Source organism: Pseudomonas sp. Sample_23 (assembly GCF_004307595.1).
GTDB lineage: Bacteria > Pseudomonadota > Gammaproteobacteria > Pseudomonadales > Pseudomonadaceae > Aquipseudomonas > Aquipseudomonas atacamensis.
The window spans coordinates 155,755-213,425 of the sequence record NZ_RCNX01000083.1 but is presented as its reverse complement, the minus strand read 5'-3'; the positions used below and the strand labels follow the sequence as shown (position 1 = coordinate 213,425).

Here is a 57,671-nt window from a genome sequence, read left to right as displayed (position 1 = left end):
GGCACGGTGAAAGTGCTGGGGCTGGTGGAAAACAGCTCGACCACAGCAATCGTGGAAAAGATCCGCGGCCAATAAGCTCAAGAGATCGCAGCCTGCGCCAGCGCCTGCACAATTCTGTTCAGGCGCTGGCGCAGGCTGCGATCTTTTTGCTTTTCAGGAATTCACTTTCTTGCGCGGTACGATTTTCTTCAGCAACTGCCTGGCCTTGCCGCGCAGGCGGGCCAGTCCAGTGGCCTTCTCCGCTGGCGTCAGGCCCTGTTGGCGCAACCAGTCCTTCCAGCGAATCCGCTCATCGCGCACCAGCCAGCCATCCTGGCGGGCAAAGCTTTCAGCCAGATACAGACCGCGCGTACTCGCCGGATACAGCTGATCCTTTTTCAGGGTATACAACTCAGGCAGCGGCTGACCGTCGTGCAATGGCATCAAATACAGGTCAGGCCGTTTGCGATCGAGCCGCGCCACCAGTTGATCACCTTCCAGGCGCTCGTCGACATGAAACAGGCTCAAGGACTTCGCCTCTTTGGGTACGTCCAGGCGCAGGTCATAGATCAATTGCAATGACGCCGTCGGCAAATGCACGTAGGCCCGTGGCCGCTCCAGCAATTGCAGGTTGGCGCAGCGCACCGGCCGTGCTGAACCGGAGAGCGGTGTCAGGCGAAACGGCAGCGCTTCGCGGTAATGCAGCGCAGCGGAGTAGGGCGCCGGCAACCAGGTGTCATTGAAACGCCCACCGAGCCAGCCTTCCGGGGTTTCCAGCAGGCACTCTTCGGCAATTTCCTGAATTGCTGTGTGCAGCGGAATATTCAATTCGTGGGCCGGCACGTAGCCGGAAATCAGCTTCAGTACCACGTCGCCGCGATCCTGGCGACGCTGGCGCACCAGCACCCAGTAATCGCGATTCTGCCAATGCAGGGTCAGGCGCACGGACACGCCGAGGTTGGCCAGCTCCAGGGCAAAGCGTTCGCTGTCTGCAACGCTGACCGGTTTGCGCCGTTGCAGGGTCTGGGCGAAGTTCAGCGGCATGCCGACGCTCTGGTAGCTCAGGCCTTCGGGCGTGGCTTCGACGAACAGCGGCAGCGTCTTGAAGTTGCTCGGGTTCTTGCGGATGAGCGTGCGCGGCATATCGGCTCCTGGCTTAAGGCCGCGGGGCGGCGTCAGTGACTACGCAGGACCTGGGCAACGGTCGCTACGTTATGGGCGAGGTGCAGCGGATTGATTGTGCCGACAATAGCACTGGCAACGCCGGGATGAGTGAACAGCAACTCGAAGCTGGCGCGCACCGGATCGACTCCCGGACTCAGACAGACATGACCGCTGGCCAAGGCTTTTTTCACCAGAATGGCTTTGCCGTGGGCAGCAGCATAGTCAATGACCGCCTTTTCGTTTTGTTCGTTCAGATTGTAGGTGACCATCGCGCAGTCGCCTTGCTCCAGCGCTTTCAGCCCACCTTCGACGGTTTTCCCGGAAAAACCGAAGCCGCGAATCTTGCCCTCGGCCTTCAGCGCCGCGAGGGTGGCGTAGACCTCTTCGTGCTCAAGGATGGCCATGTCGTTGCCGTCCGAGTGCACGAGGACCAGATCGATGAAATCCGTTTCCAGACGTTGCAGGCTGCGCTCGACCGACATTCGCGTGTGCGCAGCGCTGAAGTCGTGGCGCGACACGCCATCGGCAAACTCTTCGCCGACCTTGCTGACAATCACCCAATCCTGTCGCTGGCCGCGTAGCAGCGGGCCGAGGCGTTCTTCGCTGCGACCATAGGCCGGTGCGGTGTCGATCAGGTTGATGCCCAGATCCCGCGCCTGGCGCAGCAGCAGGCGCGCCTCGTCGTCGCCGGGAATCTGAAAGCCGTTGGGGTATTTCACCCCTTGATCGCGGCCGAGTTTGACTGTGCCCAGACCCAGCGGCGACACCGTCAGGCCGGTGCTGCCCAGCGGGCGATGCAGTTCGTGCAGAGTGGCGATGGTCATGGCAGCAGTTGCTCCCACGCGGGTACACCGAGCGGCGGTTTCGGCAGCGGCGGCAGCGGTTCAGTCACCTGCGGCTGGATGCCGTCGCGTTGCAGCGAGGCGATAACGCGGTCGGCGAAGTCCGGCGCCAGTGCCAGTTTGGTCGGCCAGCCGACGAGCAAGCGACCTTCCTCGGCGAGGAAAGCGTTGTCCGGGCGGGTCAGGCCGGTTTGCAGCGGCTCGGCACGATCGACGCGCAGGGTCGCCCATTGCGTTGTGCTGAGGTCGATCCACGGCAGCAGCTGGGCGATTTCCTTTTGCGCGGTGGCGATCTGTTCGGCCGGCTCGCGGGCCACGCCTTCGCTTTCGGCGATGTCGCCGCCCATGTACCAGACCCACTGGCCGTCAGCGGCCGGGTGCGTGGTCACGGTGATGCGCGGCTTGGTGCCGCCGCCCAGGCAGTGCGCGTATAACGGTTTCAAGCCGGGGCCCTTGGCGAGGATCATGTGCAGTGGTCGGCGCTGCATGGCCGGACGACTGAGGCCCAATGCTTCGAGCAGTTCGGCAGTGCCGGCGCCAGCACTGAGGACGATGCGCTGGGCGCGGATCTCACGGCCGTCGACTTTCAGGCCGACCAGCACGCCGGCTTCCAGCAGCGGTTCGATCACCTTACCGGCGAGCAGACCGTCGCCGGCCAGCTCGGCCAGACGCTGGATCAGGCTCGGGACATCCACCACCAGTTCGGCGAGACGATAGACCTTGCCCTTGAATCGCTTGTCTTGCAGGGCTGGCGGCAGTTCATCGCCCTTGACCTGATCGACCCGGCCACGCACGGCTTTACTGGCGAAGAAACTGGTCAGGTTGCCGGCCAGCGTGCCCGGCGACCACAGGTAATGCGCATCGGACAGCAGGCGCACGCCGGACAGATCCAGCTCGCCCGTGCCGGCCAGCGCCTCGCGCCAGCGTCGCGGCATGTCGGCGATGGCTTCCGAGGCGCCCGTCAGCGCACCGTGCAGCGCGTACTTGGCGCCGCCATGGATGATGCCCTGGGATTTGACACTCTGCCCGCCACCGAGGCTGGCGCTTTCCACCAGCACGGTCGAAAAACCCTGACCGCGCAGGCGCGCATTCAGCCAGAGGCCGGCGACACCAGCGCCGACAATCAGAACGTCGGTGGAAATAACGGATGGCATGCAGCGACCTCAGTGTTCAAGACGAGGGCGCAGTATACAGACTCGGGAAAAGGGCGGATTTGTCGATGATCAATGCGCCGAATGCAAATCCAGATGTGGGAGCGAGCCTGCTCGCGAATGGGGAGTGTCAGATGACCATGATGTATCTGACCCAATGCCTTCGCGAGCAGGCTCGCTCCCACAAGTAATGGGTTGATCTCAGTGCCCGGCAGTTTTCGAAAACAGCTGAATCACCACGACCCCCAGCACGATCAACGCCATCCCCAGCATCGCCGGTACGTCGAGCTTCTGCCCGTAAATGAACAGAGCGGCGACGCTGACCATGACAATGCCCATCCCCGCCCAGACCGCGTAGGCAACGCCCACCGGTACGGTGCGCACCACCAGCGTCAGCATCCAGAATGCGATCCCATAGCCGACAATCACCAGAATCAACGGCAGCGGCGTGCTGAAGCCCTTGACCGCTTTCATCGAAACGGTGGCGATCACTTCGGCGCAGATGGCGATGGCCAGATAGACGTAGGCGTTCATAGTTTCGATCCTCAAATAAATCGTTGCTTGCTGAGGTGACATTCTAAGAACTGTTCAGATGGGGTAAAGTCATTACCTATCTGTTCTGGAGATAGGTTGGGAGGGCGCATGCAATGGAATCTTGAGCAGCTACGCATATTTGTCGACGTCGCTGAGCAGCGTTCGTTCTCCGCCGTGGCGCGGCGACAACGCAAGGCGCAGTCGGCGATCAGCAGCGCCGTTGCGATGCTCGAAGAGGATTTGGGCGTGAGCCTGTTCGAACGCAGCAGCGGTCGGCAGCCGATGCTCACCGAGGCGGGTGCGGCGTTGCTGGAAGAGGCGCGGGAAGTGTTGCGCCAGTGCGAGCGCCTCAACGGCAGGGCCATGGCGATGCTGCGCGGTCAGGAGGCGCAGTTGCGAGTGGCTCAGGACGAGGCGATGCCGTATCAGGCGCTGGTGGAAAGTTTCGGTGAACTGGCCGAGCAGTTTCCCAGCCTGGAAGTGCAACTGACCAGCGCCGCCCAAGGTGAAGTTGCGCGCAAACTGGTCGAACGTCGCGCCGACCTCGGCCTGCTGTTCTATCACGATGAAATCCCCGAAGCCCTTGAGCGCCGCGTGCTGGGTCGAGTGGAAATGGTCACGGTCTGCGGTGTCAATCATCCGCTGGCGCAGCAGGCCTACGTGACCTGCCAGCAACTGGCGCAGCACCGGCAATTGCTGATGTCTACGCAGACCAGCGTCTATCCCGGCAATGAGCCGGCCAGCCCGCAGGTGTGGCGCGCGGACAGTTTTTATGTGATGTCCGAATGGCTGGTGCGCGATCTCGGCTGGGCGTGGTTGCCGCGCCACGTTGTGCAGTACTCGGCGTATCAGGGCCAAATGGTTGAACTCGATAGCGAATGGACGCCGCCGGCGTTGGTGGTGGAACTGGTCTGGCGTCGCGACGAACCGCTCGGCCCGGCCGCGCGCTGGCTGGCGGAACGTTTTGCCGTGCACTTGCGGGCGATCGGCGACAAAAGCCGATAAACTCCGCCGCCATGAATAGAACTCTCTACACCGCGCTGTTTTACCTGGGGCTGCCATTGGTGGCGATTCGGCTGTGGCTGCGCGCGCGCAAGGCGCCGGCGTATGCCAAGCGCATTGGCGAGCGCTTTACTCTTGGCATGCCGACCTTGCAGCCCGGTGGCATTTGGGTGCACGCGGTATCGGTGGGCGAAAGCATTGCCGCCGCGCCGATGATCCGTGCGCTGCTGGAACGCTATCCGGCGCTGCCGATCACCGTGACCTGCATGACCCCGACCGGTTCGGAGCGGATTCAGGCACTGTTCGCCAACGAGGCGCGCATTCAACACTGCTATCTGCCGTATGACTTGCCTTGTGCGGCGGCGCGTTTTCTTGATCGCGTGCAGCCGAAACTTGCGGTGATCATGGAAACCGAGCTGTGGCCCAACCACATTCATCAGTGTGCCAAGCGCGGAATTCCGGTGGCGCTGGCCAATGGGCGGTTGTCGCAGCGTTCCGCCAAAGGCTATGGCCGCTTCAGCAAACTCACCGCGCCTATGCTTGCCGAGATGAGCCTGTTGGCGGTGCAGACCGAAGCCGAGGCCCAGCGCTTCCGCGATCTCGGCGCGCGTTCGGAAGCCGTTGACGTCACCGGTTCGATCAAGTTCGACCTGACCATCGACCCGCAACTGTTGCAGCGTGCTACCGAATTGCGTAGCCAATGGCAGGCGCTGGAGCGTCCCGTGTGGATCGCCGCGAGCACTCACGAAGGCGAAGACGAAGTGGTGCTCGACGCTCATCGTCGCCTGTTGGCCAATCATCCGGATGCATTATTGATTCTGGTGCCGCGTCATCCGGAGCGCTTCAATTCGGTGTTCGAGCTGTGCCAGCGCGAAGGTTTCGCCACGGTACGTCGCTCGACCGGGGCCAATGTCGATGTGCAGACGAGCGTGCTGCTTGGCGACACCATGGGCGAGTTGCTGTTTCTCTATGCCCTGGCCGACAGCGCATTTGTCGGCGGCAGTCTGGTGCCGAATGGCGGGCACAACCTGCTCGAACCCGCCGCGCTGGCGAAACCGGTACTCAGCGGCCCACACCTGTTCAACTTCCTCGACATCGCCGCGCAACTGCGCGAAGCCGGGGCATTGGCCGAAGTGGATGATGCTGAAGGCCTCGCAGTCGAGGTGCAGCGCTTGTTCGAACTGCCGCGTGATGCGCAGCGCATGGCCGAGGCCGGGCTGGCGGTGATGCGGCGCAATCAGGGCGCATTGCAGCGGCTGCTGGATGGTTTGGCGCGGCTGATCCAATAGTCGCCTGGAATATGACTGTGGTGAGGGGATTCATCCCCGCTGGGTTGCGAAGCAGCCCCAAAACCATTCAACACGGTGATTCAGTTAGATCTGGCAAGCAGGATTTACGACTGCTGCGCAGCCGGACGGGGATAAATCCCCTCGCCACAGGGGATTCATTCCAGATCTTTCATGGCCGCGCCTTTGGCTGGATGGTCTGGCGCGGCTGATCCAATAGTCGCCTGGAATATTACTGTGGTGAGGGGATTCATCCCCGCTGGGTTGCGAAGCAGCCCGAAAACCATTCAGCGTGGTCATTCAGTCAGATCTGACAAGCCGGATTTACGACTGCTGCGCAGCCGGACGGGGATAAATCCCCTCGCCACAGGGGATTCATTCCAGATTGCTTATGGCCGGGCCTTACTGTGGCGAGGGGATTCATCCCCGCTGGGTTGCGAAGCAGCCCCGAAACCATTCGACGCGGTGATTCAGGCAGATCTGGCCAGCAGGATTTACGACTGCTGGGCAGCCGGACGGGGATAAATCCCCTCACCACAGGGGATTCATTCCAGACTGTTTATGGCCGGGCCTTGAGCTGCGCCTCGGCCGCCGACGCCAGATCCGGTGGCAGGAAATCCTTGTCCGGGTTGTAGTCGGCTTTCAGATAACGCCGCAGATCTTCCAGGTCACCCGGGTTCAGGGTCCCCGCCGCCTGCTTCAGGCGCAGGTTGTCGAGGATGTAGTCGTAGCGGGTGTTGTTGTAGTTGCGCACCGAGGTGTACAGCTGACGCTGCGCGTCGAGCACGTCGACGATGTTGCGTGTGCCGACCTGATAACCGATTTCCGTGGCTTCCACCGCGCTCTGGTTGGAGATGATCGACTGGCGGCGCGCCTGCACCTGCTCGACGTCGGTGTTCACCGCGCGGTGCAGATTGCGGGTGTTTTCCACCACTTGCCGGCGCAGCGATTCGCGCTGCTGTTCGCTCTGATCCAGTTGCGCATAGGACTGACGCACTTGCGAACTGGTCAGCCCGCCGCTGTAGATCGGGATGTTCAGTTGCAGGCCCAGGGTGCTCTGCTCGACGTTGCCGCCATAAGGCGCGCCGAACGAGTTGGGGTTGGCAAAGCCGAGGGCGTCGTTGTCGCCTTTCTCGTATTTCGCCACGGCGTCGAGGGTCGGCAAGTGGCCGGCCTTGCGCTGCTTGAGTGTCTGCTCGGCAGAGCTGACCGCGTAGTTGCTGGCGAGCAGATTGAGGTTCTGCCGCGCCGCCGTGTCGACCCAGGATTTCGCATCGTTGGGCGCCGGCGGCAGGATCGGCAGCGTGTGAACGATGCCCTGAATCGAGTTGTACTGGCGGTTGGTCAGGGTGATCAACGCCTGGAACGCATCATCGACCTGACGCTGGGCGACGATGCGGTTGGCTCGCGCGGTGTCGTAACTGGCTTGCGATTGCAGCACGTCGGTCTTGTCCGAGAGGCCGACATCGAAGCGCTCATTGGACTGATCGAGCTGACGTTTGAACGCCGCTTCTTCAGCCTTGGTCGAGGCCAGATTGTCCTGGCTGCGCAGCACGTTGAAGTAGCTTTCGGCGCTCTGCAGGATCAGGTTCTGTTCGGTCGCCGACAGCTGCAGCGCGGCCTGCTCGTTGACGTCCTTCGCCGCTTGATACTGGAACCAGCGATCGGCGCGGAACAGCGGCTGCGCCAGTGTCGCCTGATAGGAATGCGCGCTGCGGTTGGCGATGGCCGAAGGCTGGTCGATCGAGGTGCGCACGTCGGCGACTTCGGCGCCACCGGACAGGTTCGGCAGCAGACCGGCGCGGGCCTGGGGCACCACTTCTTTCTGCGCGCCATACTGGGCGCGGGCCGCCGCGAGGTCGGCGTTGTTGTCGACCGCTTCCTGATAGACGCTGACCAGATCGGTTTTGGTCGACAAGGGTGCTTCCGCTGCCCAGGCCATTGTGTTGGACGCACAGGACACGGCAACAGCCAATGAAAGTTTGCGCAGCATGAGGCGATCCCTAGCATGAATATTATGGAAGTAATCCGGGCGCCAAAGGTAAGGCGCAGCCCGCACAGCGTCAAGGCTGAGCAGGCCCAGCGAGTGTAGTTGCGCATTGCTCCGGCAACAATCGGCCAACCTGGGTATTTACGCCATTCATCATGGCGTTCGCTGCGGTGTTGGCGTTCCTTGATGGTTGTGTCTAGACTGGCCGGGTTCTTGTCGGGGTGCCTTGCTATGAGGCTGAGATCGAATAATTTCGGATCCCGTTGAACCTGATCAGGTTAGCGCCTGCGTAGGGAACAAGATTTCTCGTCACCCGGCGAGTCCTCTTGTGCTTCGTCCGGGATATTGTTCGACAATCGAACGCCATGACGAATGCACAGCACCGGTCCTGGTGCGTCCGTGCCTTTCAGGTTCTGCTCCGACAATCCACTGCTGGATGCTGTCTGGAGAGCCTGTGATGACAACAAAAGAAAAAAACGCGATCAACCTGAGTGACTCGGCCAAGGTCGACGAGCAATCGGTCAAGCCGTTCACCCGTTCGCAAAAAATCTACGTTCAGGGCTCGCGCCCGGACATCCGCGTGCCGATGCGCGAAATCAGCCTCGATGTAACCCCGACCGATTTCGGCGGCGAGATCAATGCGCCGGTCACGGTCTACGACACCTCCGGCCCGTACACCGATCCGAACGTGGTCATCGACGTGCGCAAAGGTCTGGCCGATGTGCGTTCAGCGTGGATCGATGACCGTGGCGATACCGAGCGCCTGCCGGGCCTGAGTTCGAACTTCGGTCAGCAGCGTCTGGCCGATGCCGAACTGACCAAACTGCGCTTTGCCCACGTCAACAACCCGCGCCGGGCCAAGGCCGGGGCCAACGTCAGCCAGATGCACTACGCGCGCAAAGGCATCATCACTGCCGAGATGGAATACGTCGCCATCCGCGAAAACATGAAGCTGCAAGAAGCGCGCGCGGCCGGCCTGCTCAAGCAGCAGCATGCCGGCCACAGCTTCGGTGCAAGCATTCCGCAAGAAATCACCCCTGAATTCGTCCGCGAAGAAATCGCTCGCGGTCGCGCGATCATTCCCGCCAACATCAACCACGTCGAACTGGAACCGATGATCATCGGCCGTAACTTCCTGGTGAAGATCAACGGCAACATCGGCAACAGCGCCCTGGGTTCTTCGATCGAAGAAGAAGTGGCGAAACTGACCTGGGGCATTCGCTGGGGCTCGGACACGGTGATGGACCTGTCCACCGGCAAACACATTCACGAAACCCGCGAGTGGATCATTCGTAACTCGCCGGTGCCGATCGGTACCGTGCCGATCTATCAGGCGCTGGAGAAGGTCAACGGCGTCGCTGAAGACCTGACCTGGGAGCTGTTCCGCGACACCCTGATCGAACAGGCCGAGCAGGGCGTCGACTACTTCACCATTCACGCCGGCGTGCTCCTGCGTTACGTGCCGCTGACCGCCAAACGCGTCACCGGCATCGTCTCCCGTGGCGGTTCGATCATGGCCAAGTGGTGCCTGGCGCACCACAAAGAGAACTTCCTCTACACCCACTTCGACGAAATCTGCGAAATCATGAAGGCCTACGACGTCAGCTTCTCGCTGGGCGATGGCCTGCGTCCGGGCTCGATTGCCGACGCCAACGATGAAGCGCAATTCGGCGAACTGGAAACCCTCGGCGAGCTGACCAAGATTGCCTGGAAGCACGACGTGCAATGCATGATCGAAGGCCCGGGCCACGTGCCGATGCAGTTGATCAAAGAGAACATGGACAAGCAGCTCGAATGCTGCGACGAGGCGCCGTTCTACACCCTCGGCCCGCTGACTACCGACATCGCTCCGGGCTACGACCACATCACTTCCGGTATCGGCGCGGCGATGATCGGCTGGTTCGGTTGCGCGATGCTCTGCTACGTGACGCCGAAGGAGCACTTGGGCCTGCCGAACAAGGATGACGTGAAGACCGGGATCATCACTTACAAGATCGCCGCGCACGCAGCGGACCTGGCCAAGGGACACCCGGGCGCGCAGATTCGTGATAACGCACTGAGCAAGGCGCGTTTCGAATTCCGCTGGGAAGACCAGTTCAACCTCGGCCTGGATCCGGACACCGCACGTTCCTATCACGACGAAACCCTGCCGAAGGACTCGGCCAAGGTCGCGCATTTCTGCTCGATGTGCGGACCGAAATTCTGCTCGATGAAAATCACCCAGGAAGTCCGCGAGTATGCGGCCAACCAGCGCATCGACGCGGTCGATGTGGACGTCGCCAAGGGGCTAGCTGAGCAGGCCGAGCGGTTCAAACAGGAAGGCAGTCAGCTGTACAAGAAAGTTTGACCCCGTACTGATCGTTCCCACGCTCCGCGTGGGAATGCAGCCCGTGACGCTCCGCGTCACTGGACGCGGAGCGTCCCGAGAGGCATTCCCACGCAGAGCGTGGGAACGATCACAACAAGCTGCAAGCTGCAAGATTAGAAGCAGTCCGCGTACCGCTTTTAACTTGCGGCTTGCGGCTTGCGGCTTTTTCCTGCTCCTCTTTGAGATAACACCCTTGAGCATTCAACCCGGCACTTATTCTCCCGACCTCGCCGTGCCCGCTGACAAGCGTGTCTTCGGCGGTCGCGATCTGTTTTCCCTGTGGTTCTCCCTCGGCATCGGCCTGATGGTTTTGCAGACCGGCGCATTGCTCGCGCCGGGCCTGGGCCTGTCCGGTTCTTTGCTGGCGATTTTCCTTGGCACGCTGGTCGGCGTGCTGCTGCTCGCAGCGGTCGGTGTGATCGGCAGCGACACCGGCCTGTCATCAATGGCCGCGCTGAAGCTCAGCCTTGGCAGCAAAGGCGCGAGCCTGCCGGCGCTGCTCAATCTGCTGCAACTGATCGGCTGGGGCTCGTTCGAAATCATCGTCATGCGCGATGCCGCCAGCCTGCTCGGCACCCGCGCCTTCAGCGAAGGCTCGCTGTGGGCCAGTCCGATGCTGTGGACGCTGTTTTTCGGCGCGCTGGCGACCTTGCTCGCGGTGAGCGGGCCGTTGACGTTCGTGCGGCAGATTCTGCGCAAGTGGGGCATCTGGCTGTTGCTCGCCGCGTGCCTCTGGCTGACCTGGAACCTGTTCGCCAAAGCCGACCTCGCGGCGCTGTGGGCGCGCGCCGGTGACGGTTCGATGCCATTCGCGGTGGGCTTCGACATTGCCATCGCCATGCCGCTATCGTGGCTGCCGCTGATTGCCGACTACTCGCGTTTCGGCAAGCGCGCGAAGAATGTCTTCGGTGGCACGGCTGTGGGTTTTTTCATCGGTAATTTCTGGCTGATGAGCCTTGGCGTGGCCTACACCCTGGCGTTCGCGCCGAGCGGCGAAGTCAATGCGCTGCTGCTGGCTCTGGCCGGTGCCGGTCTGGGCATTCCGCTGTTGCTGATTCTGCTCGACGAGTCGGAAAACGCTTTTGCCGATATTCATTCGGCAGCGGTCTCGAGCGGGATTCTGTTGCGTCTGAAAGTCGAGCACCTGGCCTTGGCCATCGGCGTGATCTGCACGCTGATCGCACTGCTGGCGCCGTTGGCGCAGTACCAGAATTTCCTGCTGTTGATCGGCTCGGTGTTTGCGCCGCTGTTCGGCGTGGTGCTGGTGGATCACTTCATCCTGCGCAAGCGCAGTGCTCAGGTCGCCTCAGCCGCATTGCGCTGGCCGGCGTTGCTGGCGTGGCTGGGTGGCGTGAGCACCTACCACTTGCTGGCGAATCTGTATCCGGATGTCGGCGCAACCCTGCCGGCGCTGGTGCTGGCAGGGCTGTTGCAGTTAGTGCTGGGCCGGGCCTTCAGTTACGGCCGGGAAACAGCTCAGGCTTGAGAATGCCGTTCAGGCGCGGGTAAGGAATCTTCAGTTCGACGTGGCCCAGCGCGTAAGGCGCAATGGTGGTCACGTCGTACTTGAGGATCACGCCGCCGTAGGTCAGCGCCACGTTCGGCGTTTTCACGAACGGCCAGTTCGCCACGAATTCCGGCTCCTGATCGAGCTTGGTGCTGATCAGCCAGCTGTTGTGTGCAACCTGCGCGGCTTTCCAGAAGGCTTCTTCCTGGCCCGGCAGCAGCATGTCGGACAGGTTCAGCACCTTGTGCTGCTGGCGCGAATAGTTGATGAAACCGCGACCCGGCGTGCCGTGGGCGCCGCCTGTATCGAGGTAGCTCGACAACTCGATGATCACCAGTCCGTCATGCTGCTCGCGTACTTTCGCTTGCAGATAGCTGCTGTTGCGCGGGCCGGCGCTGGCCAGAAACTGCTCGCGGTAGGCGGCCAAGGTTGGCGCTACCGGCGCGTTCTTCTCGGTGCGGGTCATTTGCAGCAGACGTTTTTCGATGATGCCGTCCAGTGCCGGCTCATCCGGGAAACGCAGGGTGTCGATGTTCACCAGCGGGCAATCGGGATTGGAACAGCCGGGTTTGAGTTGTTCCGAGGCGTCGCGGGTGGTTTCCAGCGGCGTGCGATAGTTGGGCTGGAACAGGCTGGCACAGGCGCCCAGAGTCAGGGCAATAGCGGCCACAGAGGCAATTTTGAAAAGCGACATGGGCGTCCTTTCGAAAGCAGGGGAAGGCAAAAAGATACCGCTTCGACTCTCAACGGAGCAGTCAGTTCGCCACTAAGCTGATTAGAGTGTGTTTCAGCTTCACCGTCCATCCCGCTGACGGTAAAGGGGCTGCATCAAACGGTGCGGGCGCGTTAGGATGGCGCGAAGTCGAGGTTGCCGGTTGTACACGGAAACCTCGTAAAGGATATGCAGTAAAGAGGATGATCATGACTGACTTTGCCAACGCCATTCCGACCGCCGTGGATATCGTGCGGCGCGAAAAATGCTACGAGGGCTTCTACAAGCTCGACCGTGTGCACTTGCGCCATGAGCTGTTCGCCGGGGGCATGAGCCGCGAGATCAACCGGGAAATCTTCGTGCGCCACGATGCCGTGTGCGTCCTGCCTTACGATCCGCAGCGCGATGAAGTGGTGCTGATCGAGCAGTTTCGCGTCGGCGCCATGGGCAAGGCCGACAACCCGTGGCTGGTCGAACTGGTCGCCGGTCTGATCGACAAGGATGAGCAACCGGAAGAAGTTGCTCACCGCGAGGCGCAGGAGGAAGCTGGGCTGGACATCAAGGCGTTGTGGCCGATGACCAAGTACTTCCCATCGCCGGGTGGCAGCAACGAATTCGTGCATTTGTATCTGGGGCGTTGCAGCACCGACGGTGTCGGCGGTCTGCACGGGCTGGAAGAAGAGGCCGAAGACATTCGCGTAACGGTCTGGGCCTTTGAAGATGCCTTGCAGGCCGTGCGTGACGGACGGATTGCCAACGCGGCGAGCATCATCGCCTTGCAGTGGCTGGCGCTGAACCGCGCCGAAGTGAGGGGGCTATGGTCGTAAACAAGCTGCGCGATCGTTATCGGGTTGACCTCGTAGGGCTGCAAGCCGCCTGCGAGGCCAACTACGCGCGCCTGATGCGACTGCTGCCGGACATGCGCAACGAACCCGAAGCGCGGCGCATCGCTGTGACCCAGGGCGAGCAGATGCTCGGCGTGCTCGCCCTCGAAGTGCTGCAGACCTGCCCGTACACCACGACCTTGCAGGTGCGCCAGGAGCACAGCCTGCCGTGGTTGCCGGTGCCGCAACTGGAAGTGCAGGTCTATCACGACGCGCGCATGGCCGAAGTGGTCAGCGCCGAACATGCACGACGCTTTCGCGGCATCTATCCTTATCCGAACGCCGCCATGCACCAACCCGATGAAAAGGCCCAGCTCAATGTGTTTCTGGGCGAATGGCTGAGTCATTGCCTGGCGTTGGGGCACGAGTACGAAGTCGTTCGCTAGTTGTGAACTGCGTCCGCTTCGGCGGTTTCCCCTTTGTGTCATCCCCCAGCATAATTGCCGCACCCATCCATTGCGTGCCTAGCCCCGGGAGAGCGCCTTGCCCAGCGTATCGACAATTACCAGCGCCGACCCGGCGCTGCTGGTGCAGTTGTCCGACAGCCACCTGTTCGCTGAAGCGGACGGCAAGCTGCTGGGCATGAAGACCCGCGAGAGCCTGCAACAGGTCATCGACCTGGTGTTGGCGCAACAGGCGCAGATCGACCTGCTGCTGACCACCGGCGATATTTCCCAGGACGGCACGCTGGAGTCGTATCAGGCCTTCCGCCAGATGAGCGCGCAGATCAATGCCCCGGCGCGTTGGATTCCCGGCAATCACGACGAGCCGATGGTCATGGCCGAGGCGGCGGTGCAGAGCACCTTGCTCGAATCGGTAGTCGATATCGGCAATTGGCGGGTGACGATGCTGGATTCGGCGGTGCCGGGTTCGGTGCCGGGTTATCTGCAGGATGATCAGTTGCAGCTGCTGGCCCGCGCGCTGAGCGAGGCGCCGGAGCGTCATCATCTGGTGTGCCTGCATCATCATCCGGTGTCGATCGGCTGCGCGTGGATGGAGCCGATCGGCCTGCGCAACCCGGAAGCGTTCTTTGAAGTGCTGGATCGCTTCCCACAGGTTCGCGCGGTGTTATGGGGGCATGTGCATCAGCAAATCGATCGCGAACGCAATGGCGTGCGCTTGATGGCTTCGCCTTCGACGTGCATCCAGTTCGAGCCGGGCAGTGCGGATTTCAAAGTGGGCGAGCAGGCGCCGGGGTATCGCTGGCTGCGGTTGTTCCCGGACGGGAAATTGGAAACGGGCGTCGAAAGAGTCACCGACTTCGAGTTCACAGTCGATTACGGCTCCAACGGTTACTGAACTGACAATCAAAGACCCTCACCCCAGCCCTCTCCCAGAGGGAGAGGGGGCCGACCTCGGTGTCTTTGGCTGTGCATCGGCCTGAAACAGCGATATCGATTATGGATTCGCAGCATAACGTTCAGGTCGGTGTAGCTCTCGAATATCCCCCAGTCGGTTCCCTCTCCCTCCGGGAGAGGGTTAGGGTGAGGGCAGCTTGTGCTGTCACACCAATTTATTGAACCCACCCCCAATCCCGGTCCTTCTCCCTGTAAACTCCGCTATCTTTCGCCGACAGCCAGGGAGCTCAAATGTCCGGTTCGATCCTCTATATCCACGGTTTCAACAGCGCGCCGGCCTCAAAGAAGGCTTGTCAGCTGGTCGCGGTCATGGAGCGGCTGGGTTTGAGCGAGCAATTGCGCGTGCCGGCGCTGCATCACCATCCGCGCGAAGCCATCGGTCAGCTCGAGCAGGCAATCGCCGAGCTGGGCCGGCCGTTGCTGGTGGGAAGTTCGCTCGGCGGCTACTATGCGACTCACCTGGCCGAGCGCCATGGCCTGAAAGCCCTGCTGGTCAACCCGGCGGTCAGCCCGCACCGGATGTTCGATGGTTATCTGGGCACGCAGCAGAACCTCTACACCGATGAAACCTGGGAACTGACCCACGACCACGTCACGGCGCTGGCCGAACTGGAAGTGCCACCACCGCAGGATCCGCAGCGTTATCAGGTCTGGTTGCAAACCGGCGACGAAACGCTGGATTATCGCCTCGCCCAACAGTATTACCGCGCCTGTGCCTTGCGCATCCAGGCTGGCGGCGACCACAGTTTCCAGGGCTTTGCCGGGCAATTGCCGGCGTTGCTGAGTTTTGCCGGCATGGCTGCCGATATGTATCAGGCAATCGATTTCACCACGCTGTGAAGTCTTGCCCCTCTTTCATGAATGACTGACGACGAGACCTTATGGCCACTCCCAGCGCTAGTTCTTATAACGCCGACGCCATCGAAGTCCTCTCGGGCCTCGACCCGGTGCGCAAACGCCCCGGCATGTACACCGACACCAGTCGGCCGAACCATCTCGCCCAGGAAGTCATCGACAACAGCGTCGACGAAGCCCTGGCCGGCCACGCCAAATCGGTGCAGGTCATCCTGCACGCCGACCATTCGCTGGAAGTCAGCGACGACGGCCGTGGCATGCCGGTGGACATTCACCCGGAAGAGGGTGTGTCCGGCGTCGAACTGATCCTTACCAAGCTGCACGCGGGCGGCAAGTTCTCCAACAAGAACTACCAGTTCTCCGGCGGTCTGCACGGGGTGGGTATTTCCGTGGTCAACGCGCTGTCCACCGAAGTGCGCGTACGGGTCAAGCGTGACGGCAACGAATACCAGATGACCTTCAAGGACGGCTTCAAGGCGTCCGAGCTGGAAATCGTCGGCACCGTCGGCAAGCGCAACACCGGCACCAGCGTGTACTTCGCGCCGGACCCGAAATACTTCGACTCACCGAAATTCTCCATCAGCCGCCTCAAGCATGTGCTCAAGGCCAAGGCTGTGTTGTGCCCGGGGCTGCTGGTCAGCTTCGAAGACAAAGGCACCGGCGAGAAAGTCGAGTGGCATTACGAAGACGGCCTGCGCTCTTATCTGGTCGATGCGGTCAGCGAGTTCGAACGGCTGCCGAACGAGCCGTTCTGCGGCGCTTTCGCCGGTAATAAGGAAGCGGTCGATTGGGCGCTGCTGTGGCTGCCGGAAGGTGGCGACGCGGTGCAGGAAAGCTACGTCAACCTGATCCCGACCGCCCAGGGCGGCACGCACGTCAACGGTCTGCGTCAGGGCCTGCTCGATGCGATGCGCGAGTTCTGCGAATTCCGCAGCCTGCTGCCGCGCGGCGTGAAGCTGGCGCCGGAAGACGTCTGGGAGCGCATCGCTTTCGTCCTGTCGATGAAAATGCAGGAACCGCAATTCTCCGGCCAGACCAAAGAGCGTCTGTCTTCCCGTGAAGCGGCGGCGTTCGTCTCCGGAGTGGTGAAAGACGCTTTCAGCCTGTGGCTCAACGCCAACCCGGAGACCGGTCTGGCCCTGGCCGAACTGGCGATCAACAACGCCGGCCGCCGTCTCAAGGCGAGCAAGAAAGTCGAGCGCAAACGCGTCACCCAAGGTCCGGCATTGCCGGGCAAACTGGCTGACTGCGCCGGGCAGGACCCGATGCGTTCCGAGCTGTTCCTGGTCGAGGGTGACTCCGCCGGCGGTTCGGCCAAACAGGCGCGGGACAAGGAGTTCCAGGCGATCCTGCCGTTGCGCGGCAAGATCCTCAACACCTGGGAAGTCGACGGCAGCGAAGTGCTCGCCAGCCAGGAAGTGCACAACATCGCCGTGGCCATCGGCGTCGATCCGGGCGCGGCGGACATGAGCCAGCTGCGCTACGGCAAGATCTGCATCCTCGCCGACGCTGACTCCGACGGTCTGCACATTGCGACCTTGCTGTGCGCGCTGTTCGTCCAGCACTTCCGCCCGTTGGTGGACGCCGGTCACGTCTATGTGGCGATGCCGCCGCTGTACCGTATCGACCTCGGCAAAGAGATTTACTACGCCCTCGACGAGGCCGAGCGCGACGGTATTCTCGATCGCCTGGTCGCCGAGAAGAAACGCGGCAAGCCGCAGGTCACCCGATTCAAGGGGCTGGGCGAAATGAACCCGCCGCAACTGCGTGAAACCACCATGGACCCGAACACCCGGCGTCTGGTGCAGTTGACGCTGGGCGAAGACTTCGCCGAAACCTCGGAAATGATGGACATGCTGCTGGCGAAGAAACGCGCCGGTGACCGCAAATCCTGGCTGGAATCCAAAGGCAACCTCGCCGAGGTGCTGGCCTGATGCAGTTTGGCTGGGCCTTGGCGGGTGCGTTGCTGCTGAGTGCGCTGAGCGTGTCGGCCGAGCCGCTGCAACAATTGCGACTGCTTTCCGAGCACCCGGTCGAAGGCATGCGCGGCGGTAACCTGTCGGGGCTGGCCATGTGCGGCAATGAGCTGTGGACGGTTTCCGATCGCGATGACGAGCAGATCTATCGGCTCGATACCCGCGATCCGGTCTGGCAGGCGCAAACCGTGCACATCGACGTGCCGCCCGTGCCCGAGAGCGGCTTGCCGTGGGGTTTGAGTTCGCGCACCTGGGCGGCGTCGTTCATTCGTGGGGGCGATCTGGATTTCGAAGGCATCAGTTGCGACAGCGTAGGCAATCGCTACATCGTCAGTGAGGCCCATGCGGCGGTGTTGCAGGTGCCGGTCAGTGGCCCGGCTAACTGGCTGAAAATCTCGCCGCTGCTGGTTCGCGAAGCGCGGGCGAGCGGCCTGCTGCTCAAGTTCAATTCGATCTTCGAAGGCCTGGCGATCAACCCGGCCGGTGATCAGATATGGCTGGCCGCCGAACGGCAAAAGCGCGGTTTGCTGCTGATCAAGCGCCAGCAGACGGTGTGGGATTGTGACGGTCGCTGCGTGCTGCTCAGTGAGGGCGGCAAGGAGATGCAGCCGCCACAGTTTCCCAAGGCGAAAGCGGTTCATCGCGACTTTTCCGACATTTCGTTGTTTAACGGCAAGCTGTTTACCCTTGAACGCAACGCGTTCGAGATTTGTCGTCGCGATGCACAGACGGCCAAAGTCGAGCAATGCTGGTCGTATGCCGGCGAACTGTTGCAGGAACAACGTCGCTACTCGCAGAACTACGGACTGGAGGAAGCGCTGATCATTGATGCCGAAGGTGCGTGGATCGGCGTCGACAACAATTTTGGCCCGCGTGCTGATGGCGAAGTCCGCCCGGTGGTCTGGCGCTTTGCCGCGCCGGACGGTGGCTGGAGTGCCAGGCCATGAGCCAGCAGCCACCGGGCAAGCGTGCCGGTCGGGTGTTGATGATCCTCGCCTGGTGCGCGGCGCTGTTTCTCGCGACGCGGTTTTTCGGTCAGTGGGAACAGCGCCAGCAGAATCCGAACATCGTGGTTACGTCGGAGCAGGGCGAAGGTTTCATCGAAGTGAAACTGGCGAGCAATGCCCAAGGGCATTTTGTCGCCAGCGGCCAGATCAACGGCGAGCCGGTCGAGTTCATGCTCGACACCGGCGCCACCGATGTGGCGATCCCGGCGGATCTGGCCAAGCGTTTGAAGCTGCAAGAAGGTTTCGGCGTGACCCTGAGCACGGCCAATGGCCTGAGCCAGGGCTACCGAACGAAGATTGCCCGCCTGCAATTGGGCGACATCATCCTGCGCGATGTCCGCGCACTGGTGGCGCCGGGACTGCATGGCGATCAGGTGCTGCTCGGCATGAGCGCCCTGAACAGACTTGAATTTACCCAGCGCGGTGGCACCATGCTGCTGCGCCAGACAACGAACCGATGAGGCCCGCATGAGCGACTCCCTTGATCTCAGCCTGGACGGTGTAGAACGCCGATCGCTGGCTGACTTCACCGAAAATGCCTACCTCAACTACTCCATGTACGTGATCATGGACCGTGCCTTGCCGCATATCGGCGACGGCCTGAAACCGGTACAGCGGCGTATCGTCTACGCCATGAGCGAGCTGGGGCTGGACGCCGATTCCAAGCACAAGAAATCGGCGCGTACCGTCGGTGACGTGCTCGGTAAATTCCACCCCCACGGCGACTCGGCGTGCTACGAAGCGATGGTGCTGATGGCGCAGCCGTTCAGCTATCGCTACACGCTGGTCGACGGCCAGGGCAACTGGGGTGCGCCGGACGATCCCAAGTCCTTCGCCGCCATGCGTTACACCGAAGCGCGGCTGTCGCGCTATTCCGAAGTGCTGCTCAGCGAGTTGGGCCAAGGCACCGCTGACTGGGGGCCGAACTTCGACGGCACCCTGCAGGAGCCGCTGGTGTTGCCAGCGCGCCTGCCGAACATTCTGCTCAACGGCACCACCGGTATCGCCGTGGGCATGGCCACCGACGTGCCGCCGCACAACCTGCGTGAAGTCGCCACCGCCTGCGTGCGTCTGCTCGATGAGCCGAAAGCCACGGTCGAGCAGCTCTGCGAACACATTCAGGGGCCGGACTATCCGACCGAAGCGGAAATTATCACGCCGCGTGCCGACCTGCTGAAAATGTACGAAACCGGCAAGGGCTCGGTGCGCATGCGCGCCGTGTACCACGTCGAGGATGGCGACATAATCGTTACCGCGCTGCCGCACCAGGTCTCCGGCGCCAAGGTGCTGGAGCAGATCGCCGCGCTGATGCAGGCCAAACCGTCGAAAGCGCCGCAGATCGCCGATCTGCGTGACGAATCCGACCACGAAAACCCGTGCCGCATCGTGATCATTCCGGTCAATAGCCGCGTCGATCACGAAGCGTTGATGCAGCACCTGTTCGCCAGCACCGAGCTGGAGTCGACCTACCGGGTCAACGTCAACATCATCGGTCTGGACGGCAAGCCGCAGCTGAAAAATCTGCGTGCACTGCTGGTCGAATGGCTGGAGTTCCGCGTGCTCACCGTGCGTCGCCGCCTGCAATTCCGCCTCGACAAGGTCGAACGGCGCCTGCACCTGTTGGACGGTTTGCTGATCGCCTACCTCAACCTGGATGAAGTGATCCACATCATCCGTACCGAGGAGCACCCGAAAGCCAAGCTGATCGAGCGTTTCGCCCTCAGCGAAATTCAGGCCGACTACATCCTCGACACCCGTCTGCGTCAGTTGGCGCGACTGGAAGAGATGAAGCTGCGCGACGAGCAGGACGAACTGCTCAAGGAACAAGCCAAGCTGCAAGCCCTGCTGGGCAGCGAAGCGAAGCTGAAGAAACTGGTGCGCACCGAGCTGCTCAAAGACGCCGAAACCTACGGCGACGACCGCCGCTCGCCAATCGTCGAGCGCGCCGAAGCCAAGGCGTTGAGCGAGCACGACCTGCTGCCGAACGAGAAAGTCACCGTCGTGCTGTCGGAAAAAGGCTGGGTACGTTCGGCCAAGGGCCATGACATCGACGCCACCGGTCTGTCGTACAAGGCCGGCGATGGCTTCAAGACCTCGGCGGCGGGGCGCTCCAACCAGTTTGCCGTGTTCATCGATTCCACCGGTCGCAGCTACTCGGTTGCCGCGCATACCTTGCCGTCGGCCCGTGGTCAGGGCGAACCGTTGACCGGCCGCCTGACGCCGCCACCGGGCGCCTCGTTCGAATGCGTGCTGATGCCCGAAGACGATGCGTTGTACGTGATTGCCTCCGATGCCGGTTACGGCTTTGTGGTCAAGGGTGAAGATTTGCAAGCGAAGAACAAGGCCGGCAAGGCGCTGTTGAGCTTGCCGAACAACGCCAAGGTCATCGCACCGCGCCCTGTGGCCGATCGTGAGCAGAACTGGCTGGCCTCGGTCACGACCGAAGGTCGCCTGCTGATCTTCAAAATCAGCGATCTGCCACAATTGGGTAAGGGCAAAGGCAACAAGATCATCGGTATTTCCGGTGAGCGCGTGGCCAGTCGCGAAGAATATGTCACGGACATCGCCGTTCTGCCGGAAGGCGCCACCCTGGTGTTGCAGGCTGGCAAACGGACTCTGTCACTGAAAGCCGACGACCTCGAGCACTACAAAGGTGAGCGTGGACGGCGCGGAAACAAACTTCCGCGGGGCTTCCAACGGGTCGATGCGCTGCTCGTCGAAAACCTCAATTAGGCGAGAACGCCTTCCTAGAGCGTTCGATCTGCGATTAAACGCGTAGATCGACGCTTTGGCGCTGGAGTCGGAACGCATATTCACGGATGATATGGCCTTTCAAGCGCCGGCGTGGCCGAGCGTTCTTCATATTTATTGAGTATTTTCACTGTGGTCAGCCTTGTGGCGGCCACCTGGACGGGATGATGACTGCTCTACGCCCCCTTATTTTGTTGCTCGCCGGCGTTCTTGGCCTGGCGGGTTGCAGCGTTCACCAGCCGGTGTCGCTGTACCAACTGGACAGCGGAAGTCCGGTTCAGCCTGCGCAAAGCGCGGGCATGGCGGTTTTGCTGGGGCCGGTGGTTGTAGCCGATTACCTGCAACGCGAAACCCTGCTGCAACGTCAACCCGACGGCAGCCTGCGAGCGGCGACCGACGGTCGTTGGGCTGGCAGCCTTTCGTCGGATATCGATCAGTTGCTGATGCGTCAGGTCGCCGGTCACCTGGACAGCCAGCGTGTGGTGCTGGCGCCTGCTACCGCCGGGTTCACGCCCGATGTGCAGGTGTTGCTGACCATCACCCGTCTGGATTCCGGGGCAAAACAGCCGGCGATTCTCGATGCGCAGTGGCGGTTGATCGATCGTCGCGGCAAGGTGCGTGATAACCGCATCATTCACCTGCAGGAAACGCATGCCGGCAGCACCGCGTCCCAGGTGCAGGCACAAGGGGTTCTGTTGCAGCGTCTGGCCGAGCAGCTGTCGGTGGCGCTCAAGCCACTGGCCAACCAGCCGCCCGTGGCCGAGGCACCGCGTAAAGCCGCGCCGAAACCCGCAGCGCCGGCGGCGGATGCCGAGAAGCAGCCGAAGATTCCAATGGCCTCGCCGATTCGTACGGATATGGAAGTGTTTCGCTTCTGAGGCTGGAACGAGCCAGAACAGAGCCCGCCTTGTGCGGGCTTTGTTGTGTCTGGAGGTGGGGTGGAAGATCAAAAGCCCCTCACCCTAACCCTCTCCCGGAGGGAGAGGGGACCGATTGGGGATATTCGATAGCTACACCGACGTGAACGCGCGGAGGTGAATCCATAATCGCCAAGATCTGTCAGGTCGATATATGGCGCCAGACACCTCGGTCGGTTCCCTCTCCCTCTGGGAGAGGGCTAGGCTGAGGGGCTTTTCAGGGATGCACACATTCCAGTAACGCCGCGCACAAAAAAGCCCGCAGACAATCACTCGTCTGCGGGCTTTTGCGGATCGGGCCTAAGCCTTACGCCCGGCGCTCATGCATCCGCGCCAGTTGCCGCTCCAGCATCGACGGATAAGGCTCCATCAACCGCTCCACACAGCACGCGCCCTCAGGGCTGGCGATCGGCCGGATCCGCGCACGCTGGCGGATCAACGCGTCATCGCTGATCTTGCGTTCAACCAGTAGCAGATTGCGGCTGTGTTGCGACAAGGCCAGTGCATCCTGGGCCGAATCGGTCAGCAGCAGATCAATCTGGCTCAGGCCGAACAACTCATCGCCCAAGGTCAGGCCCAGCTGCAATTGCAGGGTGATGCCGCTGTCTGCGACCTCGATCTGCAACTGATGACCCAGAGCACGCAGCAGTTCGCCGCAGCAGATGGCATTGGTCAGGTAATCGTCGCCGCAATCTTCGGTGTGGAACAGCAACAGCGTGCTGCCATCGTTGAGGGTTTCGATTTCGCCCTGATAAAGAGAAGCAGCCTGCTCGAGGCAGTCGCGATAGCGTTCCTGCAATTCTTCCAGACGTGCGCGAGGCAAGCGGCGCAATTGTTCCTGCGAACCCAGTTGCACGGCCAGTACGGCGGTATGCTGCGGAACGTCAGGGCTCGGTTTGCGCGTGAGCGGTTGGACGGCGCCGTTCAGCGATTCGTCGCGCAGGTCGGCGAAGGCGTCATCGTCATCATCGTCTTCGACGGTGCTGACCAGGTGACGCGGCGCCGGTTTCTTCGCGGCCAGCGGGCGGCTTTCGTCGAAACTTGGATCGCGCAGGTTACGCACCTCGAATTCAGGCTCGTCTTCTTCCTCGGCGAATTCCGGCTCGGGTTCAGGTTCAGGCTCCGGTTCCGGGGCGTAGCTGGCGTGCAGCTGGCGCGCCAGATCGCCGATTTCATCCTGGCGATCGATGCCCGGTGTATGCGCGTCGATGCGGCGCAGCCACACACGCAATTGCAGCAGTGGCGTCGACAGATAACGGCCCATGCGCAGGCTCAGAGCCAGCGACAGTGCCAGCAGAATCGCGCTCAGAATGCCCATGCTTTGCAGGCTGATGGTCATTGGCTGCTGGAACTGATCCATGTCCAGGCTGATGCGCAGTTGCCCGGCCGTCACGTCCTGGAAAGTGATCTTGCTCTCGTACATGCCCTCGGCTTCGCCCAGCAGGCTGTGCTTGGGACGCTGACCGGACTCGGCGAGGATGCGGTTGTCCACGCTGTAGATCGCCGCGTGGGCGACCAGTTTGTTCTTGGTCAGGTTGTTGAGCAGCACGTTGAGGCTGAGGATGTCGTTGGACACCAGCAGCTCGGTGGCGGAGGTGGCGGTCTGCGTCGTCAGGCTTTCGCCCAGCGCATCGGCCTGCTCGTGCATGGCCTGCTTGAATTGCAGACCCATCACCCCGGCATAGATCACCAGGGCCAGAGCGACCAGGATCACGTTGTGGCTGGCAATGCGCAATGCAATCGGTACACGGCGATGGCGCAGTGCACGGAAGATCAGCAGGAAGAAGTTATCGGTTTTGACTGGCGTGGGCCGGTTCACTTGAGCTCGGCTCTTTGTCCGTGAAGTTGACGCGCAGTATAGCGACAGGCCCCAGACCGGCAAAGCGCTCGCGGTGCCCGATGGTCACTGAAAGTGGGTAGAATGCGGTTTTTTTCCAGTTGCGGGGGTGCGCGTTGCGCGAAATCGTCCTGATTAACATCACGGGAGTCGACCGTCCGGGTCTGACGGCGGCCATCACCGGTGTTCTGGCACAAGGTGGTGTGAACATTCTCGACATCGGTCAGGCGGTGATCCACGACACCCTGTCGTTCGGCATCCTGGTTGAAATTCCCGATTCCGAGCAAGGCAAATCGGTGCTCAAGGACATCCTGTTCAAGGGCTACGAACTGGATCAGCAAGTGCGCTTCACCCCGGTATCCGAAGAGGATTACCAGCAGTGGGTGGGCAATCAGGGCAAGAAGCGCCATATCGTTACCCTGCTGACGCGCAAGGTCACTGCCGGCCAGTTGCAGGCGGTCAGCGCGATCACCGCCAAATATGGCCTGAACATCGACCATATCGACCGTCTGTCGGGGCGCATGCCGCTGGACACACCGGCCGACAAGGGCAAGGGTTGCATCGAGTTTTCCGTGCGCGGTGAAGCGGCCGATCCGCAGGCCTTGCGCGCCGAATTCCTCAGCGTTGCCCAGGAATTGAACGTCGATATCGCCTTTCAGGAAGACTCGCTGTTCCGTCGCAACCGACGTCTGGCCGTGTTCGACATGGACTCGACGCTGATCGAAGCGGAAGTCATCGATGAGCTGGCCAAGGCGGCCGGCGTGGGTGATCGGGTTTCGGAAATCACCGAGCGCGCCATGGCCGGCGAACTGGATTTCCGCGCCAGCTTCAAGGAGCGTCTGGCGCTGCTCAAGGGCCTCGACGTCAGCGTGCTCGACTCGATCGGCGCCTCGCTGCGCCTGACCGAAGGCGCCGAAACCCTGTTCGCCGAACTCAAGCGCCTCGGCTACAAAACCGCCATCCTGTCCGGCGGCTTCACTTATTTCGCCAAGCAGTTGCAAGCCAAGCTTGGCATCGATTACGTGTTTGCCAACGAGCTGGAAGTGGTCGACGGCAAGTGCACCGGCGTGGCGATCGAGCCGATTGTCGATGCGCAGCGCAAGGCTGACTTGCTCAAGGAATTGGCGCAAAAGGAAGGTCTGCGTCTGGAGCAGACCATTGCGGTCGGCGACGGCGCCAACGACTTGCCGATGCTGGCGATTGCCGGGCTGGGCGTGGCGTTCCGCGCCAAACCACTGGTCAAGCAGTCGGCGAAGCAGGCGATCTCAACGCTTGGGCTGGATGGTGTGTTGTATCTGCTGGGTTTCCGCGATCGCGACGGGCAGCTCTGAGATCTCCATAAGCTGATCTGGCCTCTTCGCGAGCAAGCTCGCTCCCACATTTGAAATGCATTTGAATGTGGGAGCGAGCCTGCTCGCGAAGGCCGCGCCTCGATCTAGAGCGAATTCCATAACGAATCAAAATCCTCCTCACCTCCGCCATTCTGCGCAGGATCCAGCGAGCGATAGGCGAACTGGTTGAAGCTGTGCGTACTCGCCACCCGCCGATCCAGCCCGGCGCGGTGTTCTTCGCCCTGGGTGTTGATCAACACCTTGTTGCCTTCCTGAAACGGCAGGCGCGGCGCAAGCACGGTGGCCGGCACATCGATCGCACTGATTTCCGGCAACAGCAAACCGCGCAAATACTGGCTGTGATCATCTTTCGTTCGCACCAGTTGCAAGCCGCACGGCTGCGCGTGTGGCGCTACCAGTTCAATGCCCATCTGCGTGCCGCTGCCGCGCACCTGGCGGATCCAGCGAATCACCGCAATGCTCCAGCCTTTGCCCTCGCTGTCCTGAATGCCGAGCATTTCCCCGGCCTGCAACTCCGCCGGTACTTCGCTGGGCCAGGCCAGGCAATAACCGCCAGGACTATGGTTGATCACCGGCAAGGCGTAAGTCGGATAATTCGGCGCGTTGCCCGGGCCTTCTTCTTCGCTCAACTGGTCGTACTGGATTTCCTCGTACGGCAACAGCTCATCGTTACTTTGCGGGGCAGCGTCGAACGCCTGACTCCAGCTGTCCTTTTCGCCGCTGGCCACCACGCTGCTGAAGTTTGCCGCGCGGGCACCGGGATGTTTGAGCAACTCGCTGAAGGTGCGCTCGCCGCCGAGGTAGAAGTGCAGGGCGCTCATGCCAACGCACACGGTCAGCGTGCCCTGGCCGGCGATGCGTTGAAAGCTGCGTTCGGCCGCTTGGCCCCAGGTAGCGTGCAGATGTTGCAGGGTGTCGACGCTGAGGCCGGCGGAAACGGGTAACGGGGTCGAGGTGGACTGGTGCAGCAGGTGCGTTTCGAGCTGTTTGACCAGCGGTTGCGGATCGAAGCCCAGCAGCCCGTTCTGTTGTTCGCTGCGAAACATCTTGCGGTAGCGCGGGCCGACATCTAGTTCCGGGCTGATGGCGAACAAACCGTCGTCGGCGCTGCCGGGATGCAGTTTGAGCAGGGCGCTCCACGGCTCGATCACCTCGGCCAGCCGGGCAATCTGGCTTTGACGCAATTGATTGCAACGGGCACTGCCCAATAGCAGCGCGGCGATGTAGGTCTGTTCGACGCTCAGTTCGCTGGTCAAAAAGGCCAGATCATCGCGCAGCCGCCGTTGTTGCAGCTGCAATTGCGCCGCGCTGCGATACAGCTGGTGCAATTCGAACCACACATGTTCCGGCGGTGAACTGTACAACTGCGTGGCGCGCACCAGTTGCGCCTTCAGGGCATGCGCGGCGCGTTGCAAGGCGGTGCTGACCAACGTCGCGCGGTCCTTGCTGTATTTGGGCAGGATGCGCAGAACGATCTGTTTATAGCCGATGGCCAACTGACCTTGCAGCGCCTGACACAGGTTGCTGACTTTGCGCGAGCGCTCGTCGAGCATGATCGCCTGATGGAGAAAGTGCCGTTCCAGATGCTGGCAGACGAAATACACCTCGGGCCGCAGCAGTTCCAAGAGTTGCAGGCGATTGTCGCTGGGAGTGAGCAACAGGTTCAGTTCGCCGAGGCCTTGATAGAGCAGGCGGGCGGTTTCGCCGATGTTGGCCTTGGGCAGGCCGGCGATCCAGCGCTTGAGATCACGCGGGCTGGCGTCGCAGAACGACAGGCGCGTTTGCGTGGGAGTCGGAGCGCGCAGCTTGGGAGATAAGTTGGTCTGGCTCATGAGCAAAACCATAGCAGCAAATGCCGCGGTTTGCGGAAGCAGCCTCGGCTGCTTCCGCAAACAGGGTCACGCTTTTGGCAGCGCCAGACCTTGGCCCATCTGCACTGGCGAGCCGGCCACCAGCTCTTCGGCCCACTTCACCTGATCCGGGCCAAACAGCACGATCGCCGTTGAACCGAGCTTGAAGCGCCCCAGTTCCGCGCCTTTTTCCAGATGAATCGGTGCACGTGCGGCTTCGTCGTAGCGGAAGGTTTTCAGCTCGCGCTTCGGTGGGGTGACCAGACCGGCCCACACGGTTTCAATCGAAGCGACAATCATCGCGCCGACCAGCACCACGGCCATCGGCCCGCGTTCGGTGTCGAAAATGCACGCCACGCGCTCGTTACGGGCGAACAGCTCCGGGACGTTTTCGGCAGTAGTCTGGTTCACCGAGAAAATGCGGCCTGGGATGTAGACCATTTCGCGCAGGGTGCCGGCCAGCGGCATGTGCACGCGGTGGTAGTCCTTCGGCGACAGGTAGATCGTGGCGAAATCGCCGCCCATGAATGGCGCTGCGTTGGCCGCATCACCGCCGAGCAATTCGAGCACGCTGAAACTGTGGCCCTTGGCCTGGAACACGCGACCGTGCTCGATCGGGCCGAGTTGACTCACCGCACCGTCGGCCGGGCTGAGGATCGCGCCCGGAGTTTCGTCCAGTGGACGCGCGCCGTCTTTCAACGCACGCGTGAAGAATGCGTTGAAGTGCTCGTAAGCGGTCAGGTCTTCGACCAGTGCTTGCGACATGTCCACTTGATAACGCTTGGCGAACCATTGGGTGAAGGCATTCTTGAACCAGCGCACACGGCATTCGGCGATGCAGCCGGCCAGGCGCGACAGCAGGTGATGCGGCAGCAGGTACTGGCTGAGGATAAACAGACGCTCTTTCATTAGTTGTCCTTAAAAACCTTAAATCTCGACTGGCGTGTCAGGGTGGTTGCCCCATTCGCCCCAGGAACCGGCGTAGCCCTTGACCCGCGGATAACCGAGGGCTTTGGCCACCAGATAAGTGAAGCCCGACCGGTGATGGGTCTGGCAGTGGGTAATGATTTCCTTGTCCTTGGTAATCCCGAGGTTTTCGAGGATCTGCGGCATGTCGCTGCGGATACGCAGCTGACGCGTCTGGTCCATGCCGGCGGTCCATTCGAAATTGACCGCGCCGGGGATGTGTCCACCCTTGGCAGCGAGGACTTTCTCGCCGGAATACTCCAGCGGCCCACGCGCATCCCAGATCGCCAGATCGGCGGCGCCGAGACGGCTTTGCAGGTATTCGCGGGTGGCGGTCGGTTCATCGTGCAGGGTCAGCGAGACCGGGCCACCGACGGCGGCCGGCACCTGAATTGACATCGGCATACCGTCCGCCAGCCAGGCCGGCAGACCACCGTCTATATAGTGGTACTTGTCGTGGCCAATGACATCGAGCAGCCAGATGAAACGCCCGGCCCAGCCGCCGCCCTCATCGTCATACACCACGTATACCGCGTCTTTACGATGGCCGAGCTCACCAAACAACGCTTCCAGATCGGCCTTCGCCGGCATCAGCCCGGGCGCCGGTGGCTGGCCGAGCTGGGTGCGTTTCGGGTCGACAAAACGTGCGCCGGGCAAGTGACCTTCGGCATACCGCGCAGGGCTGGTCAGGTCCACCAGAATCAGTTCCGGGGACTCCAGACGCGGCAGCAGGTCGCTCGGCTCGATGACAAGCGGCAAGCCAGAGAAGTCAGACATGTGAGGTCTCCAGAGCACAAAGGGGAGGATTGTAGCGCAGGCTCATTGGCCGCGGCTGCTAAAGCTGTGCAGGGCTTTTTCGATGCACTGCGCGGTTTTGCCGAAGGCTTGTACGGTGATGTCGGCGAACGGCCCGCCACCCTGATCGGCAACGACGATCATGATCACCCGGCCGTTATTCACCAGTGAGCGCAAGAATAAGTGCTCGCCGCGAAACAGCGTGCGCAGGCTCGCTGGCAATAAGGCAGAGAATTGCCCGTTGTTCTCCGGCGTGATCCGCACCTGCGCCTGCTGAGCGAGCAGGCGTTGCAGGACTTTGCTCTGGCTGACGACAAAACTCAGCGCCGCCGCATCCTTCGGCAAACCGGCGGTCTGGTGCACGCGCAGGGTCGAGTGCGTGCGGTCGGCCATCAGAATCATCACCCGGCGCATGCCGCTGGCCACCAGTGCATCGCGGGCGGCGACGGTCAGGCTCATGGCATTGGTGAAGCGGCTGGGCTCGGCGAGCAGTTCGGCGCATTGCCGACGCCACTGGCCCAGATCATCCGCGTTCGGCGCTGCTGCCGGGAGCATGCCGGCCGGCAAGCGACGAGTGCCCCACGGCCAGATCAGCGAAACCGCCGGGTGCCACAAATCAGGCATCGCATGCTGACGCGCGCTGTTCGCCGCTTGCTGGTGCAGCTGTTGCTGCACTTCGTCCATGGAAATCTGCAGATACAGGCTGGTCAGGTACTGCCAGCGCTTGCTGTGCGGACTGTCCCAGGCCTGTTGCGCCGACAGCGCCAGGCCGTTGGCCAGCAGCACGGTATTGGCGGGTTGATTGAGCCAGCGGCGTAGCGTCGGGTCTTCGTCGAGGCGATTCTGCTGGCGCAGCGGGTGCTCGCTGTCGCGGGCGATGCGCAGCACTTTGACCAGTTCGCGTTGTTCGCTGAGCAGCAATTTGTAGCCTTGCTCGACCCAGATCGGCAGATGCCAGGCCTGGACCAGTGCCTCGGCAATCTTCAACAGGCGCACGCCGAACAATTGCTTTTCGACCACACGCGCCGACTCGCCCTTGTGGATCACCCGCAGTTCCCACTCTTCGAGCAACTGCGGATAGGTCAGTGCCAATGGCCACAGCGGCGACAAAAACAGCAGACTGCCCCAGTGGATGTCCTGCCACAGCCGCGCCAGGCGACTGGCAAAAAAGCCGTTGGCCTGCTGTGTTGCGTGTTGGCTGATCAACTGCAATTGGCGCAAAGCCTTGGGGATCTGCCGGTGCGGTTCGGCGGGCAGGTGCGCGAGCAATTCTTCGGTGCGCGCAAGGCCCAGGCGATTGATTGCCACCTCGAGATTTTCCGCCGGCGCGGCCATGGTGCCGTGGGTGTGACGATTCGCCTCACGGATGATGCTCAAGGCCAGCGCCGGGCTGTCCTGCATCAACTCGGCGATGTCGCGCAGCGAGCTGCGATTGTCGCGGATCGCCCGGCAGACTTTGTCGTGAGCCTCTTGTGGTACGGGCAGGCGGACGCTGTCGAGCAGCTTGACCCAAGCCTGGAGCGTGGTGGGTTTTACCGATGGAATGTTCGTTTCATTAGCCATGTCTGGACGAGATCTTCACTGACTGTAGACGCGCCCGGCATGGGCTAAATTGGCTTTTCGCCTGAACTGGCTATAGTCTGGCGCAGTTTTGCCGATAAGTAGAAGAAGAGATTTTTTAACTTCCGAATATGACCTTGAACCCGACTTAAACAAGTACCTTCTACCTATGGCTAAAATTATCGGCATCATCGTCGTATTCGCGAGCGTGCTCGGCGGATACGTGCTCTCCCACGGCAAGATTGCCGCCCTGATCCAGCCCTTCGAGGTGTTGATCATCGGTGGTGCGGCCCTTGGCGCGTTCCTCCAGGCCAACCCCGGTTACATGACGATGCACGTGCTCAAGAAATCCCTGAGCATGTTCGGTTCGCGTTTCACCCACACCTTCTATCTGGAAGTGCTCGGGCTGATCTACGAGATCCTCAACAAGAGCCGCCGCGAAGGCATGATGGCCATCGAAGGCGACATCGAAGATGCCGCCGCGAGCCCGATCTTCGCCAAGTACCCGGCGGTGCTCAAGGATGAACGCATGACTGCGTTCGTCTGCGATTACCTGCGCATCATGTCTTCCGGCAACATGGCTCCGCACGAACTCGAAGGCCTGTTCGACATGGAGCTGTACAGCCTCAAGGAAGACCTCGAGCACCCATCTCACGCAGTCAACGGCATCGCCGACGGCATGCCCGGTTTCGGTATCGTTGCGGCGGTACTCGGTATCGTGGTGACCATGGCTTCGTTGGGCGAGGGCGACCAGGCGTCGATCGGTCTGCACGTGGGTGCGGCACTGGTCGGTACCTTCTTCGGTATTCTCGCGGCGTACGGTTTCTTCGGTCCGCTGGCGCATTCCCTGGCCCACGATGCCAAGGAAGAGCTCAACGTCTACGAAGCCATCAAGGCCTCGCTGGTGGCTTCGGCGTCCGGCATGCCGCCGTCGCTGGCGGTCGAGTTCGGGCGCAAGGTTCTGTACCCGGCGCACCGTCCAAGCTTCGCCGAGCTGGAACAAGCGGTTCGCGGTCGCTAAGTCATGGAAAATAATCAGCCGATCATCGTCAAGCGCGTCAAGCGCATTGCCGCCGGGCACCACGGCGGGGCGTGGAAAATCGCCTTCGCCGACTTTGCCACGGCGATGATGGCGTTCTTCCTCGTGCTGTGGCTGCTGTCCACTGCTACGCCGGAACAGAAGATCGCCATCGCCGGTTATTTCAAGGACCCGGTCGGCTTCTCCGAAAGCGGCACGCCGTACATCATCGACCTCGGCGGTACACCGACCCTGGCGCCGGAAAACACCCTCAACCCGGAAGTGAAGTCGCAGCCGCAACCGGACAAGGTCACGGTCGACACCGATCAGGTTGAAGGCATGGCCGAGCAGGTCGAGAAGGAGCGTCTCGAACTGCTCCTGCAAGAACTGCAGAACAAGGTCGACGAGAACCCGCAACTGCAGAAATTCAAGGATCAGATCCTCTTCGAAATCACCCCGAACGGCTTGCGCATCCAGATCATGGACGCCGAGAACCGGCCGATGTTCGATTCCGGTTCCGCACGCCTGAAACCGTACTTTGAAGACATCCTGCTGGCCATGGCCGACACCATCAAAGCGGTGCCGAACAAGATCAGCATCAGCGGCCACACCGACGCCAAGCCGTACATCGGCACTGGCGACTACGGCAACTGGGAGCTCTCGGCCAACCGCGCCAACGCGGCTCGCCGTGCCCTGGTCGCGGGCAGCTATCCGGATGCGCAGGTGGCGCGGGTGGTCGGTTATGCCTCATCGGCGTTGTTCGATCGGGAAAATCCGTTCAACCCGGTCAACCGCCGCATCGATATTGTCGTGCTAACCAAGAAAGCCCAGGCCGCCATCGAAGGTGCGCAAGGGCCTGAGGCGGCGAAACCGGCGGATCAAAGTCAGAACGGTGCTGCTCCGGCAGCCCCGGTTGATCCGAATGCGTTGCCGGCGGACAAACAGCCAGTGCCGGCTCACGAGTTGCGCGAGCGGTTGAATCTGTTTGACGATGCGGCGCCGAAACCGGCCGAGCCGGGTGGGGCGGCGCCAGCGCCGAAGCAGTGATCGATAAAAACCGACAGTAATGTCGGTTTTTTGTTCGCGGCGCGACGTTTATTGCGTTGTCAACAATCCCCTCACCCCAGCCCTCTCCCCAGGGAGAGGGAGCCGATTTGGTGATGGCTGATAAATGTATCGAGGTGAAATTGTCTTACCGAATCCATAATCGCTGCGATCTTTCAGGTCGACGAACAGCGCAGGACACCTCCGTCAGTCCCCTCTCCCTCTGGGAGAGGGTTAGGGTGAGGGGCTTTTCGAAAGTGACAAAATTCTAAAACCCGCGACGAATCCGGTTCTTCAACTGTTCATGAAACATCTCCGCATCGCGCTTGTAAGCCCCCTTGACCGATTCGCTGATCGAATCCAGCGTGATCGAGCGCTGGTTCGACACCTCATCACGATACGCATCGATAAAGAAATCCAGATCGCTGGCCGTGCTCAGCTTCGGCCACTTGTCCAGATAGATCGGCAGTTGCGCAGGTCCGGTCTTGAACGTACAGATCCGCCGGTTGCTGATCGTCGCCTCGCCAATCTCGAACGGCACCCACCACGACAGTGCAGTCTTCTCCGATACCACCGCCAGCAGATGCGTGCACTCGGTGATGTTGCGGGTAATGACCCCGGTAATGTCATCGGTGGTCTGCGATTCCGGATCCAGCACGTCGAGGTAAGTCCTGATCTTCGCCTGGGTCAGGCGGGTGTTGATGGCGATCGCATGGGCGCGATCCATGTGGCGATAGCTGATAAAGACTGGCATCAGAAATGTCCTTTGAGGGCGAGTTCGCGGTAATAGGCGCCGAGTGCCGTCAGGCGGCAGCCGGTCGAGTGAATGGCGGCGTAGTACATGTGCTCGGCGTCGACCGGTTCGATCAGGCTGTGGCGGTTGCACTTCTGCAACTGGGCGAAGACCTCGCCGTGCTCAGGCACGAACGCCTTTTCGGTGGGTTCGTAGCTGGGGTCGAGCGGCAAGACCGATTCGGCTTCGGCAAACCAGTCGGGCAATTTGCGCAGGATCTCCTTGGGAATCAGCGGCGAGACTTCGCGCAGGGAAATGAACTGCGACACATTGGTCTTGAACACCGGACGCTGTTCCCAGGCACCGAGGGCGTTGTCGACGAAGGAATACAGACTGCCGGGGGTGATTTTGCCGAGGATATTCGCCGCGCCGCCATGCAGCGCTTGCAGGAGCAGGCCGGTGAACACGCCGTGCTGCGCGCCCTCCATTGCCGGCTCGGCTTTTTTGCAGGCGGTGAGGATGGTCATGCCTTCGCTGACCATGCTGCTCTCGCTGCGCAGGGCGCGCACTTCGCCGGCCGAACCGCTTTCGCAGCAGTCGAGGATGATCACTTTGTTTTTGATCCGCGTGGCCTTGTCCGCCCAGTTGAGGATGTCGCTGATGCGGATGCCGTCCTTGGCGTTGCGGTAGTCCTGCGGGATCAACATGCCTTCGTCAGTGTCGGCATCGAAACCGCCATGACCGGCGAAATACAGCAGGGCGACGTTGCAGTCACCGGAAAACAACTCGCGGATCTGGTCTTCGAGCTTTTCCCGGCTCAGATAATCCTCGGCGGACGTCAGTACGACATTTTTGAAGTTGGGGTCGCCGTTGGCGTTGCTTTTCAATACCGAAGCCATGGCCATGGCGTCGTTGCAACAGCCGCTGAGCCCGCCGATATGCGTGTAATCGTTGATACCGATGAACAATCCTTTGCGCATGGTCACACCGCCTTGTGCAGGCGGATCGCGCCGGGGATTCTGTGGGTATTGCACGGGCGGGCGTCGCGAGACGAATGGATGATGAACAAAACACAGGTTGGCATGGCTTTCCTCGATGGTCGCTGTGAGCGAAGGAGGAAAGAAATGTAGGCCGCTGGCTCAGGCCTACAAGGTCTGCGCGGCAAAACAGAAAGGTCCTGCAAGCAGTCGTGCAAGTGCCTACAGAAGAAGCTGACGTTTAAGAGGAGGAGAGGTGAGTCAGACGCAGTCCGACAACCGGCAGCCCATCGCGTAGGACTGCCGGCGTGGCTGTTTAATAGCCGTTTTCAGGCAGGCTGGCGATGATCGAGCGATAGCTGTTCATCCGTTGCTGCTGGATGCGCCCGTCGTCCAGCGCCTTGAGCAGCGCGCAACCCGGTTCGCGGTCGTGCTTGCAGTCGCGGAAGCGGCAAGTGCCAAGCAGGTCGTCGAACTCGATGAAACCGGCTTCGACGTCGGCGCGGCTGACGTGGCCCAGACCGAATTCGCGAATGCCTGGGGAGTCGATCAGTTCACCGCCACCGGGGAAGTGGAACAGCCGCGCAGTGGTGGTGGTGTGCGTGCCCTGACCGGATAGCTCGGACAACGGTCCGACGCGGGTTTCGACCTCAGGCAGCAGGCTGTTGACCAGCGACGACTTGCCGACGCCGGACTGGCCGACGAACACGCTGATGCGTCCGTCGAGCTGCTTTTGCAGCTGCTCCATGCCATCGCCGTGGTGCGCCGAGACTTCCAGCACCGGATAACCCAGTGTGCGATACACCGCCAGCAACGCGTTCAGCGCCGGGGCGTTCTGCTCGTCGATCAGGTCGAATTTGTTCAGCAGCAAAAGCGGGCGGATGCCGGCATGTTCGGCGGCGACCAGATAGCGGTCGATCAGGTTGGCGTGGGGCTCGGGCAGCGGCGCGAACACGATGACGATCATGTCGACGTTGGCAGCAACCGGTTTGAGCTGGCCACGGCTGTCGGGGCGGCACAGTTCGGTGCTGCGCGGCAGTTGCGCGACGATCACGCCAATGCCTTGGTTGCCGGCGCGCCAGACCACTTTGTCGCCGGTGACCAGCGCTGGCAGGTTGGCGCGCAAGTGGCAGCGGAACACTTGGCCGGCGAGTTCGCCGTCAACGGCTTCGACTTCGACCTGCACGCCGAAGTGGGCGATCACCAGGCCGTGCTGCTCAGGGCCAAGGTCGCCGCCCTCGAGGGCCTCGACCGCCGAGGACTCGCGTTTGGCGGCGCGTGCGGCGCGCTCGCCCTGAATCTTTTCGATGCGCCAGTTTTGACGACGATTGAGTTGGCGTTTGGCCATGGGTGTTCCGTCTGAAGAATGCAGCGATTAGGTAAAACGGCCGCGAGTTTAGCACGCCCGGCCACCGGCCTAGGCTAAACTGCGCAGCATTGCCTAGGAGCCCGAATATGCAAAACCCGCAGAACCTGATCTGGATCGACCTGGAAATGACCGGTCTGGACCCGGATAACGACGTCATCATCGAAATGGCCACCATCGTCACTGACAGTGAGCTGAATACATTGGCCGAGGGCCCGGTGATCGCTATCCATCACAGCGACGAAGTACTCGCGCGCATGGACGAGTGGAATACCCGCACCCACGGCAATTCCGGCCTGACCCAGCGTGTACGCGACAGCCGCATCAGCATGGCTGAGGCAGAAGCTGAGACCATTGCCTTCCTGGAAAAGTGGGTGCCGAAGGGCAAATCGCCGATCTGCGGCAACAGCATCTGCCAGGACCGTCGCTTCCTTTATACCCACATGAAGGCGCTGGAAAGCTACTTCCACTACCGCAACCTCGACGTCTCCACGCTCAAGGAGCTGGCCGCGCGCTGGGCTCCGGATGTGCGCGACAGCTTCAAGAAGGGCAGCACGCACCTGGCGCTGGACGACATTCGCGAATCGATCGCCGAGTTGCAGCATTACCGCAAGCACTTCATCAAATTCTGATGCGGCGGTGTCCGCTCTGACGCTTCGCGAGCTGGCTCGCTCCCGCACGGAATGCACCTCATGTGGGGAGCGAGCCGGCTCGCGAAAGGCGCGCCCTCTTCTGGTGCGGCGCTGAAATGGCTAGACTGCGCGCCTTCCTGCCTGGACTGCCATCATGTTGCTGATGCTCTATCTGATCGCCATTACCGCCGAAGCCATGACTGGCGCGCTGTCCGCCGGACGACGAGGCATGGACTGGTTCGGCGTGGTGCTGATCGCCTGCATCACCGCGCTCGGTGGCGGTTCGGTGCGCGACGTGTTGCTCGGGCATTACCCGCTGACCTGGGTCAAACATCCGGAATATCTGGTGCTGACCTCGGTGGCGGCGATGTTCACCGTATTCGCTGCGCGCTGGATGCGCCACCTGCGCTCGCTGTTTCTGGTGCTCGATGCAGTTGGACTGGTGGCATTTACCTTGATCGGTTGCATGACGGCGCTGGAAATGGGTCACGGCATGTTGGTGGCTTCCGTCAGCGGAGTCATCACCGGCGTTTTTGGCGGTATTCTTCGCGATATCTTCTGCAACGATATTCCCTTGATCTTTCGCCGCGAACTTTACGCAAGCGTCTCATTTGCTGCGGCGTGGTGCTACATGTTGTGTCTTTATCTCAATGTGCCGGGTGAACAAGCCATTCTGATCACTTTGTTTGGCGGATTCCTGTTGCGTCTGCTAGCCATTCGTTTTCATTGGGAAATGCCGAAGTTCGTTTATAACGACGAACAATAATTGATCGTGCGTCCTTGTCATGAAGTTGATTAATGGCAAATATGTTGTTTGTGACTGGCGCGCGCATATTTCTTACACTTTTCACTTTGATCTTTGCTTGATGGGTATGTAGTTTTTTCGCTGACATATTTTCGATGTCAGTATCAAATTATATTCTTACAAAGGAGCTGCATTGTGAGTGAAAGCATGGATGTTACAGATAATCAAAATGACAATCCGCCCACTCTGGCGGGGCTGTCCAGTTTAAAAGTCAAGTTTGATGCTGGTAATAATACTCAAAGCAGGGCACTTGTCGCTAATGGCCGAATGCAGGTCAAAGTTCAAGTACTCGTTGCCGGAGTGGACGCCGACGGCAACGCAATGCATGTACCCGCAGATGTAATGGAAAGCATCCAGCTTATTCATTACGCGACCGGCAAGACCTTGCGCGATGGCTGGGTCGCGAGCGCAGTCCAAGGGCGGTTTACGCGTGAGGCACGTCCTGCACCTGACGCCGAAGACAGGCACGACGATGATCTTGAGAATGACAGCGTTCATCCACAGGTTCGTACGTTCTGGGTTTCCTCATCGAGCGCCGGAACGACTGAGATCGGTGCGCGCCTGTCCGTGAATGGCGAGACGATCCTCAGTAACGGAGCCACGCCTGCCAGTGTTCATTACAGCAGCGTGACTGTAGAAGCGGAAACGCCTTCGACATATGGTGTAGACGGAGTATTTCGGTTGTACCAGACCAGGATTGGTAATGAGTCGCCCGGTAACCGTATCTGGAAGTACCATTTGGGACTGTACCCGGGTGGGAAGCAGATCCGGCTGGTCGATTGGATTGCAGAGGGGGCAGAAGAGGGCAAGGATTACGATTTTGCGGGTGGTAACCGGCTTAACGAAATAAAAACAAATTACATGGAATGCATTTTCGTGCGTCCCGAAACATCCAGTGTCGTCGTCTCTTTGCCTGACAGGGGTGATCCGTTTGCATACACTTTTACCAGTGATGCGCAAACATGGAACTCGAAGCATTATCACGTAAATACTCAAAGCGACGGGGAGTTGACCATCGTCCAGGCTCTATCTGAATACTCGAAAAGCACCGGGCCACAAAAATATGGCGGCGTCCTCCACTTCATCGCGATCGATGAATATGGTACTGAGCATAAATTGGCGATCCGCGTGAATTTTCACGAGCGTAATTTATATCTTCAACGAGGCTGAGTTCGTTCACTGATGCAATGTCGGTGAATGTAGTAGATGTATATGCGTTTGGCATTTCGACTGCAGATAAGCTGCCATGTCGATGATCAGCATATGCACGAAAGTGCTTTTCTGATGACTCGCGTTGGCCCTGCACTCTGTGTGGCCAGCGCACCCCCTCTCAAGGATGAGCGATCATGACTGGCAAACCGCCGAAGATCAAACCTGTATCTGTCCCAACCAAACCCTCCGATTCCAGCATCGATGTCTCCCACCGACCGTTGTCCTCGTCTTCGACAGTGGCACATTTGACTGTTGCACATCATCAGGAACCGATGCGTTCGCCATCTTCATCAGATCCGCTTTCGATAACGCCTGGCGTCAATGTGAGCACGACCACGACGTATTCCACATTTGACGAATTCCCAAGGTTTTCCGCACAAGATTCCCTGGAGAGCTACTGGATACCCTCACAAGAGGGTCTCGATGAGTCCGTTGCACTGGGTATCAAAACCTTGAAGCATCGCCAGTATGTTGCCGTGGCTGATAACCACATCGTGCAAGTGGTCCGAGACGCTGAGAGCGGTCTGCTTCGCGCCACGCATGCCAGAGAACTGCATCCTTCCGGTCCGCTGTTGAGGCCGGACAGCGAGGGCCGGTTGTGGCACCCGCTGGACGAACCTGAGTCGACCAACCCGCTTGCAACTGTCTATTCCGAACAAAAACGCACGGCAGAGCTGCTTACCGGCGAGGAATATTCAATAGAAGATTTTTCTCCATTGATGATCAAACGCATGCTTGCTGTGAGCGGCATAGACACGATGATGGTGCACAGGTCCGAGATTCATCCCACCTCGCTGGCATTGCTGCAGGACACAGCGAGGCGTTTTGCCCTCGATCAAAAGATCCAGCTGTTCATCACCCAGGTGCAACATTCCGATCCCACCGTGCGGGCGCAGGCCGATTCACAACTGCAGGCTTTGTTGCCGCCACGGGCAGAAGATCTGAGCGAGCGCGTTACCGAACAATCCAGCGCCTTGCTCTTTGAGCAGAGTGAGCGGGCGTTCGAACTTGATTGCGATGCCAACACATTGCTGATGCGACGGATTTTTCCCGACCTGCCCAAGACCATCGCTCAGGCGTTGTGGCGAGAGGCCAGTGCCGCCGACCATATGCATTTGCGCCTGCGGCCGGGAATGCCGAGGCACATGGCAGAAAAGACGCTGGTGGCGCTGCGCGAGGTGCGTCTCGCCAGGGCGTGCGCAGGAATCTATCTGGATTCGGTAGCCAGTCTGGACAGTGATCTGCTGGCATTGCAGATGATCGGGCAGCTTGATCTTTGGCCGCGACAGATTCGTATCGAGATTCGTCGGCAAGCGTCAGAGGGTGAGTTATTGAGTGCTATTGGCGATGCTCGGTCGCCAGTGCGTCACACGTTTATTCGTCAGCATGAAGGCTACGTTATCCAGCTCAGCGGCGTCCCGTCACCCCAAGGTCGGACGGATCTGTATGCCGCCGTCTGGCTCCTTTTACTGCCCGGGCAGCGCCAGTTGCTCGGCGTAGCGCAGGGCGGTGGTGCGGCTCTGCGGCAGCTGGTACGTGCACAGCCATTGCCGTCGCGCCAACGCGTGAGCGAATTGTTGGGACTGGCACCGGTGCAGGTAACGGCTGTTCCGGCCAGCGCCCAATACGTGCAAGCGGGGCTGCGAGGGGGCGGCGATGTCAACCCGACGTCGACAAAATCCGTTGAAGAGCGTGTCCGTGATCTTTATCCGCAGCTTGCCGAACAAGAACTGGCCGTGTTCATTTCCGAGCGTCTGAAGTCGGACCCAGCCAGGGTCTTGGCTCGCCTGGAGAGAGAGTTGGCAACACTGCGCAATGAGTTGGCGATCTGGAGTGCGCAAGGATTGTCGACCCGCACGGATTCATCGCAGGGCGCACCGCAAACCGCAGAGCAACGGCTGGCTCGCGAGCGGTTCAGCGCAAAGCTGCAGGATATCTGGCAGCGCAAGTCGGTTTCGAGGTGGGGGTTCGGTGACTATCATTTTTCCCATCATGTCGATTTTTCCGCAGAGTTACCAAAGCTATCCGCCAGGTTCGACTACGTAACAGAGTTGATACTGACTGTGGAAAAGCCAGGCGCACGCATCGGCGCTTTTCTTGACAGTTTTCCCAATGTGCAATATTTGGTGGTCACTGGCATAAAAATGGAGGACTTTCCGTCAGGGATATTCCAGATGCGCCAGCTGCGTCAGCTTGTGCTGAACGATTGCTCGCTTGAATTATCTGAAGCCACGGCTGAAGGTTTGTCCAGGATCGAGACGCTCACTTTGTTGAATCTTGCCAACAACCCTCTCACAGTTGCTCCGCATGTAGGTTTCATGACAGGTTTAACCGAGTTGATGCTATATAATGCAAATCTTTACAGCCTGCCCTCCGGTATAGACAGGCTTGGAGACCTTCGTGTCATGGCGTTACAGGGTAATAATATTTCGCACATAGGAGACGATCTGTTCGATATTCCGGATACGCAAGACCTATACGTTGGTTTATTGAATAATCCGCTGAGTAACGAGTCAATGCGGCGGATTAATCAGTATCTTGCGAATTCCAGTATGGACCGGAAGGTAGAAATCCAAACGGCCGAGGCAGTTTCAGACGTTGATTCCGAAAGTGATTCATCGGAAAGCGGATTTTCAACAGGTTCAGATAGCAACTAGGTGTTTTCGAAAGTAACGGGTCGATCACGCTGCTAACATGATTTGGCAAACATAAACTACTCGCTAACTCCCCTTCTGATTCGGTTTGAGTGAATTCGGAAGGGGTAACAGGCCATCTTGGGCAGAATCAAAGGGGTCGAAGGTTAGTGTTGAAGTACGTAACATTCAGATCGCATTTTTTGAAGTTGTTAGCATCTGTGTGAATTATTCATGATGATGTTGAAAGATTACTACTTCACAAAATGTCAAATGTCGCGACTTCTTATATTCAGGTTCGATGTTAATACTCTGCTGAGCCCTTAAGGGGTGAAATATATTAATCAGCTGAGGTGTTATCAAATGTTTAGCGAGGAAGTAGGTATATCCCGTATAGAGGTAAAACTCGACACCACGAATCATGGTCAGCACAAAGTGCTTTATGCCAACGGTCGCATGCAGGTGCGTGTGTTGGTGCTTCTACACGGGATCGATAACAATGGCGACGGCGTATCGCTGCACGGACATCCCGCGTTGCAGTCTCTGCGGCTGATTGCCTATAACGGTGCTCGCCCATTGGAGGGAGAATGGAATGTATCGATTCAGGAAAATCGTTACGCTCACGAAATGTCGGGCGGCGCAACGCGACTGACAGAAGTCCCGCGGGTCATTGACAACCGGATCAGCAACGCCGCAGATCCGGTACAGATTTTACAATTCTGGGTTTCGGCTTCCCGACCTGGAATCATGGAAGTGGCCGCCGAGATTTCCTTGAACGGCGCGGTATTGCGAAGTAATGGGGTTGGTTTCGACAGCAGTGTCACGCTGGAGGCGATTCCGCCGAAAGAGTACTCGTCGAGCAGCTTTTCGTTGAGCAAGTATGACAAGAAACAGAATCGGGGCCTGTATGAGTGGGTTCAGCACTATCATATTGGCCTGCGGGCGGATGGCAGGCAGGTTCACCTCCTTGATTGGTATAGCAGTGAAGTGAAACTTGATCCTTATGATTCCGAAGATGCGGTGCAGGTTTATGTGTCCGGGAATATTCCCGGTGAGCAAGGTAGTCGCAAAACCTTTTATGGATATATGGCGCCTGTATATGGCCCGCAGGCAACATTTCGCAGTCCCCATGGCTACGTCACCGTACCTATCAACAAAGTGCCTGGACAGTTGACGCTCGTTCAGTATGTTTCCGCTGACCCGCAAGCGGCGCGGGAAAGTGATAGCGCCTTCGAATTTGCCGTGACCGACGAATTCGGCTCGGAACACCGGCTTAGTATCGATGGTGATAAAAATCAGCTCACTTTTATTCTGGATCAATCCAAGCGGTCAATGAAGCGACTTGTCTGACTTCTTGTCTGGTCAGCGTACTTCGCTGGCCGGTGTTGACTGCCAAATTCTGAGTCTGGAAATAAAAGGACGATTCATTAATGGAAAGTAATTTCTCTCCCTCTGTGCATTCGAACGCTTTCAATTTCGGTGAATTTGTTTCCGGAGGCGTTGATCCCCGTACGGGCATGTATACGTGTGCGTTTTCGCTTGGCAAGTTGCACTCGGCAGATCTCAATGGTCCGGAGCTTGCACTTTCAGTGGGTTTCAATCCGCTCAATCAGGCGGATAGTGGTTTCGGCGTTGGCTGGTCTTTGACCCTGACCAATTATGACTTGCGCAGCAAAGTCATGACCTTGGCCAACGGTGAACGCTACAAGGCTGTCGAGACGTCTAGCGGCCTGAAGTTCAAGGAAATGAAACTGCAAACAGCAAAGGTGTCAGTCACTGGAGCAGGGCGCTATGAAGTTCGATACAAGGATGGTCGGCGGGAACTGCTCAAAGTGTTGGCCGGTACTCAGGTCGCCGTCGCGGAAAAAATAATCGCGGCGAACGGCGTGAGCATTACGCTGAAACATGAGTTGTTCAACCAGTTTCCCCGTTTGGCCGAAGTCCGTGATGCCACGCGCTGCCTTTTGAAAATTTCTCGTACGGCAGGTCAGGTGACGTTGTCGCGATATCCCGACACTACTTCGAGCTCCAACTTCAGGCTGATCTTGAGAAACAGTCGGGTAACGGCCATCGAGCTTCCGGTGGGTAAAGGTTGGGAACTTGAGTATGAAGTAATCGCTGGGGCCAGCTATGTGCATCGCATCGTCAACCCGCTGCGCGGGGTCGAAATCGTTCGCTACAAGCGGCACGGCCACCGCTTCATCAGCGGTGTGGAACAGACACTGCCGTTTGTTATCGCTCACGATGTCTACCCAGGGCGCGGCCAGCCCAGAGTGTGCAAGACATACACGTACTCCGACCATAACTTCCTTGGACAGGGCCTCCTTCCAGCCAAGGATAGTGAACTGGATCCGCTCTATCTGGCGCCCAGCAACTACGTCTACACCTCGGACGAGCACTTGCTGGTCAGCGGCAAAGTACATACCCGCATTAAACGCACCTACAACAAATTCCATCTGTTGATGGCTGAGGTTACAACCTGTGGCGACGCGCAGATCGCCACCGCCACGGAGTATCACTGTTCCGTTACCAAGCCGTTCAGTGAGCAGGTGGCCCAGTTCCGCATGCCTAAAGTCCATACGGTGACGTACCTCGATCGGCGCACCCAACAGCAGCGTGTGGAAACCACGATCACCGAGTTCGATGGCGAAGGTAACTTGCTCAAGCAGGTTGAGCCCACTGGGGTGACGACTACGACGGAATACTATCCGGCCATTGGCGGGGATAACTGCCCGGAGGATCCGCTGGGCTTTTCCAGGTTCCCGAAAAAGAGGACGGTGACTGCTGCCGCATCGGATGGTGCTTCGACAGTCACGTATTATGACTACGCTTTGCATCCGGCGCTTGAGGGTGCTGAACTGGCCTCTGTGTTACCGGTCGAGGAGCGTTTTTTCGAAGTGGTGGAGGGTGTAGAGGTGTTGCGTTCGAAAACCGCACGCAGCTATCTGAATACGCCCGAGGATCCACTCAAGCATGGAGCCACAAAAGAGCAAAGTGTCACCCTGAATGAAAAAAAAACCGCTATCGAATTTTCCTATGAGCTTGAGGGTGACAGGCTGCGAGTCAGGTCCAGCACGCGCGGATTCGACGGCGTGCTGCAGACCAGTGAGAAGGTGCTTTCGACGCTGACCGGATTACAGGTCTCTGAAGTCGGTGTCGATGGCGAGCACATCGAATATGAATACGATGCAATCGGCCGGGCCGTGGGCAAAACGGTTGCTGCCGGCACCCCCTATGCGGCCGCTACCCGGTGGGCCTATCTGGCCGCCAGCAAACAGCAGCCGGCGACGATGGTGACCACGGATCCTGCTGGCGGCGAGCAAAAAGTCGCCTATGACGGACTGGAACGGGTGATCACCGTTCAGGAAAAGGACTGCGACCATCCAGACAAGGACGGTCTCATTCAGACACGCACGCTTTATTCTGCCCTGCATGATTCGGTCGGTCACAAGGTGAAAGTGACGCTGACTGATTGGCGTGATGGCAAGCCTTATCCGTTCAGTACCCGCTACGAATTCGATTCCTGGGGCCAGGTCAGCAAGACGCTGCACGATGATGGGCGTATCGAACACAGCGAGGCGGATCCGGTGCTTCGCCAGCAAACCAATTGGCTCCAGGGCATGGGCAAGACGATCACCGTCGTCAATGATTTCGGAAAACCGCTGAGTGTCGAGAGCTTCAATCTGAAGAACAGGAGTCTGGGCAAAACCGTTTACACCTATGACGGTTATGGGCGCACAGCCAGCCAGACAGACCCTGTCGGCAACACCAGCCGATATGAGTACGACGTTTTTGACCGAATGACCCGCAATGTCCTGCCCGACGGCAGTAAGGTCGTGACCGAGTACGCCGAGCATAGTGATGAAGGGCTGGCGATCGACATCAAGGTCGGTGACAAAGTGCTGGGCCAGCAAACGTATGACGGTCTGGGGCGGTTGATCCAGAGTACTGTGGGCGGGCGAAAGTCCGAGGCTGGTTATGAAGCGGGCTTCACTCAGCCACAGTGGTACAAGAGCGCTGATGGCAAAAAAACCGAATTCACTTATTTGCGGGAACTGGGCGGTTTGCTGACTGAGCGCAAGGCAGAGGACCTGGTCACAACCATGACCTATGACCCCGTCAGTGGCAAACCCTTGACCTGTACCGAAAGCGGCAGGAGCCGCAGCTTTGCCTATCACCCTTCCGGGCGCCTGAAATCCGAAACGACGAGCTTCGGCGCTGTCACGAAAGCAACGTCCAGTACCTGGTCCCTGCAGGGGCGACCGATCACCCACGTTGATGTGCTCGGTACCGACAACAGATCTGAATACGATGAGTTCGGCCGCCTTCTATCCGCCTCGCAAGGCTTGCTGACAACCGCGTTCCACTACAACGCCCAGACGGGGATGCTGGAGTGGACGAAAACCGAAGACACCTCGATCAAGCGTCAGATGATCACCCGGTTCGCCTATGACGATATCGGTCGTGAAGCCCGGCGTACATTCGAGATTCAGGGTCAGCCTGACCAGACCCTCGAATCGACTTACACGCTGGCTGGCAAACTGGCGCAGAAAGTGTCCAGACGTGGCACTCAACTCTTACGTGATGAACAGTTCACCTACGACGTGCGCGGGCGCTTGATCCAGTACGACTGTGCTGGCACCCAAAAGCCCCGTGACCCGTATGGCAAGGAAATTATCCAGCAGACGTTCACCTTCGATGCGCTGGACAACATTCTGACCGTGCAGACGAAGTTCCCGCTGGGCGTGAATCTGACCACCTTCAGTTATGACAATCCCGATCCGGTACAGCTCAGCGCAGTCAAACATTCCCATGTCGACTACCCACCGGCAGTGACGCTGGAATACGACGCCAACGGCAGGATGATCAAGGACGACCAGGCGCGAACGCTGGCCTATGACGCGTTCGGACGTCTCGAACAACTGTCCGGCGCAGGCGGTTCAGTCATTCGTGGCTACCATTACGACGGTTTCGACGATCTGGTTGAGCTGTCGCAACCCGACGAGGTTACTACGCAGCGTTACTACTACGCAGGCCGGGTCGCCAATGAGGTGAGTGGTGAAAACTCATCCAGTATCGTGCGTCACGGTGGCGCGCTTGTGGGGCAACAGCAACTCGGTTTGAACGCCGGCGCGCAACTGTTTGGCACCGATCAACAGCAAAGCGTGCTGGCAACACTGGGTAAGGAGCACCTCACCGATTGCGCCTACAGTCCTTATGGGCACCGTCCTGCCGACGGCGGATTGTTCAGCCTGGCGGGGTTCAACGGCGAGCAACTGGATCCGGTTACCGGGTTGTATCTGCTGGGCAATGGTTATAGGGCCTATAGCCCGACACTGATGCGCTTTCTTTGCCCCGATAGCATGAGTCCGTTCGGTGCGGGCGGACTAAATGCCTACAGTTATTGCCTGGGCGACCCGGTCAATCGGGTTGACCCTACCGGGCATGTCTCCTGGCAATCGATCCTGGGCATCGGCCTCAGTATTCTCGGCATTGTTGCCAGCGTGGTAACGATGGGTGCGGCGACGCCATGGGCAGTGACGGCACTGGGGCTGGCGGTTGCTTCAGGCCTGGCGGGTATTGCCAGCGAGGTGGTCAATGAACTCGCACCGGGTTCTCAGGCGGGCGAGATATTGGGCTGGATCAGTTTTGGTCTCGGGCTGGCTTCGGTGGGGGCAGGGCTGGCAGCTGGTGCCAAAGCGGGCATCAATGCTGGCAGGAAACTGGCTGGCGCCTTCAAGCAAGGCCTGAGTAGTAAAGGTTCCAAAGCAGCCGGTCGAGAGATGGCCCGAGGTATGATCAAGGGCAAGGGAAACAAGGCGGCGGCCAAGGCTAAGGCGAAGGCCAGCGCGGCCGTTCAGGAAGAGGCCGAAAAACCATGGTCACTCGTCAGGGTCAATCCCAAAAATAACATGCTTGAGAAAAGGGGGCTTACGGGCTTGCTTGAAAAGGCCGAAACCTTCATGCAGCACATTGAGGCGGGTAACTCCCCAACGTCTTCTGCAGCGCTGATTCATGCCGAATACACGCCCATGTATGGCCCATCCGGATCAGCATCAAAGTCGATGCATCTCTATCTGTCGAAAGGAGACCGAATATATATGACCGAAAACGCTAAGGAGCGGATCGCGGTCATCGACCAGCTGGGTGGTCATAGGTAAAGGACAAACAATAAGCTTGGAGCGCGCAATGAAACGATACATAGCGAAAGCAGGAGCACTCAAGGTCCGGCTACGATTAGAACATTGCGCTTGCCGGTTTTGCGAACGCGCGACGGGCGTGCCGTTCCAGTGCCCACTCGACATGTTCCCTGACCAACTCTGACGGATAATCCCGTCGCGCCTTCAACGCTTCCAGCACCGGAATCGTTGAAGGCGCATTTCCCAGTCCAACCGCCAGATTGCGCAACCAGCGCTCATACCCGGCGCGCCGCAATGGCGAACCTTCGGTGCTGCTTAGAAACTTCTCTTCATCCCACAAAAACAACTCGGCCAACTGTGCGTTATCCAGATTGTGCCGTGGCTTGAAATCGTTTTCCCCGGTCGGCCGGGCGAAACGGTTCCACGGGCAGACGATCTGGCAATCGTCGCAGCCAAACACGCGATTGCCAATCAACGGCCGCAACTCTTCTGGAATTGCGGTTTTCAGCTCGATGGTCAGATAGGAAATGCAGCGCCGCGCGTCCAGCACATAGGGGCCGACGAAGGCGTTGGTCGGGCAGATATCCAGACACGCAGTGCAACGGCCGCAATGTTCGCTGCTATGCGGTTCATCCACCGGCAACGGCAGGTCGACGAACAACTCACTGAGGAAGAAATAACTGCCGGCCTTGCGATTCAGTACAAGGGTGTTTTTGCCGATCCAGCCCAGCCCGGCCTGTTCGGCGATGGCTTTTTCCAGCACTGGCGCACTGTCGACAAAGGCACGAAAACCGAACGGGCCGATCTCTGCCTGGATCCTGTCGGCCAATTGTTGAACACGTTTACGGATCAATTTGTGGTAATCGCGGCCCAAGGCATAACGCGACACGTAAGCCTTTTCCGGTTCAGCCAGGCGTTTGGCCATTTCGGTATCGCCTGGCAGGTAGTCCATGCGCAGGGAAACCACGCGCAACGTGCCCGGCACCAGCTCGTCGGGGTGCGAGCGTTTGCTGCCATGGGCGCCCATGTAGTCCATATCGCCGTGATAGCCGGCGTCGAGCCAGCGTTGCAGATGCTGCTCGTGCTCGGCCAGGTCCAGACCGCTGATGCCGACTTGCTGGAAGCCCAGCTCGCGGCCCCAATCCTTGATCGATTGGGCGAGGGCGGGCAGGTCTGTGGTGATGGCGGACATGAGGCGAGAGAAACCGGAGCTGAGGTGCGTATAATTCTGCCAGACATCGGAGCCCGAAGACGCATGCCGCAGACGAAAGATGAATTACCCGACGCGCTGTACCGTGCCGCGCAGGTGCGCGAACTCGACGCGCGGCTGATCGCCGCCGGCACGCCGGGCTTCGAATTGATGCAGCGCGCCGCCCGCGCGACGTGGCGCGCACTGGTGCGCAAGTGGCCGGCAGCGAACGAACTGACGGTGCTCGCCGGGCACGGCAACAACGCTGGCGACGGTTATCTGGTGGCCGGGCTGGCGCTGCGGGCCGGTTGGACGGTGCGCGTTCTCGACGTCGGCGATCCGCAGCGTTTGCAGGGCGATGCCGCACTGGCCCATGCCGAATCGGTGGCTGCTGGTGTTGTGGTGCAAGGCTGGCAGGGGCAAAGCGAGCTGCGCGGTGTCGTCCTCGATGCCTTGCTCGGCACAGGTCTGAGCGGCGAAGTGCGCGAGCCGTATGCATCGGCGATCAAGGCGATCAACGCCTGCGGTTTGCCGGTAGCGGCGGTCGATATTCCGTCAGGGCTATGTGCCGATACCGGACGTGAACTGGGCGTCGCGGTCCACGCCGATCTAACGGTGACATTCATTGCTATGAAGATCGGGCTGTTGACTGGCGACGCGGCGGATCAAATCGGCGAACTGGTCTTCAACGACTTGCAAGCCACCGACGAAATTTTCAGTGACATTCCCGTCTGCGCTCAACGCCTGAGCGCCGCTAATCTCCCAGCACTTGCGCCGCGTGCGCCGACCTCGCACAAGGGGCGCTTTGGTCATGTGTTGCTGATCGGCGGCGATCACGGGTTCGGCGGAGCGATTCTGCTCAGCACGGAAATGGCCTTGCGCGGCGGCGCGGGCATGGTTTCGCTGGCGACTCGCCCAGAGCATGTGCCGGCGGCGCTGACTCGGGTGCCGGAGGCGATGGCGCTCGGCACCTCGTCAGCCAATCAACTGATGGGTCTGCTGGAAAAGGTTTCGGTATTGGTGATCGGGCCGGGACTCGGTCAGGCCAGTTGGGGCCGTGCCCTGCTGTCGGCTGCCGCCAATGCACCATCGCCGCAGGTGTGGGACGCTGACGCGTTGAACCTGCTGGCCAGCGATTTTGTCCAGTTGCCCAAGGATTGCGTGATCACCCCGCATCCGGGTGAAGCGGCGCGCTTGCTTGGCATCAGTACCGCCGAGGTGCAGGCCGATCGCCCGGCCGCTGCTCTGGCGTTGAGCAAAAAGTATTCAGCGGTAGTGGTTCTGAAAGGTACCGGCAGTCTGATCGCCCATCCAGACGGACGTCTGGCCCTCTGTCATCAGGGCCATCCGGCGATGGCCACGGGCGGGTTGGGTGATGTGCTGGCCGGTCTCACCGGCGCATTGCTGGCCCAAGGCATGGACGCGTTCGATGCGGCATGCCTGGCCGTCTGGCTGCACGCCAACGCGGGTATGCAACAAGGCAAATTTGGCCGTGGGCTGGCGGCCAGTGATCTGATTCCAGCCATTCGTCAGTTGTTGGAGGAGCAAGCACCGTGTCTGAAGTAACCCTGTACCTGGCCGATGAACAGGCGATGAGCGACTTTGGCGCACGGATCGCCCGCGTCACCCAGGGCCATGGCCTGATTTTTCTCGAGGGCAATCTGGGTATGGGCAAAACCACCCTGTCGCGGGGCATCATTCGCGGTTTGGGGCATGTTGGCGCGGTAAAAAGTCCGACCTTCACTTTGGTCGAGCCCTACGAGATCGGTGACATTCGTGCCTTCCACTTCGACCTCTATCGCCTGGTCGATCCCGAGGAGCTGGAGTTTCTCGGCATCCGTGACTACTTCGAAGACGATGCCCTGTGCCTGATCGAGTGGCCCGATAAAGGTGCAGGCTTTTTGCCAAAGCCCGACCTGACCATTACCATTAGCCCGCAAGACAGCGGGCGTTCGCTGAAAATTTTAGCCCAGGGCTCGCGTGGCGAGGCCTGGTGTGCCGCTTTGGCATTGGAATCCAATTAAATGATGGGGTTTGGTATGCGCTTTCGCGCGTTGGTGGCTGCCGCTGGACTGATATTGATGGCAGTAACCGTCAACGCTGTGGCCGATTCAAAGGTCAACAGCGTGCGCCTGTGGCGGGCGCCGGACAACACGCGACTGGTCTTTGACCTCAGCGGCCCGGTGCAGCACAGCGTTTTTACCCTGACAGCCCCGGACCGGCTGGTGATCGACATCAATGGCGCCACCCTCGGCGCGCCGTTGAACGTGCAGACGGCGAACACGCCGATCACTGCGATGCGCTCGGCCCAGCGCACCCCGACCGACCTGCGCGTGGTCATCGACCTGAAAAAAGCCGTCACTCCGAAAAGCTTCTCGCTGGCGCCGAACGCGCAGTATGGCAACCGTCTGGTGGTCGATCTGTTCGACAACCCGGCCGATGCCGCGCCGCCGCCGGCCCCGACGCCATCGGTGGCGACCGTGCCGGCAGTGCCGGTGACCCCGACCGAACCGGCGATCAAGCTGCCGCCAGCCCCGGCCGGCAAACGCGACATTATCGTGGTGATCGACGCCGGCCACGGTGGCGAAGACCCGGGCGCGTCCGGTTCGCGCGGCCAGCGTGAGAAAGACGTGGTACTGCAGATCGCTCGCGAGCTGCAGCGTCAGGTCAACGGCATGAAAGGCTTCCGCGCCGAGCTGACCCGTACCGGCGACTACTTCATTCCATTGCGCGGGCGAACCGAAATCGCCCGCAAGAAGGGCGCCGACCTGTTCGTCTCGATCCACGCCGACGCCGCGCCGTCCGCGGCCGCTTTCGGTGCTTCGGTGTTCGCCCTGTCCGATCGTGGCGCTACCTCCGAGACCGCCCGTTGGCTGGCCGACAGTGAAAACCGTTCCGACCTGATCGGTGGTGCCGGCAACGTCAGCCTCGACGACAAGGACCGCATGCTCGCCGGCGTGTTGCTCGACCTGTCGATGACTGCTTCGCTGACCTCCAGTCTCAACGTCGGCCAGAAGGTTCTGACCAACATCGGTCGCGTTACGCCGCTGCACAAACAGCGCGTGGAACAGGCCGGCTTCATGGTGTTGAAGTCGCCGGACATCCCGTCGATCCTGGTCGAAACCGGCTTTATCTCCAACGCCAACGAAGCGAACAAACTGTCCGCATCGAGCCACCAGCAAGCGCTGGCCCGTTCGATCAGCAGCGGCGTGCGCCAGTTCTTCCAGCAGAATCCGCCACCGGGCACTTACATTGCCTGGCTGCGTGATTCCGGCAAGATCGCCCAAGGCCCGCGCGACCACCGTGTCGGCCCGGGGGAAACCCTGGCGATGATCGGCGTGCGCTATCAGGTCTCGCCGGCCACCTTGCGTGCTGCAAACAACCTGAAAAGTGACGAGTTGAAAGTCGGTCAGCACCTGACCATTCCAGGCACCGAACTGGCGTCCAAAGAATGAACCAGGTAATGAACACGGCGCGCATCGAGCTGCTCAGCCCGCGGCTGGCGAACCAGATTGCCGCCGGTGAGGTGGTTGAGCGCCCGGCTTCGGTGATCAAGGAGTTGCTGGAAAACAGCCTCGACTCCGGCGCCAAGCGTATCGATGTCGATGTCGAGCAGGGCGGCGTCAAGCTGCTGCGCGTGCGCGATGACGGCAGCGGTATTTCTGCCGATGACCTGCCGCTGGCCTTGGCCCGTCACGCCACCAGCAAGATTCGCAACCTCGAAGACCTCGAGCAGGTGATGAGCCTGGGTTTCCGTGGCGAGGCGCTGGCGTCGATCAGCTCCGTGGCGCGTCTGACCCTGACCTCGCGCACCCGCGATGCCGATCAGGCCTGGCAGGTCGAGACCGAAGGCCGGGACATGGCGCCGCGCGTGCAGCCGGCGGCGCATCCGGTCGGCACTTCGGTGGAAGTCCGCGACCTGTTCTTCAACACCCCGGCCCGGCGCAAATTTCTCAAGACCGAAAAAACCGAATTCGATCACTTGCAAGAAGTGATCAAGCGTCTGGCGCTGGCGCGCTTCGACGTGGCTTTTCATCTGCGCCACAACGGCAAGACCATCCTCAGCCTGCACGAGGCCCACGATGATGCAGCCCGCGCCCGGCGTGTGGCGGCGATCTGCGGTTCGGGTTTCCTTGAGCAGGCGCTGCCGATCGAGATCGAACGCAATGGCTTGCACCTGTGGGGCTGGGTCGGTTTGCCGACGTTCAACCGTAGCCAGGCTGACTTGCAGTATTTCTTCGTAAACGGCCGAGCAGTGCGCGACAAACTGGTGGCCCATGCGGTACGTCAGGCTTATCGCGACGTGCTGTTCAATGGCCGGCACCCGACCTTCGCGCTGTTTTTCGAAGTCGATCCGGCGGCGGTAGATGTCAACGTGCACCCGACCAAACACGAAGTGCGCTTCCGTGACGGGCGCATGGTGCATGACTTCCTTTATGGCACCTTGCATCGTGCATTGGGCGATGTACGGCCGGAAGATCAGCTTGCCGGTTCGGTGACCACGGCGATCGTTCGGCCGAGCGGGATCGAGGCGGGCGAATTCGGCCCACAGGGCGAGATGCGTCTGGCCGCCAATGCGCTGCTGGAGCAGCCGCAGGCGCAACCGGCGTTCAACACGTCATCCGGGGCCAGCGCTGGCGGCGCTTATCAGTATCAATACACGCCGCGTCCGCAATCGGCGTTGCCTGCTGCCGAGGCGCAAGCCGCTTACAAAGAGTTTTTCGCGCCGCTGCCTGAAGCCAATGCCAGCGCGCTGCCAACCGGTCAGGAAGATATCCCGCCGCTCGGCTATGCACTGGCGCAGCTCAAGGGCATCTATATTTTGTCCGAGAACGCCCATGGCCTGGTGCTGGTGGACATGCATGCCGCCCACGAGCGGATCATGTACGAGCGCCTGAAAATCGCCATGGCCAGCGAAGGTCTCAGTGGCCAGCCGTTGCTGGTGCCGGAGTCGCTGGCCGTGAGTCAGCGCGAGGCCGATTGTGCTGAAGAACACGCCGCTTGGTTTCAGCGCCTTGGTTTTGAATTGCAGCGCCTGGGGCCGGAAACCCTGGCGATCCGGCAGATTCCCGCATTGCTCAAGCAGGCCGAAGCCAATCGACTGGTCGGCGACGTGCTTTCGGATTTGATGGAGTACGGCACCAGCGACCGTATCCAGGCGCACCTCAACGAACTGCTCGGCACCATGGCCTGCCACGGCGCGATCCGCGCCAACCGGCGTCTGGCCCTGCCGGAAATGAACGGCCTGCTGCGTGATATGGAAAACACTGAACGCAGCGGTCAATGCAACCATGGCCGACCGACCTGGACCCAATTGGGTCTGGACGATCTGGACAAACTGTTCCTGCGCGGTCGTTGATGAGCCAGCTTCCTCCAGCGATTTTCCTGATGGGCCCGACCGCTGCGGGCAAGACCGATCTGGCCATCGAGCTGACCAAAGTGCTGCCGTGCGAATTGATCAGTGTCGATTCGGCGCTGGTCTACCGCGGCATGGACATCGGCACGGCCAAGCCTTCGAAAGAGTTGCTGGCGCAATACCCGCACCGGCTGATCGACATCCTCGACCCCGCTGAAGCGTATTCAGCCGCCGATTTCCGCCGCGACGCGTTGCAGGCCATGGCCGAAATCACTGGACGAGGAAAGATCCCGCTGCTGGTCGGCGGCACCATGCTCTATTACAAGGCTTTGGTTGAAGGTCTGGCGGACATGCCGGCGGCCGATCCCGAGGTGCGTGCGCAGATCGAGGAAGAAGCTGCGCGTCTTGGCTGGCAAGCCCTGCACGAACAGTTGGCGCAGATCGATCCGGTGTCGGCGGCGCGCATTCATCCCAATGATCCGCAGCGCTTGAGTCGGGCACTGGAAGTGTATCGAGTCAGCGGGCAGAGCATGACCGCCCTGCGCGAGCAACAATCTGCGCAAAGTACTGAAGCAGCCGCTTCGGGACGCCAACAATTGCCCTATACTGTCGCGAACCTGGCCATTGCTCCGGCGAATCGTCAGGTTCTGCACCAGCGAATTGAACAAAGATTCACAAATATGTTGGAACAGGGATTCATCGACGAGGTCGTAGCCCTGCGTAAAAGAAGTGACCTGCATTCGGGGTTGCCGTCTATACGTGCGGTAGGCTACCGCCAAGTCTGGGATTACCTGGACGGCAAGCTGACATTGGCCCAGATGCAGGAGCGGGGCATCATCGCCACGCGCCAATTGGCCAAACGCCAGTTTACCTGGCTGCGCAGCTGGGACGATTTGCACTGGCTGGACAGTCTTGATTGCGACAATCTGCCACGCGCCTTGAAATACCTTGGGACCATCTCCATATTGAGCTGAGTCCTTGCAATTGCCGTCTATCCTTGGGGGTGTGACGGCCGAAGCCATCTGAATTTACCTGTTTTTATTATTGAATCCTTAAAGGAGTGCGGCACATGTCAAAAGGGCATTCGCTACAAGACCCTTACCTGAACACTTTACGTAAAGAGAAAGTCGGGGTTTCCATCTACCTGGTCAACGGTATCAAGCTGCAAGGGACGATCGAGTCGTTCGACCAGTTCGTGATCCTGCTGAAAAACACCGTAAGCCAGATGGTCTACAAACACGCTATCTCGACCGTCGTGCCGGTTCGTCCAATTCGTCTGCCTAGCGCAACCGAAAACGAACAGGGCGATGCCGATGCAGCGCCGGGTAACGCCTGATAGGAGTCTCCTTTGTTCTTTGAGCGCCACGGTGGTGGTGAACGAGTCATCCTCGTTCACTTGGATGGACAGGACCCTGAGGCGCGCGAAGATCCGCAGGAGTTTCAGGAGTTGGCAAATTCGGCTGGCGCCGAGACCGTCGCGTTTTTTAACGTGCCGCGTCATCGGCCAACCGCCAAATATCTGATCGGCAGCGGCAAGGTCGAGGAACTGCGCGACTTGGTCAAGGCTGAAGAAGCCGATCTGGTGATTTTCAATCACATCCTCACGCCCAGTCAGGAACGCAACCTCGAACGTGTTTTCGAGTGTCGCGTGATCGACCGCACCGGGCTGATTCTCGATATTTTCGCCCAACGCGCACGCACCCATGAGGGCAAGCTGCAGGTCGAACTGGCCCAGCTTGACCACATGAGCACGCGGCTGGTTCGCGGCTGGACTCACCTTGAACGTCAGGGTGGCGGTATCGGTATGCGCGGTCCGGGCGAAACCCAGCTGGAAACCGACCGCCGTCTGCTGCGGGTTCGCCTGCGTCAGATCAAGGGGCGGCTGGAGAAGGTGCGCAGTCAGCGCGAGCAGTCGCGCCGTGGCCGATCCCGTGCGGACATTCCTACCGTTTCGCTGGTGGGCTACACCAACGCGGGCAAATCGACACTCTTCAACAACGTGACGAAGTCCGAGGTGTACGCGGCCGATCAACTGTTCGCCACGCTCGACCCGACCCTGCGCCGGCTGGAGCTTGACGACCTCGGTCCGATCGTCCTCGCCGATACCGTGGGCTTCATTCGTCACCTGCCACACAAGCTGGTCGAGGCATTTCGGTCTACGCTCGAAGAGTCGAGCAATTCCGACCTGCTGCTGCACGTGATCGATGCGGCCGAACCGGATCGCATGTTGCAGATCGAGCAGGTGATGGTGGTGCTGGGCGAGATTGGTGCCCAGGACTTGCCGATCCTCGAGGTCTATAACAAACTCGATTTGCTCGAAGGCGTCGAGCCGCAGATCCAGCGCGATGCCGATGGCAAGCCGCAACGGGTCTGGCTCTCGGCGCGTGATGGCAGCGGTCTGGAATTGCTTGAACAGGCCATCGCCGAGTTGCTCGGCAGTGATCTGTTCGTCGGTACCTTGCGCTTGCCGCAACGCTTCGCTCGGCTGCGTGCGCAGTTCTTCGAACTCGGGGCGGTGCAGAAAGAAGAATACGATGAAGAAGGTGTCAGCCTGCTGGCCGTTCGTTTGCCCCGGATCGAGTTGAATCGATTGGTAAGCCGCGAAGGATTGCAGCCGATGGAATTCATCGAGCAACACACTTTGCAATAAAAGCCTGACAAAGCGGTTGTGCCGCAACGGCAGGCATTCTGTAGCATTGGTCGGCGCGCCGTGGGTGCGTCTTTGCTTTATCAGATGGAGAGCGCTATGGCTTGGAATGAGCCGGGTGGCAACTCGAATAATCAGGATCCCTGGGGTGGCAAGCGCCGCAATAACGGCGACCGCAAGGGGCCACCGGATCTCGACGAGGCCTTCCGAAAGCTGCAGGAAAGCCTGAACGGGTTGTTCGGTGGTGGTAAGAAACGCGGTGATGACGGCGGCGGGTCGGGGCGCAGCAGTGGCGGCTTCGGCGGTCTGCTCGGCATCGGCCTGGTCGTGCTCGCGGCTGTCTGGCTGTACAGCGCGGTCTACGTGGTGGACGAGCAGGAGCAAGCCGTGGTGCTGCGCTTCGGCAAGTACTACGAGACTGTCGGCCCGGGTCTGAACATCTACTTCCCGCCGATCGACAAGAAGTACATGGAGAACGTGACGCGTGAGCGTGCGTACACCAAGCAGGGCCAGATGCTGACTGAAGACGAGAACATCGTCGAAGTGCCGCTGACCGTGCAGTACAAGATCAGCAACCTGCAGGATTTCGTGCTGAACGTCGATCAGCCGGAAATCAGCCTGCAGCACGCGACTGAAAGTGCGCTGCGTCACGTGGTCGGTTCCACCGCCATGGACCAGGTGCTGACCGAAGGTCGTGAATTGATGGCCAGCGAAATCAAGGAGCGTCTGCAACGTTTCCTCGATACCTATCGCACCGGTATCACCGTCACCCAGGTGAACGTACAGAGCGCAGCGGCACCGCGTGAAGTGCAGGAAGCCTTCGATGACGTGATCCGCGCCCGTGAAGACGAGCAGCGTTCGCGCAACCAGGCCGAAACCTACGCCAACGGCGTGGTGCCGGAAGCCCGTGGTCAGGCCCAGCGCATCATCGAAGATGCCAACGGTTATCGCGACGAGACCATCTCGCGCGCCAAGGGTGAGGCCGATCGCTTCACCAAACTGGTCGCCGAGTATCGCAAGGCACCTGAAGTCACCCGCGAGCGTCTGTACCTGGACACCATGCAGGAAGTCTTCAGCAACACCAGCAAGGTCCTTGTGACCGGCAACAAGAACGGCCAGAGCAATCTGCTCTACCTGCCGTTGGACAAGATGATCCAGAACAGTTCGGGTAATGCACCGGTGACCGGTTCGGCCGCCAGCAACAACACGGACGTCACGCCGCATGTCACCGACGTGCCGCAGACGCGTACAAGGGAGACCCGCTGATGAGCAATAA

Annotated in this window: 47 protein-coding genes and 1 riboswitch (2 of these 48 only partly in view); of the genes, 32 read left to right on the top strand and 15 right to left on the bottom strand. The window is 60.2% G+C overall.

Going from position 1 to position 57,671, the window contains the following annotated elements; translation table 11 throughout:
- Positions 1-75, top strand: the 3' end of a protein-coding gene (hldE, locus tag D8U82_RS20960) for a bifunctional D-glycero-beta-D-manno-heptose-7-phosphate kinase/D-glycero-beta-D-manno-heptose 1-phosphate adenylyltransferase HldE (RefSeq protein WP_016771983.1). The gene continues 1,347 nt to the left of window position 1, outside the view; 75 of the gene's 1,422 nt are visible here — the last part of the coding sequence; its start codon lies off the left edge, out of view; the stop codon is at positions 73-75.
- A 78-nt stretch (positions 76-153) separates the two neighbouring features.
- Here hldE and D8U82_RS20955 read toward each other — a convergent pair whose 3' ends face one another.
- The 4 genes from D8U82_RS20955 to D8U82_RS20940 all read right to left on the bottom strand — a co-directional run bounded on the left by D8U82_RS20955 (position 154) and on the right by D8U82_RS20940 (position 3,670).
- A complete protein-coding gene (locus D8U82_RS20955) occupies positions 154-1,122 on the bottom strand; it encodes a hypothetical protein (protein ID WP_024011335.1) in 969 nt (322 codons plus the stop codon).
- A gap of 32 nt (positions 1,123-1,154) precedes the next feature.
- Positions 1,155-1,967, bottom strand: a complete 813-nt coding sequence (locus D8U82_RS20950) for an aldo/keto reductase (protein ID WP_130902889.1) — start codon at positions 1,965-1,967, stop codon at positions 1,155-1,157.
- Positions 1,964-3,139 carry an FAD-dependent oxidoreductase gene (locus D8U82_RS20945; protein WP_130902888.1) on the bottom strand — a complete coding sequence of 392 codons (1,176 nt, stop codon included), beginning with the start codon at positions 3,137-3,139 and terminating at the stop codon, positions 1,964-1,966. Before D8U82_RS20945 ends, D8U82_RS20950 begins: the two co-directional genes overlap by 4 nt.
- 198 nt (positions 3,140-3,337) lie before the next feature.
- Entirely contained in the window at positions 3,338-3,670 is a 333-nt protein-coding gene (locus D8U82_RS20940; protein ID WP_016771980.1) for a multidrug efflux SMR transporter, read from the bottom strand.
- A gap of 108 nt (positions 3,671-3,778) precedes the next feature.
- Between D8U82_RS20940 and D8U82_RS20935 the strand changes: the two genes are divergently transcribed.
- Complete coding sequence (locus D8U82_RS20935) at positions 3,779-4,675, top strand: LysR family transcriptional regulator (protein WP_130902887.1); 897 nt, start codon at positions 3,779-3,781, stop codon at positions 4,673-4,675.
- Positions 4,676-4,686: 11 nt separating this feature from the next.
- Positions 4,687-5,961, top strand: a complete 1,275-nt coding sequence (waaA, locus tag D8U82_RS20930) for a lipid IV(A) 3-deoxy-D-manno-octulosonic acid transferase (RefSeq protein WP_130902886.1) — start codon at positions 4,687-4,689, stop codon at positions 5,959-5,961.
- 556 nt (positions 5,962-6,517) lie between these two features.
- On the opposite strand, the gene D8U82_RS20925 is transcribed toward waaA, so the two are convergent.
- The gene (locus D8U82_RS20925; RefSeq protein ID WP_016771977.1) at positions 6,518-7,951 is read right to left on the bottom strand and encodes a TolC family outer membrane protein; all 1,434 of its coding nucleotides are present in this window, start codon (positions 7,949-7,951) and stop codon (positions 6,518-6,520) included.
- 204 nt (positions 7,952-8,155) lie between these two features.
- Positions 8,156-8,261: riboswitch (TPP riboswitch) on the top strand.
- A 144-nt stretch (positions 8,262-8,405) separates the two neighbouring features.
- Here D8U82_RS20925 and thiC point away from each other — a divergent pair.
- Complete coding sequence (gene thiC / locus D8U82_RS20920; protein WP_130902885.1) at positions 8,406-10,295, top strand: phosphomethylpyrimidine synthase ThiC; 1,890 nt, start codon at positions 8,406-8,408, stop codon at positions 10,293-10,295.
- 214 nt (positions 10,296-10,509) lie between these two features.
- Complete coding sequence (gene cytX, locus D8U82_RS20915; protein WP_130902884.1) at positions 10,510-11,802, top strand: putative hydroxymethylpyrimidine transporter CytX; 1,293 nt, start codon at positions 10,510-10,512, stop codon at positions 11,800-11,802.
- Here cytX and D8U82_RS20910 read toward each other — a convergent pair.
- Positions 11,771-12,517, bottom strand: coding sequence for an RsiV family protein (locus D8U82_RS20910; protein ID WP_130902883.1), 747 nt, complete (start codon positions 12,515-12,517; stop codon positions 11,771-11,773). The genes cytX and D8U82_RS20910 overlap by 32 nt on opposite strands.
- A gap of 227 nt (positions 12,518-12,744) precedes the next feature.
- Here D8U82_RS20910 and D8U82_RS20905 point away from each other — a divergent pair, with 227 nt between their 5' ends.
- From D8U82_RS20905 to D8U82_RS20865, 9 genes are all read left to right on the top strand, one after another.
- Positions 12,745-13,362 (top strand): NUDIX domain-containing protein, encoded by a 618-nt coding sequence (locus D8U82_RS20905; RefSeq protein ID WP_024011344.1) that lies wholly within the window; start codon positions 12,745-12,747, stop codon positions 13,360-13,362.
- Positions 13,353-13,805 carry a DUF1249 domain-containing protein gene (locus D8U82_RS20900; protein WP_016771972.1) on the top strand — a complete coding sequence of 151 codons (453 nt, stop codon included), beginning with the start codon at positions 13,353-13,355 and terminating at the stop codon, positions 13,803-13,805. The genes D8U82_RS20905 and D8U82_RS20900 overlap by 10 nt, the downstream gene beginning before the upstream one ends.
- 97 nt (positions 13,806-13,902) lie before the next feature.
- The gene (gene cpdA / locus D8U82_RS20895; protein ID WP_130902882.1) at positions 13,903-14,718 is read left to right on the top strand and encodes a 3',5'-cyclic-AMP phosphodiesterase; all 816 of its coding nucleotides are present in this window, start codon (positions 13,903-13,905) and stop codon (positions 14,716-14,718) included.
- A gap of 290 nt (positions 14,719-15,008) precedes the next feature.
- Positions 15,009-15,617 (top strand): YqiA/YcfP family alpha/beta fold hydrolase, encoded by a 609-nt coding sequence (locus D8U82_RS20890; protein WP_016771970.1) that lies wholly within the window; start codon positions 15,009-15,011, stop codon positions 15,615-15,617.
- 41 nt (positions 15,618-15,658) lie between these two features.
- Positions 15,659-17,566, top strand: a complete 1,908-nt coding sequence (parE, locus tag D8U82_RS20885; protein WP_024011346.1) for a DNA topoisomerase IV subunit B — start codon at positions 15,659-15,661, stop codon at positions 17,564-17,566.
- Positions 17,566-18,555 carry an esterase-like activity of phytase family protein gene (locus tag D8U82_RS20880; RefSeq protein ID WP_122881201.1) on the top strand — a complete coding sequence of 330 codons (990 nt, stop codon included), beginning with the start codon at positions 17,566-17,568 and terminating at the stop codon, positions 18,553-18,555. The genes parE and D8U82_RS20880 overlap by 1 nt, the downstream gene beginning before the upstream one ends.
- Positions 18,552-19,076 (top strand): TIGR02281 family clan AA aspartic protease, encoded by a 525-nt coding sequence (locus tag D8U82_RS20875; protein ID WP_130888435.1) that lies wholly within the window; start codon positions 18,552-18,554, stop codon positions 19,074-19,076. The genes D8U82_RS20880 and D8U82_RS20875 overlap by 4 nt, the downstream gene beginning before the upstream one ends.
- A 7-nt stretch (positions 19,077-19,083) precedes the next feature.
- Entirely contained in the window at positions 19,084-21,348 is a 2,265-nt protein-coding gene (gene parC, locus D8U82_RS20870; RefSeq protein WP_024011349.1) for a DNA topoisomerase IV subunit A, read from the top strand.
- Positions 21,349-21,533: 185 nt separating this feature from the next.
- Entirely contained in the window at positions 21,534-22,244 is a 711-nt protein-coding gene (locus D8U82_RS20865; RefSeq protein WP_130902881.1) for a PqiC family protein, read from the top strand.
- Between the two features lie 346 nt (positions 22,245-22,590).
- Here the strand turns inward: D8U82_RS20865 and D8U82_RS20860 are convergent, their stop codons facing one another.
- Positions 22,591-24,102: an AhpA/YtjB family protein gene (locus D8U82_RS20860; RefSeq protein WP_130902880.1), complete on the bottom strand. Its 1,512-nt coding sequence runs from the start codon at positions 24,100-24,102 to the stop codon at positions 22,591-22,593.
- 134 nt (positions 24,103-24,236) lie between these two features.
- Between D8U82_RS20860 and serB the strand changes: the two genes are divergently transcribed.
- Entirely contained in the window at positions 24,237-25,451 is a 1,215-nt protein-coding gene (serB, locus tag D8U82_RS20855; protein ID WP_125926283.1) for a phosphoserine phosphatase SerB, read from the top strand.
- Positions 25,452-25,555: 104 nt separating this feature from the next.
- Here the strand turns inward: serB and D8U82_RS20845 are convergent, their stop codons facing one another.
- The 4 genes from D8U82_RS20845 to D8U82_RS20830 all read right to left on the bottom strand — a co-directional run bounded on the left by D8U82_RS20845 (position 25,556) and on the right by D8U82_RS20830 (position 30,646).
- A complete protein-coding gene (locus tag D8U82_RS20845) occupies positions 25,556-27,304 on the bottom strand; it encodes a molecular chaperone (RefSeq protein ID WP_130902879.1) in 1,749 nt (582 codons plus the stop codon).
- Between the two features lie 66 nt (positions 27,305-27,370).
- Positions 27,371-28,231, bottom strand: coding sequence for an archaetidylserine decarboxylase (asd, locus tag D8U82_RS20840; protein WP_024011354.1), 861 nt, complete (start codon positions 28,229-28,231; stop codon positions 27,371-27,373).
- A gap of 18 nt (positions 28,232-28,249) precedes the next feature.
- Positions 28,250-29,065, bottom strand: a complete 816-nt coding sequence (gene rhdA / locus D8U82_RS20835) for a thiosulfate sulfurtransferase (RefSeq protein ID WP_076565369.1) — start codon at positions 29,063-29,065, stop codon at positions 28,250-28,252.
- A 42-nt stretch (positions 29,066-29,107) separates the two neighbouring features.
- On the bottom strand, positions 29,108-30,646 hold the full coding sequence (locus tag D8U82_RS20830) for an HDOD domain-containing protein (RefSeq protein WP_130888309.1): 1,539 nt from the start codon (positions 30,644-30,646) through the stop codon (positions 29,108-29,110).
- A 166-nt stretch (positions 30,647-30,812) separates the two neighbouring features.
- On the opposite strand from D8U82_RS20830, the gene motA reads away from it, so the two are divergent.
- Positions 30,813-31,664, top strand: coding sequence for a flagellar motor stator protein MotA (gene motA, locus D8U82_RS20825; protein WP_016771962.1), 852 nt, complete (start codon positions 30,813-30,815; stop codon positions 31,662-31,664).
- 3 nt (positions 31,665-31,667) lie between these two features.
- On the top strand, positions 31,668-32,708 hold the full coding sequence (gene motB / locus D8U82_RS20820) for a flagellar motor protein MotB (protein WP_130902878.1): 1,041 nt from the start codon (positions 31,668-31,670) through the stop codon (positions 32,706-32,708).
- A gap of 265 nt (positions 32,709-32,973) precedes the next feature.
- On the opposite strand, the gene D8U82_RS20815 is transcribed toward motB, so the two are convergent.
- From D8U82_RS20815 to rsgA, 3 genes are all read right to left on the bottom strand, one after another.
- On the bottom strand, positions 32,974-33,459 hold the full coding sequence (locus D8U82_RS20815; protein ID WP_125926278.1) for a toll/interleukin-1 receptor domain-containing protein: 486 nt from the start codon (positions 33,457-33,459) through the stop codon (positions 32,974-32,976).
- Positions 33,459-34,418 (bottom strand): caspase family protein, encoded by a 960-nt coding sequence (locus D8U82_RS20810; RefSeq protein ID WP_130902877.1) that lies wholly within the window; start codon positions 34,416-34,418, stop codon positions 33,459-33,461. Before D8U82_RS20810 ends, D8U82_RS20815 begins: the two co-directional genes overlap by 1 nt.
- A gap of 313 nt (positions 34,419-34,731) precedes the next feature.
- The gene (gene rsgA / locus D8U82_RS20805; RefSeq protein ID WP_039756830.1) at positions 34,732-35,763 is read right to left on the bottom strand and encodes a small ribosomal subunit biogenesis GTPase RsgA; all 1,032 of its coding nucleotides are present in this window, start codon (positions 35,761-35,763) and stop codon (positions 34,732-34,734) included.
- A 107-nt stretch (positions 35,764-35,870) separates the two neighbouring features.
- On the opposite strand from rsgA, the gene orn reads away from it, so the two are divergent.
- The 6 genes from orn to D8U82_RS20775 all read left to right on the top strand — a co-directional run bounded on the left by orn (position 35,871) and on the right by D8U82_RS20775 (position 47,224).
- Complete coding sequence (gene orn, locus D8U82_RS20800) at positions 35,871-36,413, top strand: oligoribonuclease (RefSeq protein WP_016771957.1); 543 nt, start codon at positions 35,871-35,873, stop codon at positions 36,411-36,413.
- 151 nt (positions 36,414-36,564) lie between these two features.
- Positions 36,565-37,179, top strand: a complete 615-nt coding sequence (locus D8U82_RS20795) for a trimeric intracellular cation channel family protein (protein WP_177421648.1) — start codon at positions 36,565-36,567, stop codon at positions 37,177-37,179.
- Between the two features lie 174 nt (positions 37,180-37,353).
- Entirely contained in the window at positions 37,354-38,388 is a 1,035-nt protein-coding gene (locus tag D8U82_RS20790; RefSeq protein WP_125917498.1) for a hypothetical protein, read from the top strand.
- Between the two features lie 176 nt (positions 38,389-38,564).
- Positions 38,565-41,087 (top strand): hypothetical protein, encoded by a 2,523-nt coding sequence (locus D8U82_RS20785; RefSeq protein ID WP_130902876.1) that lies wholly within the window; start codon positions 38,565-38,567, stop codon positions 41,085-41,087.
- A gap of 339 nt (positions 41,088-41,426) precedes the next feature.
- On the top strand, positions 41,427-42,413 hold the full coding sequence (locus tag D8U82_RS20780; RefSeq protein WP_125926273.1) for a hypothetical protein: 987 nt from the start codon (positions 41,427-41,429) through the stop codon (positions 42,411-42,413).
- A gap of 80 nt (positions 42,414-42,493) precedes the next feature.
- Positions 42,494-47,224 carry an RHS repeat-associated core domain-containing protein gene (locus D8U82_RS20775; protein WP_130902875.1) on the top strand — a complete coding sequence of 1,577 codons (4,731 nt, stop codon included), beginning with the start codon at positions 42,494-42,496 and terminating at the stop codon, positions 47,222-47,224.
- Positions 47,225-47,300: 76 nt separating this feature from the next.
- Here D8U82_RS20775 and queG read toward each other — a convergent pair whose 3' ends face one another.
- Positions 47,301-48,395, bottom strand: a complete 1,095-nt coding sequence (queG, locus tag D8U82_RS20770) for a tRNA epoxyqueuosine(34) reductase QueG (protein WP_130902874.1) — start codon at positions 48,393-48,395, stop codon at positions 47,301-47,303.
- Between the two features lie 63 nt (positions 48,396-48,458).
- Between queG and D8U82_RS20765 the strand changes: the two genes are divergently transcribed.
- The 9 genes from D8U82_RS20765 to hflC all read left to right on the top strand — a co-directional run.
- On the top strand, positions 48,459-49,958 hold the full coding sequence (locus tag D8U82_RS20765) for an NAD(P)H-hydrate dehydratase (RefSeq protein WP_130902873.1): 1,500 nt from the start codon (positions 48,459-48,461) through the stop codon (positions 49,956-49,958).
- Positions 49,946-50,416, top strand: coding sequence for a tRNA (adenosine(37)-N6)-threonylcarbamoyltransferase complex ATPase subunit type 1 TsaE (gene tsaE, locus D8U82_RS20760; protein ID WP_016771950.1), 471 nt, complete (start codon positions 49,946-49,948; stop codon positions 50,414-50,416). The genes D8U82_RS20765 and tsaE overlap by 13 nt, the downstream gene beginning before the upstream one ends.
- Complete coding sequence (locus D8U82_RS20755) at positions 50,417-51,847, top strand: N-acetylmuramoyl-L-alanine amidase (RefSeq protein ID WP_125926269.1); 1,431 nt, start codon at positions 50,417-50,419, stop codon at positions 51,845-51,847.
- The gene (gene mutL, locus D8U82_RS20750) at positions 51,844-53,751 is read left to right on the top strand and encodes a DNA mismatch repair endonuclease MutL (RefSeq protein WP_024011367.1); all 1,908 of its coding nucleotides are present in this window, start codon (positions 51,844-51,846) and stop codon (positions 53,749-53,751) included. The genes D8U82_RS20755 and mutL overlap by 4 nt, the downstream gene beginning before the upstream one ends.
- Positions 53,751-54,722: a tRNA (adenosine(37)-N6)-dimethylallyltransferase MiaA gene (miaA, locus tag D8U82_RS20745; protein ID WP_125926268.1), complete on the top strand. Its 972-nt coding sequence runs from the start codon at positions 53,751-53,753 to the stop codon at positions 54,720-54,722. Before mutL ends, miaA begins: the two co-directional genes overlap by 1 nt.
- A 95-nt stretch (positions 54,723-54,817) precedes the next feature.
- Positions 54,818-55,084, top strand: a complete 267-nt coding sequence (hfq, locus tag D8U82_RS20740; protein WP_016771947.1) for an RNA chaperone Hfq — start codon at positions 54,818-54,820, stop codon at positions 55,082-55,084.
- 12 nt (positions 55,085-55,096) lie between these two features.
- Complete coding sequence (gene hflX / locus D8U82_RS20735) at positions 55,097-56,398, top strand: ribosome rescue GTPase HflX (protein WP_016771946.1); 1,302 nt, start codon at positions 55,097-55,099, stop codon at positions 56,396-56,398.
- Between the two features lie 96 nt (positions 56,399-56,494).
- Entirely contained in the window at positions 56,495-57,661 is a 1,167-nt protein-coding gene (gene hflK / locus D8U82_RS20730) for an FtsH protease activity modulator HflK (protein ID WP_024011368.1), read from the top strand.
- Positions 57,661-57,671, top strand: partial view of a protease modulator HflC gene (gene hflC / locus D8U82_RS20725; protein ID WP_016771945.1) — the 5' end (the start) only. 859 nt of this gene lie beyond the right edge of the window; 11 of the gene's 870 nt are visible here — the first part of the coding sequence; its start codon is at positions 57,661-57,663; its stop codon lies beyond the right edge, outside the window. Before hflK ends, hflC begins: the two co-directional genes overlap by 1 nt.

Excerpts from the sequence above, each read along its gene's own strand:
- D8U82_RS20955 (WP_024011335.1), bottom strand. The coding sequence starts at position 1,122 with ATGCCGCGCACGCTCATCCGCAAGAACCCGAGCAACTTCAAGACGCTG.
- D8U82_RS20950 (WP_130902889.1), bottom strand. The coding sequence starts at position 1,967 with ATGACCATCGCCACTCTGCACGAACTGCATCGCCCGCTGGGCAGCACC.
- D8U82_RS20945 (WP_130902888.1), bottom strand. The coding sequence starts at position 3,139 with ATGCCATCCGTTATTTCCACCGACGTTCTGATTGTCGGCGCTGGTGTC.
- D8U82_RS20940 (WP_016771980.1), bottom strand. The coding sequence starts at position 3,670 with ATGAACGCCTACGTCTATCTGGCCATCGCCATCTGCGCCGAAGTGATC.
- D8U82_RS20935 (WP_130902887.1), top strand. The coding sequence starts at position 3,779 with ATGCAATGGAATCTTGAGCAGCTACGCATATTTGTCGACGTCGCTGAG.
- waaA (WP_130902886.1), top strand. The coding sequence starts at position 4,687 with ATGAATAGAACTCTCTACACCGCGCTGTTTTACCTGGGGCTGCCATTG.
- D8U82_RS20925 (WP_016771977.1), bottom strand. The coding sequence starts at position 7,951 with ATGCTGCGCAAACTTTCATTGGCTGTTGCCGTGTCCTGTGCGTCCAAC.
- thiC (WP_130902885.1), top strand. The coding sequence starts at position 8,406 with ATGACAACAAAAGAAAAAAACGCGATCAACCTGAGTGACTCGGCCAAG.
- D8U82_RS20910 (WP_130902883.1), bottom strand. The coding sequence starts at position 12,517 with ATGTCGCTTTTCAAAATTGCCTCTGTGGCCGCTATTGCCCTGACTCTG.
- D8U82_RS20905 (WP_024011344.1), top strand. The coding sequence starts at position 12,745 with ATGACTGACTTTGCCAACGCCATTCCGACCGCCGTGGATATCGTGCGG.
- D8U82_RS20900 (WP_016771972.1), top strand. The coding sequence starts at position 13,353 with ATGGTCGTAAACAAGCTGCGCGATCGTTATCGGGTTGACCTCGTAGGG.
- D8U82_RS20890 (WP_016771970.1), top strand. The coding sequence starts at position 15,009 with ATGTCCGGTTCGATCCTCTATATCCACGGTTTCAACAGCGCGCCGGCC.
- parE (WP_024011346.1), top strand. The coding sequence starts at position 15,659 with ATGGCCACTCCCAGCGCTAGTTCTTATAACGCCGACGCCATCGAAGTC.
- D8U82_RS20880 (WP_122881201.1), top strand. The coding sequence starts at position 17,566 with ATGCAGTTTGGCTGGGCCTTGGCGGGTGCGTTGCTGCTGAGTGCGCTG.
- D8U82_RS20875 (WP_130888435.1), top strand. The coding sequence starts at position 18,552 with ATGAGCCAGCAGCCACCGGGCAAGCGTGCCGGTCGGGTGTTGATGATC.
- parC (WP_024011349.1), top strand. The coding sequence starts at position 19,084 with ATGAGCGACTCCCTTGATCTCAGCCTGGACGGTGTAGAACGCCGATCG.
- D8U82_RS20865 (WP_130902881.1), top strand. The coding sequence starts at position 21,534 with ATGACTGCTCTACGCCCCCTTATTTTGTTGCTCGCCGGCGTTCTTGGC.
- D8U82_RS20845 (WP_130902879.1), bottom strand. The coding sequence starts at position 27,304 with ATGAGCCAGACCAACTTATCTCCCAAGCTGCGCGCTCCGACTCCCACG.
- asd (WP_024011354.1), bottom strand. The coding sequence starts at position 28,231 with ATGAAAGAGCGTCTGTTTATCCTCAGCCAGTACCTGCTGCCGCATCAC.
- rhdA (WP_076565369.1), bottom strand. The coding sequence starts at position 29,065 with ATGTCTGACTTCTCTGGCTTGCCGCTTGTCATCGAGCCGAGCGACCTG.
- D8U82_RS20830 (WP_130888309.1), bottom strand. The coding sequence starts at position 30,646 with ATGGCTAATGAAACGAACATTCCATCGGTAAAACCCACCACGCTCCAG.
- motA (WP_016771962.1), top strand. The coding sequence starts at position 30,813 with ATGGCTAAAATTATCGGCATCATCGTCGTATTCGCGAGCGTGCTCGGC.
- motB (WP_130902878.1), top strand. The coding sequence starts at position 31,668 with ATGGAAAATAATCAGCCGATCATCGTCAAGCGCGTCAAGCGCATTGCC.
- D8U82_RS20815 (WP_125926278.1), bottom strand. The coding sequence starts at position 33,459 with ATGCCAGTCTTTATCAGCTATCGCCACATGGATCGCGCCCATGCGATC.
- D8U82_RS20810 (WP_130902877.1), bottom strand. The coding sequence starts at position 34,418 with ATGCGCAAAGGATTGTTCATCGGTATCAACGATTACACGCATATCGGC.
- rsgA (WP_039756830.1), bottom strand. The coding sequence starts at position 35,763 with ATGGCCAAACGCCAACTCAATCGTCGTCAAAACTGGCGCATCGAAAAG.
- orn (WP_016771957.1), top strand. The coding sequence starts at position 35,871 with ATGCAAAACCCGCAGAACCTGATCTGGATCGACCTGGAAATGACCGGT.
- D8U82_RS20785 (WP_130902876.1), top strand. The coding sequence starts at position 38,565 with ATGACTGGCAAACCGCCGAAGATCAAACCTGTATCTGTCCCAACCAAA.
- D8U82_RS20780 (WP_125926273.1), top strand. The coding sequence starts at position 41,427 with ATGTTTAGCGAGGAAGTAGGTATATCCCGTATAGAGGTAAAACTCGAC.
- D8U82_RS20775 (WP_130902875.1), top strand. The coding sequence starts at position 42,494 with ATGGAAAGTAATTTCTCTCCCTCTGTGCATTCGAACGCTTTCAATTTC.
- queG (WP_130902874.1), bottom strand. The coding sequence starts at position 48,395 with ATGTCCGCCATCACCACAGACCTGCCCGCCCTCGCCCAATCGATCAAG.
- D8U82_RS20765 (WP_130902873.1), top strand. The coding sequence starts at position 48,459 with ATGCCGCAGACGAAAGATGAATTACCCGACGCGCTGTACCGTGCCGCG.
- D8U82_RS20755 (WP_125926269.1), top strand. The coding sequence starts at position 50,417 with ATGATGGGGTTTGGTATGCGCTTTCGCGCGTTGGTGGCTGCCGCTGGA.
- mutL (WP_024011367.1), top strand. The coding sequence starts at position 51,844 with ATGAACCAGGTAATGAACACGGCGCGCATCGAGCTGCTCAGCCCGCGG.
- miaA (WP_125926268.1), top strand. The coding sequence starts at position 53,751 with ATGAGCCAGCTTCCTCCAGCGATTTTCCTGATGGGCCCGACCGCTGCG.
- hfq (WP_016771947.1), top strand. The coding sequence starts at position 54,818 with ATGTCAAAAGGGCATTCGCTACAAGACCCTTACCTGAACACTTTACGT.
- hflK (WP_024011368.1), top strand. The coding sequence starts at position 56,495 with ATGGCTTGGAATGAGCCGGGTGGCAACTCGAATAATCAGGATCCCTGG.